We start from the raw sequence: 57,247 nt of genomic DNA, 5'->3' as shown, positions 1-57,247 counted from the left end.
GGAGGCGGAGATGATTGGGACTTTTTTGGTTACAACTCTAATTTTACACCAGAAACTTTTACAGACAAATCCTATTCACCGCTTTTTTTATCAGGGGCTATTTTTTACGGAATTGGTTTTGATACCGAGCATAACTCACGCTTCAATGAAAATATAAAATCAGACTGGGCAAATTATCTGAAAGGAAAAGCAGATACAACGACTGTAAATTATTTTTTAATTGGTGATGAAACGCCCCGATATTCTTCTGATAAAAAAGTTGCCCAGAACAAAACTGACATTACACAGCTTCATGTTTTTTTAAAAAATAAAAAGGAAAATCAGACTTCGTTAAAATGGGGTAAAAAGATTAACCTGAAAGATGATAAAGTTAAAAGTTTTATTGAGTTTTTGTATTTGGCTCAAAAGATAGAAACCGTATCGATAAATAATGATTATTGGAGTTATGACCCGGTTGTGGCGAAAACTTTTGATGATTTAAAAATGATTCAATCCATAGAGAATGTTTATAATACAACTGCGGATTCGTTTTTGAAAAACAGATATTGGTTTCTTACTATGAAAGCTTATTTTTATAGCAGTAATAAGAAAAAAGCAATTGAATTTTTTAATAAAACCGAAGCTTCGGTAGCTAAAAATACTTTGTATTACCGCGCTCTTTCTTATGTTGCGGGAATAAACTATCAGCAAAAAAAATATTCAACTTCTAATTATTTATATGCTCAGGTTTTTGATAAATGCCCGGCTTTAAGAATTGTTACGGCTTATAGTTTTCATCCGCAAAATGAAGCCGATTGGAATAAATCATTGGCAATGGCTAAGACGAATAAGGAAAAAGCGGCACTTTGGGCGGTTCACGGATTTTATAAAGATGAAACTCAGGCAATCGGTAAAATTTATGAATTAGATCCGAAGAGTGAGCATTTGAATTACCTGCTAACCCGATTGGTGAACAAACAGGAGGAAGCAATAAACAATTCATTTGAAGTAAAAACAAATTCTGATGATTATAATTCACCTGTTGTCAACCAGACTATTGCGGAAAACAGAGAATCAAATAAAGTAAAAATCAATTCTAAGGCTTTTGATTTGGTAGCTAAAATTGCTTCGGCCGGAAATTCAGAAAAGCCATATTTATGGGATGTTTCATTAGGATATTTGCAAACGCTAAAAGGAGATTATGCTGCTGCAGATGCTAATTTTAATAAAGCTGAAAAAATAATGCCTAAAACGGAGTTGGCAGGATATCAGTTAAGATTGCTTCGTTTTGTAAATAACATGAGTAAAATTGATAAACTCACAGATAAAAACGAAAAAACAATTCTGGCCGATTTGAATTGGTTGTATCAGGAGCTTCCAAAAACATATAAAGGTCAGGAGTTTCGTTATCAAAATGCGGCGCAATGGAGCAAGAATTATTTAGCAGCTCTTTACAGGGCAAAGTCAAATCCTGTAATGGTAGAATTGTTTGGAGGAGATTCTCATTCTAATTCTTATTATTGGGGTGGCGGAAATGCTTTTTATGATAACGAAAAGAATCTGTTAGATATGAAAGCATTTTTGGCTAAGTCAAATAAAACCGAAATCGAAAACATTGGAGTTGAAATTTATTATCTGAAATTAGCAGATATTAATAATTTTCAGGCGGTTCAGGCAACGTACAAAAATAAAATTTCCGAAGCCATCGCTTTTATTCAGCAAACAGATTCTGTTCAATATGCTGCTTTTTTAGGAAATCCGTTTAACGGAAACATTAAAGATTGTCATGATTGCGATCATGTGGCGTATCAAAAAAAGAAATATTCTCAGCTTGATTTTCTAAATACCATTAAAGCAATGCAGGATAAACTGGCTCAGAAAGAAGATGTTTATACGAATAGCTTATTACTTGCAAATGCCTTCTATAATATTACGCATTTTGGTAACGGAAGAACTTTTTATGAGACAAGTATTGTAGGTTATGGTTCCAGTCCTTATTCGTTTAGGGATTCAATGAAAAAAATGATTACCAATTGTGATATCCCTAAAATGTATTATCAAAAAGCCCTTGAGGCTGCAACAAACAGAGAGCAAAAAGCAAAATGTATTTATATGCTGGCGAAATGTGAGCGAAATGAGTATTATAATAATAAGTACAACAACCTGAAAAATTGGTGGGAAGCTGATGATGATAAGATTAATTTTATTGCCTGGAGTAGTTTTAAAACTTTAAAAAAGGATTATTCAGATACCAAATATTATCAGGATGTCATTGCAGAGTGTGGTTATTTTAATACTTATGTTAATCAGTAAATATAAAGATGGTAAATAAAATAGAACATATCGGAATTGCAGTAAAAAATATAGACGATGCAAATGACTTATTCGAAAAGCTATTAGGGGTTCCGTCTTATAAAATGGAATCTGTAGAAAGTGAAGGGGTTTTGACTTCTTTTTTTCAAACAGGAACAAATAAGATAGAACTATTAGTGGCGACAAATCCGGAAAGTCCGATTGCAAAGTTTCTGGAAAAAAAAGGGGAAGGAATTCATCATATTGCTTTTGATGTAGAAGATATCCATGCAGAAATAAAACGTCTGAAAAAGGAAGGTTTCGTGCTTATTAATGAAGAACCGAAGAAAGGTGCCGATAATAAATGGGTCGTTTTTCTCCATCCTAAAAATACAAATGGTGTTTTGGTGGAGCTTTGTCAGGAAATTAGATAAAAAAATATCAATTTTTAATTTTAAATAAGAGCTTGAAAATCAATATCGTTTTTGAAACATTGGCTTTGAATTAAAATTAAATGCAAATCATGTCTTAAAATATTTGGAGTGAATGAAAAATAGTAGTAATATTGCATCCTCTAAACCGGTCCTATAGCTCAGCTGGTTAGAGCACCTGACTCATAATCAGGTGGTCCCTGGTTCGAGCCCAGGTGGGACCACATCTTTAGAATAGAAAGCCTTTACAGCAATGTAAGGGCTTTTTTTTATTGAAATATTTGTGGGATTGATTAGTTGTGAGGATATTAATGATTGATTTTCTTTGTTAAAGGACGCTTTATGGATCAGAATTTCTGGTTCTATTAAGAAAAAGTCCTGCTTTAGGGGTTCTGTGAATTTCCTGGGTAATATAATTTATAAAAAACGGTTTGGTAAAAAAAAACAAATTGTAGAATTATACGCAGGTAATTGAAGGCCGATTAAATGTTTTTCGGGTTTATTTCTTACGTTGAAATCCTGTTGTAGTTTTTATGAAGTTTTTTTGCTTTAAATCTTGCGTTTTTGCAAAAAACTTATAAATTTGCCAAAGAATTAAGTATAAGCCCCTGTTTTTGTGCGAATTATATTAGAGTAGAATAATTTAACGACCTACCTTGCTGTATAGCAGCATGTTAAAATTATGAAGATAATAAAGACTGTTTTTTTTACGATTTGTTTAACTGTACTTAATGTTGTAAGTGTTTTTGCACAGATTTTACCACCTCCTGATGATGGAGAAGATCCCGATATCGTACCAATTGATAATTATGTTGTGCTTTTGATAATTGCAGGCATGATTTTAGGAATGACAATTATATATAAAAATAAAATAAAAAAAGCTTCAATGTAAATTGAAGCTTTTTTTATTTTTAAAATGTGTTCGGCTTTATTTGTTTATGGAGTATAATCTTGAAATGTATTTTCCAACAACATCAAATTCCAGATTTATTTTTGTTCCAACTTTGAAGTTTTTGAAATTGGTGTTTTCAAAAGTATACGGAATGATCGAAACGCTAAATTCATTTGTCTTAGAATTTACAACGGTAAGGCTGACCCCGTTAACTGTTATGGAGCCTTTTTCGATCGTAATATTGCTGAGGTCTTTGTTGTATTCAAAAGTGTAATTCCAGCTGCCGTGGGCTTCTTCGATTTTGATACAGGTTCCTGTTTGGTCTACATGGCCCTGAACAATATGTCCGTCCAATCGGTCGCCAAGCTTCATTCCTCTTTCAAGATTTACAATATCGCCTTCTTTCCAATCCGATATATTTGTTTTTAAAATTGTTTCCTCGATGGCAGTTACGGTGTAAAATGAATCTTTTATGGCTACAACCGTAAGGCAGATGCCGTTGTGTGAAACGCTTTGGTCTATTTTTAATTCATTTGTAATTGAAGATTCTACTGTAATATGAAGATTGTTTTGATCTTTTCGTATTTCATGAATCCTTCCTAGGGTTTCTATAATTCCTGTGAACATTGTTGTTTTATTTTACTAAATTTGCACATCAAAATTAGTAATAAATAACCTGAGCTCATGAATAAAAAAGCAGAAAATATAATTGTTGGAATTTCAATTGGAGATTTAAACGGTATTGGAAGCGAAGTTATATTAAAAACATTCGAAGATTCTCGCATGTTAGAAATGTGTACGCCTGTTATTTTTGCCAATGCCAAGATATTATCTTTTGTTAAAAAAAGTTTTACGTCTACAGTTCAGTTTCATGGAGTGGATAAATTAGATCAGATCGTGCCGGGAAAAGTAAATGTCTTCAATCTTTGGAAAGAAGGAGTTGATATTAATTTAGGAACGAACGATGAGAAAATAGGAGAGTATGCCATAAAATCATTTGTTGCGGCGACGAAAGCTCTAAAGGACGATCAGATTGATGTTTTGGTCACTGCTCCAATTAATAAATACAATATCCAGTCAGAAGATTTTAAATTTCCGGGACACACAGATTATTTAGATCAACAATTAGAAGGAAATGCATTAATGATGATGGTGCAGGATAATTTGAGAGTGGGTTTGCTGACGGATCATGTTCCTTTAAACGAGGTTTCTTCACATTTGACAGAAGAGCTGATTATAAGAAAAATTGAAACTATCAGAAAATCTTTAATTCAGGATTTTAGTATTGTAAGGCCAAAAATTGCTGTTTTAGGGCTAAATCCGCATGCTGGAGATGGTGGCGTAATAGGAAAAGAAGATGATTTGGTTTTAAAACCAGCTTTAAAGAAAATATTTGATGCGGGAACGATGGTTTTTGGTCCATTTCCTGCAGATGGTTTTTTTGGAAGCGGTCAATATGAAAAATATGATGCTGTTGTGGCAACGTATCACGATCAGGGACTGATTCCTTTTAAAACATTATCTTTTGGGAAAGGGGTTAACTATACGGCAGGTTTAAATAAGATTAGAACTTCGCCGGATCACGGTACGGCTTATGATATTGCCGGAAAAGACATGGCAGATTTTAATTCATTTAGAGAAGCTGTTTATCTTGCGATTGATATTTTTAATGCGCGTAATCAGTACGAAGAGATTAGTCAAAAACCTCTTAAAATAAAAGAAAAACAGTTATAAACAAAAAAAGGTGAATAAGATTATTAGTTTTATAATAATTTTATATCTTTGCACCCCAATTCAGGTATCTGATTTTTAGATGGGAGTTGGTGAAATTGATGTTGAAATGAGCAAAACAAAAGAATTTTTAATTCCTTTCATAGGATTAAAGCTAGGAAAACACCATTTTGAGTATCAAATAAGTAACGCGTTCTTTGAGAACTTTGATTACGACGAATTTCAAAGTTCTGATATCAAAGTAGGTTTAGTGTTAGATAAGAAGAGCAACATGCTGGAATTGGAATTCAAGCACAAAGGAACTGTAAATGTACCTTGTGATCTGACGAGTGAAGATTTTGATTTGCCATTAAAAGGCAAAATGAAACTGATTGTTCGTTTTGGAGATGAATTCAATAATGATAATGAAGAGTTGTTAATCCTGCCGCACGGAGAGCATGAAATAGATGTTGCACAGTACATTTATGAAATGATTGCACTTTCGGTACCGCTAAAACGAGTTCACCCAGGAGTAAAAGACGGAAGTTTGCAAACTGAAGCCTTGAAAAAACTAAATGAACTAACAGTCAAAGAAGAAAAAGAAGAGAGTAAACAAGAAGAAGATATTGACCCGCGTTGGGACAAATTAAAAAAACTATTAACGGATAAATAATATAGTAAAATGGCACATCCTAAGAGAAAAATCTCGAAAACAAGAAGAGATAAGAGAAGAACACATTATAAAGCTACTGTAGCTCAAATCGCTACATGTCCTATTACTGGAGAAGCACATTTATACCACAGAGCTTACTGGCATGAAGGTAAAATGTATTACAGAGGGCAAGTTGTTATCGATAAATCTGAAGCGGTTGCTTAATACGTTTTTGTAAATTATACTAGAACTCTCACATAGTGAGAGTTTTTTTTGTTGGTTATAATTTTCATATTTTAGGAAATTATCTACAAATTAATTTCGTTTTTTTTTGTAATTTTCAAGTCTTTTAAAAATTTTTCAAATATGCTGTATTTGAAAAGAAATAATAAAATATAATGAATACAATCACAGCCGCAATTACCGCTGTTGGAGCCTATGTTCCTGATTTTGTACTTTCAAATAAAGTACTGGAAACATTGGTCGATACTAATGACGAATGGATCACTACTCGTACCGGAATTAAAGAAAGAAGAATTCTTAAAGATGCTGATAAAGGAACTTCGTTTCTTGCCATAAAAGCAGCACAGGATTTAATAGCAAAAGCTAATATTGATCCTTTAGAGATTGATATGGTAATAATGGCAACAGCTACAGCAGATATGCCGGTGGCCTCTACAGGAGTTTATGTTGCAACACAAATTGGGGCTACAAATGCATTTGCATACGATTTGCAGGCTGCATGTTCAAGTTTCTTATATGGTATGTCAACTGCTGCTGCTTATATTCAGTCAGGGCGATACAAAAAAGTATTATTAATTGGTGCCGATAAAATGTCATCAATTGTAGATTATACAGACAGATCAACTTGTATTATTTTTGGAGATGGAGCGGGAGCCGTTTTATTCGAACCAAATTATGAAGGCTTAGGCTTACAGGATGAATACTTACGAAGCGATGGTCAAGGACGCGATTATCTTAAAATTCCTGCCGGAGGTTCTCTAATACCCACTACAGAAGAGACCGTAAAAAACAGACAGCACAATATTATACAAGACGGAAAAACCGTTTTTAAATTTGCTGTTACCAATATGGCTGATGCAAGCGAGTTGATTGTAAAAAGAAACAATCTGACTAATGAAGATGTTGACTGGTTAGTACCACATCAGGCAAATAAACGTATCATTGATGCAACGGCAAGCAGAATGAACCTTGAAGATTCAAAAGTATTAATGAATATTGAAAAATTCGGAAATACAACTTCAGCAACATTGCCTTTAGTAATAAACGACTTTGAGCACCTGTTCAAAAAAGGAGATAATATTATTTTTGCCGCTTTTGGTGGTGGATTCACATGGGGATCTATTTACCTAAAATGGGCATACGATAAAAAATAAATCAAAACTAAAAACGAATCATTATGGATTTAAAAGAAATTCAAAACCTAATCAAATTTGTAGCAAATTCGGGAGTTGCAGAAGTAAAGTTAGAAATGGATGATGTAAAAATCACTATTAGAACAACTTTAGAAGGAAATGTAACTGAAACTACTTATGTACAACAATTGCCTGCGCAGGCTGCATTGCCACAAGCTGTTCCTCAACAAGCTCCAGCTGTTGTAAATGTAACCAGCGAAGCATCTGTTCCGGCAGAAGATTCTAAATTCATTACTATAAAGTCTCCAATTATTGGAACTTTTTATAGAAAACCATCTCCGGACAAACCAGTTTTTACTGAAGTTGGAAGCGTTATTTCTAAAGGTGATGTTCTTTGCGTGATTGAAGCAATGAAATTATTCAACGAAATTGAATCAGAAGTTTCAGGTAAAATTGTGAAAATTCTTGTTGATGATATGTCTCCTGTAGAATTTGACCAACCTTTATTTTTAGTTGATCCATCTTAATTTTAGATCGTTAGATTTTAGAATTTTAGACTTTTCAAAAGTACTTAAAATCTAATTATCCAATTATCTAATTATCTAATTATCTAATTTAAAAAAGATGTTTAAAAAAATATTAATTGCGAATAGAGGAGAAATTGCACTTCGTGTAATTCGTACATGTAAAGAAATGGGAATCAAAACTGTAGCAGTTTACTCTACAGCCGATGCAGAAAGTCTACATGTTAAGTTTGCTGACGAAGCGGTTTGTATTGGTCCTCCTCCAAGTAACTTATCGTATTTGAAAATGTCAAATATAATTGCTGCTGCCGAAATTACAAACGCAGACGCAATACATCCAGGGTATGGATTTCTTTCAGAGAATGCTAAATTCTCTAAAATTTGTCAGGAACACGGAATCAAATTTATTGGTGCTGCTCCTGAAATGATTGACAGAATGGGTGATAAAGCTTCTGCAAAAGCGACTATGAAAGCGGCAGGAGTTCCATGTGTACCAGGTTCAGACGGATTATTAGAATCTTTCGAACAAACACAAAAATTAGCTAAAGAATTTGGTTACCCTGTAATGCTTAAAGCAACTGCAGGTGGTGGTGGAAAAGGAATGCGTGCTGTTTGGAAAGAAGATGAATTATTGAAAGCATGGGAAAGTGCCCGTCAGGAAGCAGCTGCTGCATTTGGAAATGACGGAATGTACATGGAGAAACTTATTGAAGAACCACGTCATATCGAAATTCAGGTTGTAGGAGATTCATACGGAAAAGCATGTCACCTTTCTGAAAGAGATTGTTCTGTACAACGTCGTCACCAAAAACTAACCGAAGAAACGCCTTCACCTTTCATGACAGACGAATTGCGTACTAAAATGGGAGAAGCTGCTGTAAAAGCTGCCGAATTCATTAAATACGAAGGTGCGGGAACAGTAGAATTTCTTGTGGATAAACACAGAAACTTCTATTTCATGGAAATGAATACACGTATTCAGGTTGAACACCCAATTACCGAACAAGTAATTGATTACGATTTAATTCGTGAACAAATTATGGTGGCAGCCGGAATTCCAATTTCAGGAAAAAACTATTTACCGGAATTACACGCTATAGAATGTCGTATTAATGCTGAAGATCCTTATAATGATTTTCGTCCTTCACCAGGAAAAATTACTACGCTTCATATGCCGGGAGGTCACGGAGTTCGTTTAGATACTCACGTTTATTCTGGTTATACTATTCCGCCAAATTACGATTCAATGATTGCTAAGTTAATTACTACGGCACAATCTCGTGAAGAAGCGATTAGTAAAATGCGCAGAGCTTTAGATGAATTTGTTATCGAAGGCGTAAAAACTACAATTCCTTTCCATAGACAATTAATGGATGATCCAAGATATATTGCAGGAGATTATACAACTGCATTTATGGATACATTTAAAATGAAACCTATAGAAGAATAATATAAAGGCTGTCAATCGTGACAGCCTTTTTTTGTAGAACCCATATTTTGAACCCGACAAGTTTTAAAAAAACTTGTCGGGTTTTTTTATTCAAAAACACAGAGTAAACACTAAATGTGTATACTTTTTACACACTGGTCCGGTAAATTACACACTTTTTTACAATACTGAATTTTGGCACATTTCGTCTAAACTCTTTAAAAACAGGCTTTCACATGAGTTAGAGGCTTGTGTAATGATTGCGGCATAATAATTTCATTATCTAAAGCGTAAACAACTATTAAATAATTTAAAATATACACATTATGAAAAATTTATTTTTATCAGCCGCAATTGTTTTAGGAGGTTTAACATCATTCGCATCAACAACCCCAATTACAAATACTATCGTAAAAACGATTTCAATCGCAGACGACTATACAGAAATCAAATTGGAAGAATTACCAGCTCCTATTACAGAAGCTTTGAAAAAAGCATATCCGGATGCAGTAATTACAAAAGCGTATAAAAACGAAAAAGCAGAATATAAATTAGATGTTACAGTTGGAGAAAAAGTAGGTAATCTTTTTGCTAACGCAGATGGAACCTGGATTAAAAAATAATCCGATAGATTCCCTTGAAAATTCAAATTAGTAATACTAAAATAAAATTAACAATACTAAAATATACACATTATGAAAAATTTATTTTTATCAGCCGCAATCGTTTTGGGAGGTTTAACATCATTTGCATCAACTTCGCCAATTACAAATACAATCGTAAAAACAATTTCAATTCAGGACGAATACACTGAAATTAAGGTAGAAGAAGTTCCTGCAGCAGTAACAGATGCGCTTAAAAAAGCATATCCGGATGCAGTACTTTCTAAAGCATATAAAAACGCAAGTTCACAATATAAACTAGAAGTAACTGTGGGAGACAAAGTAGGATCTCTTTATGCAAATGCAGATGGAACCTGGATTAAAAAATAATTAAAACGAACCGTAAAAAACTATCACTATGAAAAAGTTAATCTTATCGGCAGCTATCCTGTTAGGAGGGTTGTCAATGCAAGCAGGGAATGTTGTCGTGACCAGTTCAATGGTACAATCTGTAAACATTCAGGACGAATATAAAGAAGTTGATGCAGTTCCGGCTGCCATCAAAACAGCGTTAGACAATGCTTATCCGGGCGTAAAACTGGAGAAAGCGTATGTAAACGAAAAGAAAGAGTATAAAATAGATATCATCGTAAGAGGAGAGAAATCAACTGTTTATACTGACGCTACAGGTAATATTCTTAAAAAATAATTATAAGTAACCCATAACAACTATTATTATGAAAAAATTAATCTTATCAGCAGCAATCATTTTAGGAGGTTTGTCTATTCAGGCAGCTAATCCTGTAGTAAAAAATTCAATGACACAGTCAGTGACAGTACAGGATGAATTTACTGAAGTAAGTGCAGATGCTGTTCCGGCAGCTGTAAAATCTACTATCGAAAAATCTTTTCCAAATACAAAGCTTGAAAAAGCGTATAAAAACGAAAAGAACGAATACAAACTTGAAATTTCTAATGGTGACAAAAAGTATACTGTTTTCACAGATGCTTCCGGAAACATCATTAAAAAATAATTAAAGAGATCGCAAAATGAAAAAATTAATCTTATCAGCAATAGTAGTTTTAGGAGGTTTGTCAATTCAGGCAAGTACTGCGACAACTCCACAACAAACTAAAATGGCTATTTCTGTTCAGGCAGAATACACAGAAGTTACTGCAGATGCTGTACCGGCTGCTGTAAAAACTGCCCTGCAAACCGCTTATCCTGGTGCAAAACTAGACAAGGCGTTTGTAAATGAAAAGAAAGAGTATAAACTTGAAATATCGGTTGGTGACCAAAAGGCTACTGTTTTTTCAGATGTCAATGGCAACTGGTTAAAGATATAAATTAGGTGAATTTAGATTTATGTTTTTGGTGAAAAAGAGATTGCGATAAGCAATCTCTTTTTTTTTTGCATAATTTTGTGAAAAGACAATTTTAATAGTCTTATTTTAGCAAAAAAGACCCATAAAACAAATGCCAAAGATATTACTGATAGAAGATGATATTTCGTTTTGCAAATTATTAGAGAAATTTCTAATAAAAAACGCCTACGATGTAACCATAGCTTTTTCTGCTGCCGAAGCCAGATTAGCGATCAAAAAAGAATCATTTGATTTGATTTTGACGGATCTTCGTTTGCCTGATTTCGATGGTATTGGATTAATGTCTGAATTTAAAACTGCCTATCCTGAAATTCCTGTTGTATTGATGACGGGGTATTCTGATGTGAATACTGCGGTTAAAGCCATAAAAAATGGTGCAGCCGATTATATTTCAAAACCCTTTAATCCGGATGAGGTTTTATTGGTTATTACAAACGCTTTAAAAGCCTTAGAAACAGAAATAGAAGAAGTTCCTGTAAAGGAGAAGAAAGCTGTAAAGAAGCAACCTGCTGCAGAAAACGAGTTTGTAAAAGGAATTTCTGTTGCTTCGAAGAAATTACTCGACCATATTCATTTGGTTAGCCCAACAGATATGTCGGTTTTAATTATTGGGGAAAGTGGTACGGGAAAAGAAATCATTGCCAAAAGTATCCATCAGCAAAGTTTAAGAAAAAATAATAATTTTATTGCAGTCGATTGCGGGGCTATTCCTAAGGAATTGGCGGCAAGTGAATTCTTCGGGCATTTAAAAGGATCTTTTACCGGAGCTATCAGCGATAAAATGGGCTACTTTGAAGCGGCTAATGGCGGAACGCTTTTTCTGGATGAAATAGGAAATCTTTCCTATGAAAATCAAATACAATTATTAAGGGCATTACAGGAGCGTAAAATCAAGCCTGTTGGGAGCAATAAAGAAATAAACGTTGATATACGCATTATTACAGCGACAAACGAAGATTTGCGTGAAGCAGTAAAAAATGGCGATTTCAGAGAAGATTTATACCATAGAATCAACGAATTTTCTATTCAGTCTCCATCTTTAAAAGACAGAGACGAAGATTTAATGGTTTTTGCCGATTATTTTCTGGAGAAAGCCAATCAGCAATTAAATAAAGAGATTATTGGATTTTCGCCGGAAGTGGTTACGATTTTTCAAAACTACAATTGGCCGGGAAATTTACGTGAACTTCAAAACTGTGTCAAACGTGCCACACTTTTAACGCAGGGTGATTTTATAAAAAGCGATGTACTTCCTGTTGAGTTTTTTCAGATCCAGAAACAACAAACCAGTAACGGAAATTTCTCATTGTCTGAAAATGAAAAAGAAGCCATCATTCATGCTTTGTCTAAGGCACAAAATAATAAATCCGAAGCGGCAAAGTTGCTTAAAATTACCAGAAAAACCCTTTATAATAAATTAAAGCAATACAATATAGATTAAGCTAATTCTTTATTTAAAGCGGTAAAAAGGATATCTGTTTTTGATTTTAAAACTTTAAAAAGATCTTTCAGGTCAGAAGCCTCAAGGTTTTTGTTTTCTAAAACCTTTAAAATTTCACTAATTTCACGTACTTGCAACTGTTTAAACATAGGGGCAATTCTGTGTGCAATCGAATTTGTCTCGATTGTATTTTTTTCGCCCACTGCATTTTCCAGAAGAATTAGATTTTCTTTACTGCTTTCTATAAAAGATTTTAGCACTTCTTTTAATGCTTCATTATCATTTCCCAAAAACTCTTTTAAAGTTTCGAGGGAATACAGTGCCGAATTTGTTTTTTCTTCCGCTTCATTAATCGCTCTGTTAGGCAACGTATCGTTTTCAAGAATAAGATGAATGGTTTCAAGCAGTATTTTTGGCGAATATGGTTTTTGTATTACGGTGGTAAAACCAGCTTCGGCATAAACGCTAGCATCAAGATCCGTTCTTCCGGTTAAAGCAATTACAGGCTGGTTTTTGTAAGTGGAGTATCCGGAACTTTTTAATTTTTTCAGGAACATAAAGCCGTCCATTTCCGGCATTTGTATATCCGTTATGATAAAGTCAAAACGGGTGTTCTGAATGGCTTCTAAAGCTTTTAAGGCGCTATTAAAAGATAAAACCTGATGCTGTTCCTGTCTTAAAACACCGCTCGTTAAATTCAAAAGATTAATATCGTCGTCTAAAACAATAAAAGTTTGTTTTTTTGTATTGCGAATGACAGTTTTTTTAACTTCATCAATTGTATTTTGGCTATGATCAAATTGTAAAGGAAGCTTAATTTCAAAAGTACTTCCTTTTCCAAAAGTGCTTTCAAGGTTTAAAGTTCCGCCCAGGATAGCAATTATTTTTTGGCAAATAGACAAACCCAAGCCTGTTCCGCCATATTTCTTTTCGATATTTTCATTCGCCTGCGCAAATTCTTCAAAAACTAATTTCTGGTTTCCTTTCTCAATTCCTATTCCCGAATCCTGGATCGTAACGGTGAAATTTTCATCATCTTCAGTATAGGCGCTTATTTTTATAAAACCTTCTTCTGTAAATTTATAGGCATTTCCTATTATATTGCTTAGGATTTGTTTCAATCGAAACGGATCACCCACAATTCTGGTATTCAGTTTTTCATCAACATTAATAATAAGTTCAATGTCTTTTTGCTGATACACGGTCTGGATGCTTTTTGCCACTTCATCGATAATTTCAGGCAATAGAAAAGGAACTTTTTCAATGGTAATTTTTCCGGCTTCAATTTTAGAAAAATCCAGTAAATCCTGAACCAATTGCGTGATATATTCTGATGAATTTTTGATGTTCTTGATGAAATACGATTGTTTTGTATTGACATCAGAATTCCCCAAAAGTTCTGAATAGCCCACAATGGTACTCAAGGGCGTTTTTAAATCATGACTTACCGTCGAGATTAATTGTTCACGGCTTTTAAGTAAGTTCTTGGTTTTGAAATTCGCAATTTCGAGTTGCTTTTTATACACCTGAGACTTCGAGTAATCACTTACAATCAAAATAGAGAAAAACAGCGTTAACACCAAACCAATAATAGCCGAAGCCGTAACAATTTCGTTGACTTTTTTAAGCGATTTTTCTTTTAGTGAATTGTTTTTTATCGAGTTGATGATAATTTCCCTTTCGATAATGCGAAGTACTTTTCTAAGTTGGTCCGAAATGGCGATTTCATTTTTAAGTAGTTTATTTTCTTCAAAATTCAGCGATTCTTTTTTCTTTTCGGCCTTTAGTTTTACATTGCTGAGCAGTTTTTTTGAATTTGCTAAAATCGAATCCGAAGCCTTTTTACTCAATGTATTGGTGCTGTCGTCCGGAATGTTCTGATTGAGATAATCTACATACTTTTGAAGTACATTTCGCTGATAACTCCCTAACTGATTTGGGTTTTTGTTGAAATCCTGTAGTTCCAGTTTTCGGAGTTTAAACTCCATTTTGGTAATTTCATCAATAGCTGTATTGACCGATACTTCGTCTTCGGCTTTATTCTTTATGGTTTTTAATTGTCGGATGTTTTTTGTTTTCTCAGACAATAAATAGGTAACGCTGTCCAGTAAAGTTTTTTGATATTGGGTTGTAACGATCTGTTTTAGAGTGTCAATTCTTGATTTAAGGGAATCCGTTTCAATAAGATAACTTTTAAAATCTTCCTCAGAATTGTTTTGGATTGTTTTACGTGCTAAACTTTCGGTTTTATATACATTCGAAAACAATTTGCTGACTCTTAGTATTTTGGTTTTTTCGAAAGCAATTTTACTTTCCAGTTTGTTGTAAACCTGATTCTCAGCATATAAAAACCATCCAACCGTAACCACCAAAGCCAGTAATGCAACATAACTGAATAAAACTTTGAGTGCGGTGTAACTTTTTTTACTCTCCATAGTATTGGTCCGGGGGTTGGGGAAGTTTTTAAATATTGGAATTCCCTGCAATTTATTTAAAAATTTGATCTCAGAAAAGCAAAAACAAACCAAATATTTACATAATTCAAAGGTTTGAAAAATAAAATAGCCGTAGATTATATAAAATCTACGGCTATTTTTAATTCTAAATTTATAGGATTACAGTGTTTCGTCTAACCATTTAAAAAATTCACCTTGCCAGACCTGAGCATTTTGCGGGTGTAAAACCCAGTGATTTTCATCAGGGAAATATACAAATCTGCTTTTGATCCCTCTTAGCTGGGCTGCCTGAAAAGCTTCTTGTCCCTGCCCAATTGGTACGCGGTAATCTTTTCCTCCCTGGAAAATCAAAATAGGTCTGTTCCAGTTTTGAACCAATGTTGCAGGGTTAAAAGTCGTGTAGGCTTTTTGTGCTACTGCATTATCTTTTTCCCAGTATGCACCACCAAAATCCCAGTTGTTAAAGAAAACTTCTTCAGTAGTTCCTAACATACTAACAGTGTTGAAAACACCATCGTGAGCAATAAAAGTTTTGAAACGGTTTTTATGAATTCCGGCTAAATAAAACACAGAATAACCTCCGTAGCTTGCACCCACGCAACCTAAACGGGATTTATCAACATAAGTCTCCTTTGATACATCATCAATTGCAGAAAGGTAATCGTCCATAACCTGTCCGCCCCAGTCTTTACTAATTTTCTCATTCCATTCTACACCATGTCCCGGCATTCCGCGACGGTTTGGTGCCACAACAACATAACCTTTAGCAGCCATTAACTGAAAATTCCAACGGAAAGAATACGATTGTGTCAACGGAGATTGTGGCCCACCCTGACAAAACAATAAAGTAGGGTATTTTTTAGCAGCATCAAAATTTGGAGGCAAAATTACCCAAACCAACATTTTTTTACCATCGGTAGTCGTAACATAACGTTTCTCTGTTTTGCTAATAGCTAACGTTTTGTATGTATCTGTATTTACATTCGATAACTGTTTCCAGGAGTTTTTCTTCAGGTTAAAAGAATAAATCTCCGGAGCGTGGTTCATGTCGTTTCTGGTAACAATGATATCATCACCAGCAAGGCCAACTAAATCATTTACGTCAAAATCGCCATTTGTCAATTGACGAACCGTGATTGCTATTCTTGTCAAACCAGGAAAGTTTACCGTAAAAATTTGTTTTGTACCATCAACTGCTGCTACAAAAAATACATTTTTGCCATCTTTGCTCCAGATAAAATTATCAACCGTTCCGTCCCAATTGGCCGTTAAGTTGGTTTTGATTCCTTTAAACTCGACAATAATGTCGTTTTTGTCCGCTTCATAACCGTCACGTTTCATTTGTAACCAGGTTAAATTTCCTGTTGGAGAAAACTGTGGTGCGGTATCGTAACCTAAGTTCCCCTCGGTTCTGTTTATTGTTTTTTGAGTTTCTAAATTGTACTCATAAATATCGGTATTGGTAGAAATGGCATATTGTGTTCCTGCTTTTTTCTTGCATACATACAAAATGCTTTTGCTGTCAGGAGACCAGATATAATCTTCGTCGCCGCCAAAAGGTTTTTGGGGAGAATCAAAATTTTCGCCTTTCAGGATGTCAATGCCTTTTGCACCGTCTTTGTTTTCTTTATAAAAAACGTGGTTAAATTTACCCTCGTTCCAGGTATCCCAATGACGATAATCTAAACCATCATAAATCTGAGCATCAGACTTGTCCAGTTTCGGGTAGAAATCTTTACCTAAAACTTTGTCAATTTTTACTTCTTCATTGTACACTAAAAACTTTCCGTCAGGCGAAATGTTTTTGTCGGCCAAAATTTCTTTGGTGTCTTTAATTTCAGTGGCATTTCCGCCATTAACAGGAATGATGTAAAATTTCGAAGACGATTTGTTTTCTTCGATGGAAGGAGTCGAAACCTTAAAAACAACATTCTTCGCATCTTTTGAAAGTCCAAGCGCACTCACTCGTCCTAATTTCCATAACAATTCCGGAGACATTACATTCTGTCCGATAGCGTTTAAACTCATCATTATTAAGGTTGTAAATAATACTTTTTTCATAATAAAATTCTAATATTCGTGGGGCTAAAAGTACAAATATATTTTAGCAAGTAAATGTTAAAAGATTTAAACCATGTCAGGAATATAAGTTTATTTAAAATTAAAAAAAGAGGGATAAAGCAGTATGTTTTTTTAATGGTAAAAAGAATAAACATTTATAGGTTTAAATGAACTTATATTCCTTATAGGGTTCAAAAAAATCAGTATTTTTATAAAAAATTGACAAATGGATTTAAGTTATTGGGAACTGAAAAATTGGTTCACTAATGTTGATTATACCATCGTAGGCAGTGGCATTGTTGGCCTGCATGCAGCGTTACGCTTACGCGAAAGATTTCCAGGGGCGAAAATCCTGGTGCTGGAAAAAGGAATGCTGCCTCAAGGTGCCAGTACCAAAAATGCCGGTTTTGCCTGTTTTGGAAGTCTTTCTGAAATTTTGGAAGATTTAAAAAACCATTCAGAAGAAGAGGTAATAAATTTGATCGAAAAACGTTGGAAAGGTTTGCAATTGCTTCGAAAAAGAGTAGGAGATGCTGCAATTGATTTTAAACCTCATGGCGGATATGAAGTATTCCTGAAAGAAGATGAAAGCGGATTTAGTGAATGTATTTCAAGGTTGCCTTTTATCAATGAAATTTTAAAACCGCTTTTCAAAGCTGATGTTTTTTCGAAAGAAGTAGATAGGTTCGGGTTTGAAAACATTCAGGAATATTTAATTTTTAACCCTTTCGAAGCACAAATCGATACCGGAAATATGATGCAGGAATTGCTAAGACAAGCTGTTTCTGAAAATATTTTAATTTTAAATCAACAAACGGTAACTTCGTATGCCGATTTAGGAAATCAGGTCGAAATTGTACTGAATGATTTTAGCTTTAGGTCAAAGAAGGTACTATTTGCCACAAATGGTTTTGCAAATGCGATTACAAAAGGCGCCGTACAACCGGCACGCGCGCAAGTTTTAATTACAGAGCCCATCGCAAATTTAGATATCAAAGGCACTTTTCACCTGGACCGCGGTTATTATTATTTTAGAAATATAGACAACAGAATTTTACTTGGCGGAGGTCGTAACTTAGATTTTGAGACCGAAAATACTACAGAATTTGGCCAGACGAAAATTGTACAAAATAAATTGGAGGATTTACTTAAAAATGTAATTTTACCAAACCAGGATTTCAGGATTGCCCATCGTTGGAGCGGAATCATGGGAATTGGAAACAGTAAAAATCCTGTTGTTGCCCAATTGTCTGAAAACGTGTTTTGTGGAGTACGTTTAGGCGGAATGGGAGTAGCAATTGGGAGTTTAATAGGAACAGAATTAGCAGATTTAATATAATGGCAGTAACCAAAAAACCGGCACCAAAACCAATCGCAAACAAACCGAAACCGAAACCATCCCCCAAAAAAGGCAAGCGCTCTCTGGGTGAAAAAGTAAAATGGTTTTTTATAAAACTATGTTTATGGTTTTTTGGTGTTTCTATCGCATCTGTGATCATCTTTAAATATATTCCGGTGCCTTTTACACCTTTAATGGTAATTCGTGCGATCGAGAATAAATTTGCTGGTAAAGAAGTTTTCTTTGATCACGACTGGGAACCTATCGAAAAGATTTCAATGAATTTGCAAAAAGCCGTAATCGCCAGTGAAGACGGAACTTTTTTAAAGCACAATGGTTTTGATTTTAAGGCACTCCAAAAAGCATACAAAAGCAACGAACGCGGACGCCGAATTCGTGGAGGAAGTACGATCTCGCAACAAACCGCCAAAAATGTCTTTTTATGGCAGGGCAAAAGTTATTTCCGTAAAGGCCTGGAAGCCTATTTTACGGTTTTAATTGAAGTAATTTGGGGCAAGGAACGTATTATGGAAGTCTATCTGAACAGTATTGAAATGGGCGATGGCGTTTATGGGGCGTATGCCGCAACAGAACATTGGTACCGTCGTGATGCGTCAAGCTTAACACCAATGCAGGCGGCTGGAATTGCTGCCATATTGCCAAATCCCAGAAAGTTTAAAGCTACAGGTTCTTCCAGTTATATCAACCGAAGAAAACAAAGAATTGTTCGTGAAATGCGCGCTGTTGGAAAAATAAATTATAATGCGAAATAAAAAATATTTTATTGCGCTTTTATTTCTGACATCGGCATTGGCTATGGGACAGGGAAAAACGGCCGAAATTGGTTTAATTACCGATAATGATTTATACACATCATCAAAAAATGATATGTATTATACCAACGGTCTGGAACTTTTCTACCGTTTTCTATCGAAAAATGAGAATCCGAAAATCAATAAAAAAATTACGGAATTCCGAATAGGGCAATACATTTATAATCCGAGATTTATTAATGAAACTGCGGTTGACATCAATGATCGCCCATTTACGGGTTATCTTTTTGCCGAAGCAGGAAAAAGTTTTTTTTACCAAAGTGAATCCGTTTTAAAAACCGATTTTCAATTAGGGTTTATGGGGCCAAATGCTTTAGGCAGGCAAACCCAGGAAAGTTTCCATCATCTTATTGGGTATAAAAAAGTCTTTGGTTGGGAAAATCAGCTTACGAATGCTTTTGCCGTTCAGGCACATGTGATGTATTCGAAGAAAATGTTTCCATCAAAACATAATGATTTTATAGACCTTCATTTTCAGTCCGAAGCTAATCTGGGTACTATCTTCGATGGCGTTTCTACAGGATTCTTAACCCGAATAGGTTTCAAAAAGTTACTCCCAATTTACGATTCGAATTTGCACGATGCTTCGGTAAGTTTCGAACCGCAATACAATATTAGGGAGTTTTACTTTTATGCGATGCCAAGTGTCAATTATCAATTTTATGATGCCACGATTCAGGGAAGTATGTTCAGTAGTACAAGTCCGCTAACTTTTGATTTGGAACCGCTTCGTTTTAATGCAGAGTTTGGCTTAAAATACAGGCACAACAATTTCAATATGTCGTATTCTTTTATTTATAGAGGACGAGAATTAAAAGATCCTGAGACCAATACCAATTCGGGTTATTTTTATGGATCTATACGTTTTGGGTATTTACTGAAGTAGTTTTTTTTAGTTGCTGAGCTTCTGAGAAACTAAGCTTCTAAGTTTTGTGTCTTGAAAAATAAAATTAAACTTTAATGTATAACTATGTGGGGGTATTTCTTTGAATTCGCTTTTTTGCTTTTTATTTGTTTCCTCTCATACAAAGTGGGATCGTATTTAGTATCTGATTTTATTACAGGTTTTATTTTTTTGGTGTTTTTTACAAACTTTTATTTTCAGGGTGATATACGTTCAAAAGGAGAAATTCCAATATATTTCTTTAACCTGTTTCTGTACATTATCTTATTCCTTTCATCATTATTTATCTATTTTGACAGGGATAATGAAAAAAGGATGTATTATATAATCCCAATTCTAATGTACGTTTTTATAATAGTATTAGAAACTTCAGTCTTAAGATATAAGGAGGCTTTTGGCGCTATGTATATTCCCATTGCATTAGCTTTTTTTCCGCTGTACTTTTTTAAGTATTATAAAAAATATATAAAAGGGGGGGAAAATCTTCAATAGATTTAAAATATCGATTATTTTGTTGAACACCTGTAATTGTAAATCTGCGTTATCGGGTATGAAAATATAGTGTTGCTTTAATAATGAATATAATAACTTAGCAGAACTAAAAATCTTAATCCTTAATTTGAAATGATTTATAAAATAGCCGGAAGAATCGCGATCACTTTATTGTCTTGTATATCATTTATAGCATGTGCCCCTAAAGAAAAAAGCAATTTTGAAATAGCACCGGTTAATTTCTTAGATAAAAAATATCAGGAAAATGGTTTTGTTTTACCCGATACTTCAAAAACGGAGCGAACTTATCCGTCTTATCTTTCATCTGATGATCTTGGTGTTTTTAGTGTTAATTATATTGGAAAAACAGTTAGTGAGCAATTTTTTTGGGAAGCAGATTATATGTTTGGTTTTTTCTCTGATGAAAATAAAGCAACAATTGGAAACCCTAAAATAACAGATCAAAAAGTAAAGGACGTTCTGAAAAAGAATTCAGATAAATATTATATAGTCGCGGCGTATTTTCCTAAGGAAGAAATGACTGATTATAAAAGTCCTGAAGATTTTAAAATGAAAGACGATGCTTGGGTTTATTTTTATTTGTATGACCATAACAAATGGACTTTTATTAAAAAAACAGCATCGAACAAAATAGACAAGAAAGGAATTACGCTCTATAATGATTTGCTTTTAGACTATAAACTAAAAGATGTAAAGCCAATACCGAAAGAGTTTCAGGGTAAGTTTTCTGTAAATGTTGAAACAGAAATAACGTCAACCGGAATGGCAAATATAACCTATCATTTTTCCATTTTAAAAGACAAAGTTATGCTGGAGATGGAATCGTTTCATGAACCGGTAACCTGCATGGGAGCATACAAAGCATTGCAGCATGAAAATGTTTTAGACTTGTTTTATGTTGAAAATGATGATATTAGATGTAAGCAGATTAATAATACTTTCTCCATAAAAAAAGAAAACGATAAATACTACGTAAAAGGAGCCGGAGCATTAGCAACAAGTGAAGACTGGGTTGAATTAAGTAAAGATTAAATAGAGTCTAAACAACTTATGAGCTCATTATTTTATATTGTCAAGCCCAATAGCACAGATTTGTAATTCGTGCTATTGGATAATTTTCTAATGGATTAATCGATTTCAGTATTTTCCAATAACTCATCCCATTTTTTAGAGAGGTATGCTGTTACAGAATTTAATATTTCGGGATTGACATCGGCTGTAGTTTGTATTTTGTTGTTGAACGATGCTATTCCTTCTTCAAAATTTATATAAGCCGAAACATGACTGTCTCCCCAGAAGAATGGGTACACGATTGCCAGATTATCGGTACTTTCGCTTATATACTTTTCCAGGCTAATGACAAAGGCAAACATGGGCAGCATTTCTAAATAATTTTCGCTAAAAAAAATAATTCCCAATCGCCACTCTTCAGAAGCCTCATCATAATCAGAAAAGGCAAAGGCTTGTTGGGCATCGAGCCATCCGTCAAGAACGCTTTTATTGTTGGCATCGTTATAAGCGCGCAGCCATTCTGTAGTCAAATCCATTTTAGAATACATATTCCGGCTTTCCCACCATGCCAGCCAATTATTGTTTAATTCCGGCTTTTGAGGAGAACTGCTTAAAAAATTTTCGAATTGATTTTTTGTGATTTTTACCTTAACGAATAATGAACTTAACTCTGACATAATTTCTGCATTTGTATTTGACGGTTTATATATCTAAAGTAAATCATATCCTGAAATAAATAATATGATTTTTGAAATTTAATTTTACCATATAAGTTACACATCAAGAGTGAAATTAAACGATCGCTGTTTTTTATAAGATTATAAAAAGATATAAAATGTTAGAATAAGGTATAATTTGAGTAGTTAAGCCATTGATAAAAAGGAGTAAATTACGACATAAAAAGTATTGTTTAGGAAAATTCTTAAAAAGCAATATATTTGTATCGAAATAATAGTATAATAACTTCGATTATGAAAACACACCAATTAATTGCCCTTTGCCTAACGGGTTTAATCGTTACATCTTGTGGAAAAAAAAGTGAAGATGGAAAAGAGGAAGTAAAAACAGAGCAAACTACAGAAAGTTCAACTAGTAGTCCGGCAGACGGATCTGATACTAAAAAAGGAGAGAAAATTGAAATCAGGAATTTTGATTTTTCCACTATTGCCCAAAGTAATGCCACAATAGGCGAATTCCCTTATCTAAAAGAGATTCCGGGTTATAAGGTTTCCAGCGATGATTTTAAAGAAAAAGACTTTGACAGGATTGTCGTTTATGATGGAAAAGCTTTTTCGGGTATAGAAGGACGATTGCTGTATAAAAAAGGATATACCGAAGACGAAAAAACATTTTCATTGTACAAAACCATTAAACAGTTCGAAAGTGCTTGTGAGAAACTAAATGCAACTAAAATTTATTCTCTTTCGCGTGAGGAATTTAGTAATGCCCTTTTTGGCGGAAGTCATCATTTAATGTCACTTTTTCCGGAGAAAGAAAGATCATATCTGGTGAGTAACGGAGATAAAGAAACTGCTTTGTATGCCTTGAAGAAAGACAATAAAAAAGTATTGTTCTATCTGACTTTAGATAGTTATTCAGGTGGCAATTATCAATTGTATGTTGTTGAAGAAAGCAAACTAGACGATAAATAAGGTTTAACCCAACCCGTAGAGTTAAAACACACAATCTTGTCATCCCGGGGAACGAGGGATCACACAAGGAACTAACACAACGTTTTTCTAAATGGTTTATTTCTAACCGAAGATTTTGTCTTTGAAATGAATGTATTGGAAATTATATTTTGTAGGGATGGATTATAATCCATCCCTACAAAATATATCATTCCTGTGGAATTCTCTAATAAGAATTGATAGGAAGAAATCATGTTATAAGGATGAGCACACAATCTTGTCATGCCGAGGAACGAGGGATCACACAAGGAACTAACACAACGTTTTTTCTTTTGCCCTGTCAGGGCAATCTTCACGGTTAATTCAGTTCGTAGTGCGTTGCACTACGCTGTTGCCTTTGGGCTTTCAGCCCATTTTTAAAGGTTTCTAATATGTATGGTTTGCAGTTTGATTCTAAAATAGAAGTGTTAGAATCCGCTCTGAAAGAGCTTGAGCAATAGCATAGTGCGAAGCACTATGAAAAAAAACGGTTGTTATTTAAGCCCTGTAAGGGCGAAAGCCTAATCCCAAAGGGAATTTCCATCGTATACTAGATGATAGATATTTAAGAATACCGTCACTTTTTTTGTTTTGCCTTCTTAATGCAACAATATTCAACGCTGATGCTTTGGGATTTTGAGTACAATTCTAAAAGGTTTCGAATAATACTTATGGTCTAGTGCATTTGATTAACCGCAAATAAAACATATCTTTTTTCTGTAGCAGCTTTTTTCCAAAACTCTAACGAATTCTGAAACCAGGTCCATGTATATTCAAAATATTCATTTGTTAATTTAAAGACATACTCATCACTATCGATATTGTAATAGGCGGTGCGCAATTGTTCTTCGGTGACTGTTATTATAGCCTCAGCAATTTGATTGACCTGTTCAGGGTTTTTTAGTGACATAATATAATCATCTTCATGATAAATTTGTTCTCCGCCCATAATTACATGATTTAAAGGGAAAGTTCCGTTTGTCCAATCAAATTTTCCATCGGTTAAACTTCTGTGTAGTGCATTCCATGATTTATCAAATTCAGAAAATCTTTCGGGGTGATTGCTCATCAATTCTTCTTCAATCTCTTCTTGTAGAAATTGTAATCGATCTTTGTCAGATTTAAAAGATTTAAGCTTGAAAACTGTTTTTTCATCAATAGAAAAAAGTACACCCAGACAACTCATAATAGTAGATTTTATTAAGTTAATGCTTTTATTTTTAAGGTTTAGTTATTTGATTTTAAAGAATGTATACAAAAAAATAAAATTGACAGTATAATGAGATACTTTTAAAGCTGTAATTGTAAAATAAGTCAAAAAATTGAAGTCTGTGCTTTTGCCCTGTCAGGGCAATCTTGACGGTTAATTTAGTTCGTAGTGCGTTGCACTACGCTGTTGCTTTTGGGCTTTCAGTCCATTTTTAAGCGATTTTTTACTTATGAAATGTTAGTTCTCCTTATTTGGTGATCAAACCAATTATTTGATAAGCACTAAATCTCCATCGACAAATCCTGTGGCGATGTGTTTTCTTTTGAAAATCTGGGTTTCAGAAAGTTCTGAACTCAGCTCTTTTAGAACTTTTGTAACAATCTCCAAAACTTCTTCCCATTCTGAGTCGTCTGGCATTGTAAAATTGGGACAAGTTTTTTGTTGAGGTCTGTATTCTTCGTCGCATGCCCAGTCTTCATTTTCTTCATCAAACCACTTGGTTCCAACCAACTCAATACCATATGGTTCATATAAATTGAAACTAAAAGCGATAATATCAGCAGGAATTTGTTCTGTTTTGTCAATTTCTAAAATCCAATTCTTAATGGATGTTTTTGCTTTATTGTAAGATGTTTTTGATTTTGACATAATTTTGTGTATAAATAATTAAATCTGTTCGACTTAGTAAAAGTATGGTATTTCTTTTTTTTTGTATTACTCTAAAAGTCCTATTGTTGTCAAAATAAGACAGATTTTTAAAATATACAAAAAGCCACTCTGTTTCCAGAATGGCTTTTTGTATATTTTAAATTGCAAATCAACATTGTCGTTGTTTACAAAAGGGTTTATTTATCCTTGATTATTCTTTCTAAATACTCCACTTTTTCTTTTTCAGCAAGAACCAAACGCTCATAAAGTTCAACTACTTTATCAAGAGGATTGAAGTTACAAATTGCTCCACTAGCAAAATTTCCAAAGTTCCCTGGACTATCGTTGAAAGTATTAAAATACGTAATCATATTTTCTTCCGAAAAACTTTTTATGGCTTCTGCAGTTACGCCAAGTGCTTTTGCTATTTCGATAAGTTTTTCTTCGTCTATTGTTTCGCTGTTTTCGATAGTCGATATCGTTTGCTGGCTCATACCCAAAGCCTGGGCCAAAGCTTCTTGTTTCATATCTCGTAGTTCACGAATACGGCTGATTTTTCGGCCTATATGATTTTGTTTTGTTGCTGTGCTCATAATTCAAAGGTATTTAAAATTCTTTTACAAAATAGTTTTTGGTGAAAAACAAGGTTGTTCCTGTACGATACTATTTTGTATTGCTGTAAACAAAAATAAAATTTTTCTTATAAATATCGAAAATTAGAAAATAGTTCCTTTTTCTTTTAAAATAAATGAAATGGTTTAATTACCACTCCATAAAAACAATAAAATGATTGTCGGGATCTTTTAGAAAGAGCGCTTTTCCGCCGGGATAATCCCAGGGACCGGAAAATGTGCCGGAAGGCATTTTTGTGACATCAGATTCGTGGCTTTGGCTGAGTTGGTTTTGTATAAAGGTGTTGTACAATTCGTCTACGGCTGCTTCGTTTATTTCGACATTGGCTTCGTTAACGGGTTTTTGTATGGTGCTTATTTTTAATTCGGCATGGTTACCAATAGGTACAAAGAAAGTTTTTTGTGTGTGGGCAAAGGTTTCGGTTTTGAGATTAAAGACTTTTTGGTAAAAACCAAACGACATTTCGAGATTGGAACAATACAGCCAGAAAGAAATTTTCATAGAAATGTTTTAAGTAAAGTTATCTGCTACTACAATTAAAAAAAAGTTCTTGTAAAAACTAAATCGTCTCTTTTAGCCCCGATGGAAGCGGTATCCTTTTTCCTGCTTCTTTAGCAGGAAAAAGATATAGCTGAGAGCGGGACAATTCGTCTTTTGAAAACAAATCTTCTTAGCTCCTGAATTTTTAAATCATCAATTTAATGACGGTTATCGCATTGAAGATAAATGTCTTCGTTTGACTTGTCGATTATTGAAATAGCCGGACACCCGAAGGACTGGTATTCAAAACCAAAAACAACTGGCGGTTTGTCCTTAAACAGTTTTCCGGTATATTGCTCAATAGAGTCATCTCCGTTTTCATAGTTTAACGGAGCGGGAGAGGTGCCTTCGCTTTGGCTGTAGAGCTTTTCGATTATGATATCTTTTGTTTTAGAATTGGCTACCAGAAGACGTCTGGCATAAATTATTTTATGACTGTCTAAGTAGTCTTGTAAGAAATAATTATAGCTGTCGGTTTGATATAAGTATGTATTGCCCGGAATTGTATTTTTTAACAGCACACGATCTTCGCTTTTCATAGATTTGGAAGGATAGTCTTTAGCCGGCATTTTTTTCCATGCAATAGGCTTTAAGGCTTCTTTTGCAAAGGGGTTTTCTTTTCCTACGTAAACGATCACATTTGTATAATAGTCACTATATCCGTTTAAATATTGTTTGCTGATTTCAAAACCAATCATATAATCGTAATTGTGATAAGGCCAGTCTTCGTCTGAAGAGTAACCATTTAGCAATGCGGCAGTTTTAAGGTTTTTTATCGCAAATGAAGCTTGTTTTTAGCATAATCGTAAACAAAAAGGGAATCGGTTTCGGAAATGTTTGTTTTGGATAAAAACTGGTTTCTGTATTTCTCACCAAAGGTAAAATATTGAGCAGCGGTTTTTCCCATTTTTTCGATATTGGGCAAAAGGAGTTTATCTGAAGGATTGTCATTTACAGGATAAATATCCGAAAGGGAAACAAAAGCAACATCTGTGCTGTCTCTGTAAGTAAGGGTAAATAAATTGATGCTTTCTTTGCGCGGGGCTTCTTCGTTTGGTACAGAGTCGTTTTGGATTGCTGTAGTTTTGACCAAATTGGGTTTTTTGTTTTTTGTTTCCTCTTTTTTATTACAGGACAACAGAAAAAGAAACGAAGTGCCAAGAATTAAAGTTGTTTTTAGATTCATAAATTAGTAAGCTTAAATTAGGTTGTAGAAGATTGATAAAGTTAAAAATCCTGATTTATTTGTTGTTATTGAATTTTACCGTTTATTGCAGTAATCATTCTGTTTTTCCAGTCGTCAATCTCTGGCTGTGTTGAAAATCCTTCTCCTTTTGTTGTTTCGTTGATACTGTCAAGGATTTCGAGTGTATGTTTTAAACCGAAGAAATTACCAATGTTTATAATGTCCTGGTCACTTATTTCATATTCCCACCAACGAAGAATTTCTGTAATAAATATACCATCCCAAGTAAAACAATGTTGAGCTTCGGTCATTTTTTCTTCAATGTAATAGGAGGTATAGCCATTTAGTTTACTATCGTACGCAAATATTTTTGAATGTGTATAGGCTAAGATTGGTTTATACCTATGGATTAAATAAGTGTCTTGCTGAGTTTTTTTTAAATTTAAGATAGCCCACGGATCCTGATAATCTTTATCAAAGTGATAATCTTTCATTATCTGATTGGTACAGTTGCCATCAAAAAGGCTTAAAATGTTTGGGGATAATTGAAGTTCTGTAATTAGGTTTCGTATATCATGGTGTGTTGTTCTTTCGTTGTCATTTTCTGATCCAGACTGCCAATGTTTGTGATTCATGTCTAATCTACTTTTAATTTGTTATTATTCTATTTCGAAAGTACTATTACAAAGTATACGATTGAAAATAGCAGCAAAACCAATCCAATAATAAGCAAGACATCATCTTCGACGGTGTTTACGTTTTTTCTGATTAGAGAATAACGATGAAATAATAGTCCAATTTCATAACAAAGCAAAAATGCGATTAACGCTGCTAAACCGTATAGCCTGGCTAATCCGCCGTTTCCGCTAAAGGCGCCTTCGTGGGCAAACCAGCTCACAATAAGAACCAGCGGAACAATTAATAATGCTGATTTTATAACAACCGGACTTCCTTTCCAGAACAGTAATACAATCAATGCGATTATGGGTACGAGTAACCATCGGAGTAATAGTGTCATATCGTTTGGTTTTGAGTTAAATTTAATTGTTTTTTATGGCGATAATGTTTCCGGTGTTTTTATTAAAGGTAATGGTTTTGTTTGGTCCTCCGTAAAAAAGCGTGAGTGTTAGTGTGCTGTCGGTTTCAGTGTTAAAAATGATGTCTTTTGCTGTCCGAATTTTTATATTCATGTTATCGTTTCTCAGTTGATAATCGGTGCTCTTTATTATTCTTTTTTCCAGAAGGCCGTGTTTTTCTATTACTTCAAGCCATGGTGGCGCCATTGCACTATAGCTTATAATTTGTGCCCTGTATTTTTCATTTAGATTTTTATCTATCATTAATCCTAATGATGTAGTCGAAAGGATCCATGCATAAAAAGGCATCATAAGCGGTAAAATACTGAGTATTATGGTGGATATAATTCCTGCCAAAAGTAATTTTGCCATAATTTTTTTCCAGAATACCACGATTACCACAAAGCTGGTAATAAACCACAGCCAATATAAAACCACATCGCTGTAATACCCTCTTAAGCTAATGAGTTTAAAATAATACAAAAAGCAATCTATTGCCAGAAGCAAACTAAGGACCCAATAAACTTTTAGGACTATGGATTTTTTATTTGGGCTCATGATTATCAATGTTTCCGAGCAGTTTTTGAATTTGCGGTAGTATTTCTTGTTTCATATTTCTGTTTTTAACTACCACACAAAATGTAGTAAGTGGGTAACCCGTTAATAATTTTCAGATTTTCATCTGTTCCTTCAAAAAACACGTGATCGCCGAGTTCTTTATTTACTTGCTGTTGATGTGTTTTTAATAAAAATTCGAGTGCCGTAAAATTTTTACCATTATCAGCTTTTAGTATGGCTAAAATTTCGACCTGATGTTCTTTTTCATCGGGGTATTCTTCAAAAATATTTTTGTCATCATCCGTTAAAGTCTCATTTTCGAGCAAATCAGTTGGTTTTATAATCCAGGCGGTATATTGAATTTGAAGTTCAGAAACCTCCGATACAATTTCATTTGGTTTCCAGAGTTCATCCGTTTTGTAAATTCTTTTTTGGTATTCGATAACTTCCTGATTAAATTCTTCGGTATCATGATAAAATTTTGAAGAAAAAACCCAGGCCACATTGTCTAATGTTCTGGTTGATTTGGTCTGGATGGCAGACGGTTTTTGGTCATCTTCGCACCATTTTAGGTAATTGACTGCTGTTGCATCTCCTAATAAAACGCTTTTTTGAAAATAAGGAAGCGCGTTGTCTTTTTCAAATTTATGATAATAGGCATAACCCATACGGAAATTCCAAAGCGGATCTTCTGCTCCCTTTTCATCCTGTGACAAAAGAGCCGTTATCGCTTTATCATAATCTGAATTGTTGTTATAAGCTCTGCCTAAAAGGTTTGTGAGTTCGTAGTTTAAATCTGCTTCAGGAAGAGCTTCAAGTGCCTGAATTATTTTAGTGTGTTTGTCTGCGTTATGCCATTGGGTTAATTGTTCTGTAAGTGCTGATTTTTGCCCCATTATCTCTGTCAATAAAGTTACTTTAATATCGTGTTCTCTTAATTTTTTGACTAACTCATCGTTGAGGCTTTCTTCTGAAAGTTCAAGAAACAACGCGTTTTCGTTAATTTCAGGGTATTGTAATGAAAAAATATCCATTTGATCTTTTAGCTCATCGTACCTTTTGTCGTCCTCTCTTACAAAACCCTGAGGAACTTTGTTTGGGGTTAACCATAACCATTTTTCTTTGTATGCACTTCTATAATTGGCATATCCGCTGTTAAAATAATTAGGTTCTTCAAACGTAATTTCAAGAATATTTTCAAGTTGTCTGGCTAGTTCTTCAATTGAGTTTTTGGTTTCTATCACCAATTCATTTTCTACATCCAGCTCTAATAGCTCCAGATATTCCTTAAAAGAATTTGCAATCACGTCCTGATGATCGCATTCAATGTCAATAAAAGAAATCTTAGGGCTTTTTTTATTTTCTCTGTAATCTAAACAAATGTACCAATGACCGTCTCCGTCAAGCGGAATAAGTCCATCAAGTTCAAAACTTACATATTCTTTAGATTCTTCCCAATCAAAGTTAATCAAGGACGGAAAATAGGGGCCAATTCCATTGATGATTTCATGAGGGGATTCCGGAAGTTTATATCGAAGGTACCCGCCATTTTGAAATTTCAAAATTTCTACCAATTCGTGGGGCAATTTAAAACCTATTTGGCTTTCTGCATTTTCCAGTATTTCATTTGTTAGTTGTGGCTGAAGGTAAGGCAGGTATTTTGGTGCTCTCCAGATATTTTGCAGGTTTTTTAATGTCATGTTTTGGGTTAGTGCTTTTATTTTAGTATTAGTGGATCATACAAAAATATAAAACCTGTGCGAAGAAATATCTTTCAAAAGTGATAATTGTGCCCCTAAGGATTGAATTTAATAATGCAATACTTAACCTTTTGATAATGTGTTGAATAGTTTAAAGCTTTACTTTTAATTCAAAATTTAAAGTTATGGAAATCAATTGGGTAATAATAGGAATTGTAATTGCGGTCGTAATTGTCCTGATCGTCTTGACGAATAGAAAAAACCAAAAAGAAAAAAAGAAACTGACAGATGTCTTGAATAACGATTTTAAAAAAGCCGAAAAAGAAAGAGTTGACGCTGAAGATTCAGCAAATGAAAAATAGGTAGAAGCCTTTTTAAAGAAAAAAATAAACCCTTGTAAACTATAGTGTTACAAGGGTTTTGTTTTGTGGAGAATACCGGATTCGAACCGGTCACCTCTTGCCTGCCAGGCAAGCACTCTAGCCAAATGAGCTAATCCCCCAAATCGTTAGCAAATAAAGTCAATTAATTTTCAAAAAACAAATTTCAAATCATGTTCTGTCAAAAATAGTTGCCAAAACCGTAACTTTACGATCAAATCTATTTTTATGAGTTCAGTAAATCAGAACGGTTCTTTACAAACTATTTTTAATGATAACGTTGCCACGGTTCAATTTGGACATCCGGCAAGTAATTCTTTTCCGCGTGAATTATTAGATCGTTTAACGTCAGAAATCAATGCTTTAAGTCTTAATGATGCTGTTTCGGTACTTGTTTTGCAAAGCGAAGGCAGCAGGGTTTTTTGCTCAGGGGCTTCGTTTGATGAACTGCTGCAAGTCGAGAATGAAGAGCAGGGAACTGAATTTTTCTCTGGTTTTGCGCATTTGATCAACGCGATGCGCAATTGTTCTAAACTTATTATTGCCCGTGTTCAGGGAAAAGCTGTTGGCGGCGGAGTAGGTATTATTTCAGCATGCGATTATGTACTCGCTACACCGGAAAGCGCTGTAAAGTTATCAGAATTAGCGATCGGTATTGGTCCGTTTGTGATTGAACCTGCCGTTTCCCGTAAAATAGGAAAAGCTGCAATGGCCGAAATGACTTTGGCAGCACACGAATGGAAACCGGCAGAATGGGCTTTAGAAAATAAATTGTTTTCTGAGATTCATAAAGCAGAAGATCTCGATAATGCCGTTGCAAATTTTGCCCAAAAATTAAGCGCATACAATCCCGAAGCGTTATTAGAAATGAAAAAGATTATCTGGGAAGGAACAGAGCATTGGGAATCGTTGCTTATCGAACGTGCCGCTATTACCGGAAAATTGGTTTTGTCTGATTTTTCAAAAGAAGCTTTACGTCAATTTAAAAAATAAATACGTATAATTTTCAAACACATAGAGACATAGTTTGTAAGTGTGAAAAAAAGACGTTTCACTTTGCATTAATTCACAATAGGCTATGAGTAAAAGCCGGCTTTTTGATTATTCTTATACGAAAGCCCAAAAACCTATCTCTCTATGTGTTTAACCAAAAATTAGTAGAATGTATATCATTTCATTATTACAACAAGTAGATGTTGCTGAGAAAATTAAAACCGCTCCTGATGGCAGTTATCAGATTGGAGTGGTCATTGGATCTTTTGTTCCTTTTGTCATTTTAATCGGAATTGCATATTGGATGTATAACAGAGCTAAAAAAAGAGATGGAAACGGTTATTAATTTGTAAATTTGCAACCTAAAATTCAAATCGATGAGTAATATCAGAATTACAAAGCAATTTAGTTTCGAAACCGGACACGCTTTGTACGGTTACGACGGAAAATGTAAAAACGTTCATGGGCACAGTTATAAATTATCGGTAACGGTTATTGGTTCACCAATCACGGATCGATCGAATGTAAAATTCGGAATGGTAATTGATTTTTCGGATCTAAAGAAAATTGTAAAAGAAGAAATCGTCGATCAGTTTGATCACGCAACGGTTTTTAACGAAACAACACCACATATCGAATTGGCAAATGAATTAAAAAATCGTGGTCACCACGTGATTTTAGTAGATTATCAGCCAACAAGCGAAAATATGGTCGTTGATTTTGCAGATAGAATTATCGCACGTTTACCAAAGGATATCTCTCTTTTCTCCCTTAAACTTCAGGAAACAGAATCTTCGTTTGCCGAATGGTATGCATCTGATAATGTCTAAAATAAATCCCGTTTTTTAAATCTCAAATTCCAATTCTTCGACTTGACTTACAATGACAATAGAGTAAAGTCTAAATAATCTAAGAAGTCTAACAATCTAATCATCTAAATGAAAAAAGTATATTTCGCTTCAGATCAGCATTTTGGTGCTCCAACGCCTGAGTTGAGTTTGCCGCGCGAACAAAAATTTGTGGCGTGGCTGGATGTGGTAAAACAAGATGCCGAAGCCATTTTTTTATTAGGGGATTTATTCGATTTTTGGTTTGAATATAAAACAGTTGTCCCAAAGGGTTTTGTACGGGTTTTAGGTAAACTGGCTGAAATTCGCGATAGTGGTATTCCAATCTATTTTTTCGTGGGAAATCACGATTTGTGGATGAACGATTACTTTGAAACCGAGCTGAATATTCCGGTTTATCATGACAATAAAGAATTTACGTTTAACGGAAAAACATTCCTGATTGGTCACGGAGACGGAAAAGGCCCCGGCGATAAAGGATATAAGAGAATGAAAAAGGTATTTACCAATCCGTTTTCAAAATGGCTTTTTCGTTGGCTGCATCCGGATGTTGGCGTAAGTTTAGCACAATATCTCTCCGTCAAAAATAAACTGATTTCCGGCGATGAAGATGTCAAGTTTTTAGGTGAAGAAAACGAATGGCTGGTTTTGTATGCCAAACGTAAACTCGAAACCAAACATTACAATTATTTTATTTTTGGGCACCGTCATTTACCCATGATTATTCCCGTTGGAGAAGATGCAAAATATGTGAATCTGGGCGACTGGATTGGCTATTTTACCTACGGCGTTTTTGATGGCGAAACCTTTGAACTTCAAAAATTTGAACAATAGTTACTTTTTATTGTTCGGATAAATTCCAATTTTGTGCGTTCTTAAGATATAGTTAGACATTTTTTTAGTAGTAGAAATTTGAAACTTAATGGCATTCGACATGGTTTTTGGCATGTGACAGGCTACGCAGTTATTGGCAAGTTCAATAGCTGAGGTTGTTTTTAAAGTGTTTTCATTGTGTTTTAAACCCTGATGACAACTCATGCAGATTTTAGAATAAGAAGCTAATTTGACTGGAGCATTTTCATGTGGGTTATGACACGTCATACAATCCATAACTTCGCTTTTTTGAAAACATTTACTTTGTGCCAATAAACCCAACTGATTACCGTGAACATCAAAATGAATACTGTCATTTGAAGAGGGAGTGGCTCTGAAATAATCGTTAAGATTATCTCCGGGTTTATATAAAAAACGGGATTTCATTTTTAATTTATCGTTTCCAGAATGGCAAATTGCACAAGCATCCAGTCTTTGTTGCCTGTTTAGATTTTTAAACAAAACTATATTTTGTGCTTTCTTTAAATCAGGAAATTTTAAGTGAGCCTGAACATGACTTCTTGAGGGTCCGTGGCAACGTTCGCAGTCAATACCGAACACCAGTGTTTTAGGGTTCATAAAATTTTCAGCATCCATCATCATTGAATTTACTTTGTCAGAACTTGTAGTTACATATTGACTTGCAATATTAGAACTATGGCAGGCATAACATTCCTTGGCTATTTCTCTGGTAAAATTAGGCTGGTCTGCCGGATACCCGGGACTTGTCGCCCAACTGTTTATTGATTTGTAATAGGATATTGGTAATTCGTAAGTGTAGTGATTTTTCCAAAAAGCACTTGTTTGTGCGTGTTTGGTTCCAAAAACAATGTCAAACGGATGTGCTTCAACTTCTTTTCCGTTTTTGTATAAAACCTGATATAAACTGTCGTTGCGTTTTTCCATGACCAGTTTGGTGTTTTTGTCATAGATAAAAACATGATTTCCTTTATTGAAATGACCCAGTACATTTTCAAGGGTTGCAGGCGCAGTAGCTTTGAAATGGGAACTTTTAAAAGCTAATTCGTGTTGTGTCTTGTGGCATTGAATGCAGCTTTCAGAACCGGCATAATCGGTTCCGCGAGGATCAATGTAATTGTCAGATTCGTTTTTACAGCTTGTCAGAAAAGCCAGAAGCATAACGAAAGTAAAAAGAATACAGTTTTTTTTCATTGCTGTAAATATACTTTTTTTTGAATAAAACAAAAATATATTTCAATAATGAAAATATGTAGTTAAAATATTTAGAATGTTTCTTAATTTAAGCCAATTCCATAAACATATTCATCCAGCTCAATTCTAAATAATGAACCTTCAACCAAATCTTTAATCGATTTTAATTCTTTTATAGAAACTGCTAAATCTATGGCTGCACAAGGGGTTTTAAGTAAAAACTTGTGACAGGAATTTTTTAATTCGCAAGCTTCACAACATGCATTTTCGATCATACTGTCTTCAATCAGATCGCAAAAATGATTCAATTCCTGAACCGTAAAATAGAATCCGGTTTCTTTAAAAACCAATTGTACTTTATCAGTTATAGTTTCGTTTTCCTTTTTCCAGTAAAAGGCAATTCCAAAGTTGTTGTGGTATAGTTGTTCTATTTCTCTCATTATGGATGCTTTATTTCAACAAATATAAATATTATTTATATTAATTCTAAATAAAAAAGTCATAAAATTTGCAAAAAAATATTCACTTTACAAGATGTGTACATTTATTATAATCTGAAAACAGAAAATTAAAATGTACTTAGTATCGATGGTTTAATTCCTTTTTTTATTTAAGCCAGTTTTTTAAATGAGACAGAAACTCCTTTTGTTGGTCCACAAAAAGATAATGAGAACAATTGTTCAGTAAAGCGAAATGATCTTCTCCGGCCAGATCCTTAATAGATTTGATCTGTGAAGGTGAAAAAATACCATCTTCTTTTCCATAAATGGCATAAATAGAAATGCCTTTAGCTTTTATTTTCTTTAAAGATGATCTGGTGTCTATATTGTTTCTCTTTTCATTTTGATAGAAAAGTAACGGAGCATTTTTATTCCGGATATTGGTTTTAAAAAAATTACTTGCTTCGTAATTGGCATATAATTTTTTTGATTTTTTGGTTGGATGTGGCATTTTAAAATAACCGTTGTCACTTGCCAGATCAAAACAATGTTTTCTATATCCGGCAGAATTTTTATCGAGTTTTTCTACATAGGATATCTTATTGTGTGTTTTAGAATCTTCCCAATGCGTTTTCTTGAGAGAATTCAAAATATGGTCGTATGTTTCCTGTTGCGAAAATAAAGCTCCGGCCAATATTAGAGAATTGACATTTTGAGGATATTTTTCGGTATAAAGTGTTGCTACTAAACCGCCAAAACTATGTGCGAGAAGTGTTGCTTTTTTTAAATTGTACTTTTTATAGATAGTATTTAAATCCTGAAAAGCTTCTGCATACGTAAATTTTGCATCAGGATCTGCAGATCTTCCTTCGCCTCTTCGATCATAAACAATTACATAAAATCCCAAATCAGCTAATTTTTGAGCTGTTGTAGCTTCAAATAAAGTCGAATTTCCACTTGGACCTCCGTGAATAAAAATTATGGGTTTTTCCTTTTTGTTTCCGTAGGTTTTAATATACAGATTTTGTCCGTTTGCAAAAACAGACATTATAAAAAAGAAAGCCAATAATAATTGTTTCATTATTCCATATTCTGATGATCGTCCATATCTTTATTAAGGTCTAAATTTCTAAATGTCGGCGATTTTAATGCCGTTACAATAACAGTCAAAAGTGTAATGCTTCCTCCAAAAACAACAGATGTTACGGTTCCCATTAATTTTGCTGTTGCACCACTTTCAAAAGCACCTAATTCATTAGAAGATCCAACAAAAATTGAATTTACAGCGCCAACTCGTCCACGCATATGATCAGGAGTTTTAAGCTGTAAAATCGTTTGACGAATTACTACCGAAATTCCGTCAGCAAGTCCACTCAAAAATAAAGCGAAAACAGAAAGCCAGAATGACGTAGAAAGACCAAATAAGATGATCGATAATCCGAAAACAAATATGGCAACTAAAAGTTTCTTTCCTGCATCTTTGTATAAAGGCACATAAGCAGAAACGAGCATTGTAATGAAAGCTCCTACTGCGGGAGCAGCTCTTAATATACCAAAACCTTCAGCGCCAACTTTTAAGATATCCTGGGCAAAAACAGGTAATAAAGCGACAGCGCCTCCAAAAAGTACCGCAATCATGTCAAGCGATAAAGCGCCTAAAACAATTTGGTTTTTAAATACGAAAGTTAAACCTTCGGTAAGACTATCTTTTATTGATTCTCCAATCTTTGGATTTGTGATTGGTTTTTTACTGATTTGTGATAAGGCAATTAAAGAAAGAATGGAGAATCCAAAAACCAGGCACATTGACCAGTGAACGCCGATCCAGTTAATAGAGAATCCAGCCAGCGCAGGGCCCATAACGGCTCCGATTTGCCAAACCGAACTGCTCCAGGTAGCAGCATTTGGATATGCTTTTTTAGGAATAATAAGCGATAGCAGAGAGAAAATAGTGGGGCCAAGAAAAGCTCTGACTAATCCGCCCAAAAAAACTAAAGTATAAATGGAATATAAAATAACAGTTGGAGATAAATCGCCAACCACTTTTGGCCACGTCACTAAAAACAATCCGAAACTAATTACAGAAAATCCCAGAATACATTTTACCAATAATCCCTTTTTTTCCTTTTGGTCCACAATATGCCCGGCAAATAATGCCATGGAAATTGCAGGAATTACTTCCATTAAACCAATAATTCCTAACGAAAGCGGGTTTTTAGTTAAACTGTAAACTTCCCATTCTATCACGATAAATTGCATGGCCCAGGCAAAAACCATAGCGAAACGCAATAATAAAAAAACATTAAATTCTCTGTAGCGTAATGCCTGATACGGATCCCGCTTATTTGTTTTAGTTGTCATTTGTTCTAATGTCTTTAAGCATAAGTTGAGTAGAAACGGAGCCGTTCCACTCGTTTTCAGCCAGTGAATAAGCCAACTGAAAAGGTTTTTGATTTTTTACAATATCTATTTTTTTTCCAAGGCCAAAACCTATTGCGGCGATTCCATCTGAATTCTGTTGTTTTATAAAAAGCCTCAAATGTTCCTCTTCGCCTCCCAGAGTTTTAGCATAACCTGTATCTTTGGCATCTTTAGTCATAAAAACAGGTGTCATATTTAAAGGGCCAAAAGGCTCAAATTGTTTTAAAATCCGTATCAGTTTTGGGGTGATATCAGAGAAGTTAATTTCGGCATCTACTTCTATTTCCGGTGTTCTCATTTCGGGTAAAATGGTTTCCTCGACCTGTTTTTCAAAAGCTTCTTTAAAGGTGGTATAGTTCTCTGCTTTTAAAGTCATTCCGGCGGCATACATGTGCCCTCCAAATTGTTCTAAATGTTGGGAACAGGCGTCAAGCGCATTATAAACATCAAACCCTTTTACAGATCTGGCCGAAGCTGCATATTTATCGCCGCTTTTGGTAAAAACCAAAGTTGGGCGGTAATACGTCTCAATCAATCTTGAAGCAACAATTCCAATGACGCCTTTATGCCAGTCTTCCTGAAAAACAACGGTCGAAAACCGATCTTGTTCATTGTTTGTCAGGATTTGCTGAAAAGCTTCTTTGGTAATTTGTTTGTCCAGATCTTTTCGGTCAGAGTTATATTGTTCTATTTCGGAGGCAAATTGCTGGGCTTGCTCAAAATTAAATTCCGTTAACAACTCAACAGCATGATTGCCATGTTTGATTCGTCCGGCAGCATTTATTCGGGGAGAAATGATAAAAACGACATCCGTAATATCTAATGTTTTCTTTTTTACCTGATGTACCAGCGCTTTTATTCCAGGTCTCGGATCTGAGTTGATAACCTGCAATCCGAAATAAGCCAAAACCCTGTTTTCACCAGTTATAGGGACAATATCGGCAGCAATTGCCGTAGCAACTAAATCCAGATATGGAACTAGATCTTCAATCGTTTCGTTCCTGTTTTTTCCTAAAGCCTGTATTAATTTAAAACCAACACCACAACCACACAATTCATCATAAGGATAAAAGCAATCTTCTCTTTTTGGATCTAAAATAGCAACGGCATCCGGAAGAAATTCTCCTGGACGGTGGTGATCGCAAATGATAAAATCAATGTTTTTTTCTTTCGCATAGGCAATATGGTCAATCGATTTAATCCCGCAGTCTAAAGCAATAATCAATGAAAATCCGTTATCATCGGCAAAGTCAATTCCTTTAAAAGAAATTCCGTACCCCTCGGCATAACGATCCGGGATATAAGTCGCAATATTTGGATAATGCGATTTTAAATACGCCGAAACCAAAGAAACAGCCGTTGTTCCATCAACATCGTAATCACCAAAAACTAATATATTTTCCTGATTTTCAATCGCCAGTTCTATTCGGGAAACGGCTTTGTCCATGTCTTTCATCAGGAACGGATCGTGTAAATGTTCTAATGAAGGGCGGAAGAAATTTTTGGCATCTTCGAAAGTTTCGATCCCACGCTGAATCAAAAGTGTTGCTACAAAATCCTCTACATTAAGGGCTTGCGCCAAATGTTTGACTTTGTCTTCAGAAGGTTTTGTTTTTAATGTCCAACGCATTTTTTATTGTAGATTTTAGTCCCGAAGCTTCGGGATTGATTTTAGATTATCGAAACCCCTGTTTATTAAAATTAGTAAATCTTCAGGGTTTTTATTTTGACTTTTGAAATCATAAAATTCATTATTCATCGACTTATCTATTGCTTTTCCATTGCTGATTTTAATTAAGTATGGATAACCTTTTCGGTCAGAAACGGCAGCTACCATATGAGAAATGTATTCTTGAATATAGTCGGATTTTAAAATTTTGCCTTCCAAAAAAACAGGTTCAATATCAGCTGTAAGATTTGGAATAATATTTTTTTCAATATAGTGATGGTTATTTTTCCGATTGCTGTAACAGAAAAATTTCTTTCCTTCAATGGATAATAAATAATTGCTATATCTTTTTTTGAATTGTTTTTTTTGAAAAAATTCAAAGACTAAATAAACTAAAATTATAGGAAGAAATAATACAGATAAAGGAATTCCAACTATAATTAGAAATATTATAACCGGAATTTCTTTTAATGTTTCCTTCATTTATAACTTTATTTCAGTTCTAAAGCGTTTCCTTCAAATTTAATTCCGTCCCATCCTAAGTTGATGAAATTTCTAATGTTTTGATGATTCGTTCCGCTTGGATCTCCCAGAACTTCATCAAAGTAAAAAGCACCAAAACAGGCTAAAGTTTCTTCTTTACTTAAGTTTTGCAATTTTGCGAAAGAAAATAATTTGCAGGACCCCGAGTTCTCTCCGGCTGCATTATGCTGCGTTCCGTTTTGAAAGGCGGTTGGGCTAAAAGTGTAGTTTTCCTCAATTACTGCAATAGTTTCCGGGAATGTGATTTGGGTTGGATTTTGTTTTACTTTTTCTAAAAAGGCTTGTATGCTCATGATTTGTATTTTATTGTCAGTTTAAGTTTTCCTGCCACAGATTAGAATGACTGAAATGATTTTGGAATTTGTTTTTCCTGCTGCTAATTGCCCTAATTTCTGCTAATTAAATCCGTAAAATTTATGGCAGCCCTTTTTTATCAATCCGTGTGCTGGTCTTTTTAATCTTCTTCTTTTTCTTCTTCTTCTTTTTCATCCTTCGAAAACTTACTTTTCTTAGGTTCTTTGGTTATGGTTTTTCCGGCAACGACAACGACAATTTCGCCGCGCGGAGCTGTTTTTTCAAAATGGGTTAAAACTTCTCTTGCAGTTCCACGAACATTTTCTTCGTGTAACTTTGATAATTCTCTCGAAACGCAAACTTGTCTGTCTTCCCCAAAATACTGAATAAATTCAGCTAAAGTCTTAACGAGTTTATGTGGCGAAACGTATAAAATCATCGTTCTGGTTTCTTCGGCTAAAGCCAAAAAACGAGTCTGACGTCCTTTTTTATCAGGCAGAAAACCTTCAAAAACAAATTTATCATTTGGTAATCCGCTATTGACTAAAGCGGGAACAAAAGCCGTTGCGCCAGGCAAACACTCAACATCAATTTTATTTTCAACACAAGCGCGTGTCAATAAAAAACCAGGATCTGATATTGCCGGAGTTCCTGCATCTGAAATCAAGGCAATGGTTTCACCGGCTTTCAAACGTGCAATTAAATTTTCGGTTGTTTTGTGCTCGTTGTGCATGTGATGGCTGTGCATGTGCGTGCCAATTTCAAAATGCTTCAACAATTTTCCACTCGTTCGGGTGTCTTCCGCCAGGATCAAATCGACTTCTTTCAGAATCCTGATCGCACGAAAAGTCATGTCTTCAAGATTGCCTATTGGCGTGGGAACGATATATAATTTAGACATAATTTTTTGCTATTCTATTTTAATTAGAACACGAATTTCACTAATTGACACAAATTTCAGGTGTCTTTAAAAATTTCACAAAGAAAAAATTCGTGCTAATTTGTGTAATTTGTGTTTTGCTTTTTATGAGAATTTCTTCTCTACAATTCCCAGGAAACGTTCTGCATAATCGTCTTTTCCTTCCCAGTTGTTATAATCCGGTTTTACCATATTTTCTATGAATTCCAAAGCTTCGCTGTAGGTGTCAAAAGTCAGCAATTGATTTAAGACACGGCTGTAATCTTCAGAGCTGTTTCCAAAGAGGTTTTTTGTAAAAGCAATTCGGTCATTCAGATCAATATGAAAACCTTTTGCCAGTTTTTCGTTCAGTGTAACAGGTTTTGTTTCTGCCGGAGTTTCTAAAATAGCCGTTTCAACGATAGCTTTTTTCTCTTTGAATTCAGGAATTGAAGGTGTTGGAGTAGGGGTTACGTTTTCATAACTGTCTACTTTTACAAACTGGGCATCGGCATAATTGATTCCAAAATCTTCAAATGAGATCGCAACAGGACTTGGTTTTGATGAAGTATCTGTTTTTGGTTCTTCTTTCTCCGGTTCATTTTCCTCTATTTTCTCCAATTCAAAAGCAGGCTTGAAATCCGGAATTGGTTTTAAATCGCTTACCGTGGTAAACGAAAATTCCTGAGGAGCTTCTGTTTCTTTTTTGGTCTCAACAACAGGTTCTTCAATTTTTTCAACAACGGGTTCTGTTATGATTTCGGCAACCGGCTCCGCAATAGTTTCGATAATGGGTTCCGGAATTACTTCTTCAGGAACTTCAGCAACGATTTCTTCGACAACCTCTTCTTCTTTTACTTCTTCAGCAATTTCCGGTGTAGCTGCCGTTTCAGTTGGAGTTTCTTCAGCTGCTGCCGGAGTTTCGGCTTTTACTTCGGCCGGAACTGGTTCTTCCTTTTCAAAAATAGATTCAATTTCAGTATTAATTTCGCTTTGACCAATGGTAGGCTTCAAAGTGTCGAAATTTTCCTCTACAAATTTTAAAATCGCTAATTTCTCATATAATTTCTGCGTTTCAAGATACAATTGATTGATATCGGATTTGTTTTTAAGCTTTAAAATTCGATGTGCAATGCTGATTAAATCGGCTTCCAATTTTTTTTTCATAACTGTTGAAATTATAGTGAATAGGGTATTTTAGTATATTTTGTATTTGAATGTCTTTATTACCGGCAGAAATCTAAAAGATATTTTTTTATTTCTGTTAATAAGCGTTTGCGAATCTCCGATTTGATAAAAATTTTCTACTTTTGAAAAAGTGTAAAACAGCAATTTTTCACGTCGATTTATTACCAGTACAAAGTAATAAAAACTATTCATTTTTAAAGGTAGAAAAATACAAAATGTTTCTCGAAAATACAGTAAATCACAAAGAACAATTTGGTTGGATTGAAGTTATTTGTGGATCAATGTTTTCGGGTAAAACCGAGGAGTTAATCCGCAGATTAAAACGCGCCCAATTTGCCAAACAAAGAGTCGAAATTTTTAAACCCGCTATCGATACCCGCTATCATGATGAAATGGTCGTTTCTCACGATGCCAACGAAATTCGGTCAACACCGGTTCCGGCCGCTGCAAATATTGCTATATTGGCACAAGGCTGCGATGTGATAGGAATCGATGAAGCACAGTTTTTTGATGATGAAATTGTTACAGTTTGTAATGATCTTGCCAATCAGGGAATTCGTGTGATAGTGGCAGGGCTTGATATGGATTTTAAAGGAAATCCTTTCGGGCCAATGCCGGCACTTATGGCAACGGCAGAATATGTAACTAAAGTACATGCCGTTTGTACAAGAACAGGTAATCTTGCCAATTATAGTTTTCGTAAAACCGATAACGATAAATTGGTAATGCTGGGCGAAACCGAAGAGTATGAACCGTTAAGTCGTGCCGCCTATTATAATGCCATGAAGAAGATTCAGGATAAATAGATTTTAAATACCATTAAGCTTTAATAAACCATGCAAGAAGAGCAAAGTAAAAGAAAACAAAATATCTTATTGTTAGTTTTAATTGGAATTGCAGTCGCTTTAGCTGTTTTTTTTCAGTTTTATCTTTCTAAAAATGTAACAAAAGCCAATACTGAAATAACAAAGCTGGTTGAAAAGTATAATAAAAATTGTCCCTTAACAATTCAGCAGGGTATTCGTTTAGACAGTGTGAGTTTGCCCGAAGAAAGAGTGGTTCAGTATAATCTAACATTGATGAATGTAGCAAAACAAACGGCAGAAATTGATGTAATAGGCGAAGAAATAGAGAAAAGCCTGATAAGTACAGCAAAATCAAATCCGGGACTGCAGGTTTTCAGGGATAATGATTATTCACTGGTTTATAGTTACTATGATAAAAAGAAAGTTTTTTTATTTAAAGTGAAGCTAATACCGGATCAGTATAAATAATGTAAAGATTCTGATATAAAAGAAAACCCGACAGATTTTGAAATCTGTCGGGTTTTCTTTTATAAATTAAAATGATATTCGCTGTGTTTAAACTGGACTGAAGTCCGGCTCTACAATATGATAGGTTCCTTTAGAACTGTAAAAGAGCCTCTGGCTCATAGTGCAGGGAACGGTTTTAAATTGGATCGATTATTTAAATTTTCTTTCTCATTCTTGCCACCGGAATATCTAATTGTTCACGATATTTTGCTATAGTTCTTCTGGCAATCGGATATCCTTTTTCTTTTAGGATTTCGGCCAGTTGATCGTCTGGTAAAGGTTTCTTTTTATCTTCTTCCTCAATGGTGTTCTTAAGGATCTTTTTGATTTCTAAAGTCGAAACATCTTCACCCTGATCGTTTTTCATGGCTTCAGAGAAAAATTCCTTGATTAGTTTAGTTCCGTAGGGTGTTTCAACATATTTACTGTTGGCTACACGCGAAATGGTCGAAATATCTAAGCCAACCATATCGGCGATGTCTTTTAGGATCATCGGCTTTAGCTTGGTTTCGTCGCCATCCAAAAAGAATTCTTCCTGATAATGCATAATCGCATTCATCGTTACAAAAAGCGTTTCCTGGCGTTGTCTGATCGCGTCAATAAACCATTTGGCCGAATCCAGTTTTTGTTTGATAAACTGAACCGCGTCTTTTTGAGCCGACGATTTGTCACGGGAATCTTTATACGTCTGCATCATTTCCTGGTAATCTTTAGAAACGTGCAGGGAAGGAGCATTTCGTCCGTTTAAGGTCAGTTCCAGTTCGCCATCAACAATTCTGATTGCGAAATCAGGAACCACATTTTCGGTTACTTTATTGTTTCCGGTAAAAGATCCGCCCGGTTTTGGGTTTAGTCTTTCGATTTCGTGAATTGCTTTTTTAAGCTGCTCATTGGAAACACCATATTTCTGAAGCAATTTATCGTAATGTTTTTTCGTAAAAGCATCAAACTGATTCTCGATAATATCAATTGCTAAATCAACATATTCCGTTGGTGTTTTGTGTTTCAGTTGTAATAATAAACATTCCTGTAAATCACGCGCTCCAACTCCCGAAGGTTCCAGTTCATGAATGACCTGAAGCATCTTTTCGACCATTTTCTCATCGGTATAAATACCCTGGGTAAAAGCCATATCATCGACAATATCCGGAACGCTTCTGCGGATGTAGCCCATATCATCAATACTTCCAACAAGGAATTCCGCGATTTCACGCTCTTCATCATTCAGAATAAAAGTATTCAGCTGATTGATTAAATCCTGATGAAAACTAATTGGCGAAGCAAAAGGAGTATCGCGTTCTTCGTCTTCGCTATAATTGTTCACCTGAGTTTTATAATCCGGAGTATCGTCGTCGCTTAAATATTCGTCGATATTAATATCATCTGCTTCGATTCTGTCGCCTTCTGCATCATCATAATCGTCGTATTCTTCATTAGCGAATTCATCCGCTTCGTATTCCTCTTCTTTTCCCGCTTCTAAAGCCGGATTTTCGTTCATTTCTTCTAATAAACGTTGCTCAAAAGCTTGCGTAGGCAATTGAATTAGCTTCATCAGCTGAATTTGCTGAGGAGATAATTTTTGGGATAATTTTAAATTTAAAAATTGCTTTAGCATTTGTTTTTGTTAAAAGTTTCAAGTTTCAGGTTTCAGGTTTTCCAACTGAACGGACAAACCTAAAATCTGAAACTTGAAAACAAATTTTATAATTTTAGTTCAGGTTCCAATAACTTTAAACCTGAAACCTGAAACTTTTTTAAATTAAATTTATTAAAATTCAGCACTTCCGGGAGTTCTCGGGAAAGGAATTACGTCTCTAATGTTTGTCATTCCTGTAACAAACAATACCAAACGCTCAAATCCAAGTCCGAAACCTGCGTGTGTTGCTGATCCAAATCTTCGGGTGTCTAAATACCAGTACAATTCTTCTTCATCAATGTTTAAGGCTTTCATTTTTTCAACCAAAACATCATAACGTTCTTCTCTTTCAGAACCACCAACGATTTCTCCAATTCCGGGGAAAAGGATATCCATGGCGCGAACCGTTTCTCTTCCCGGTTCTGTGTTGTCGTTCAGACGCATGTAAAACGCTTTGATGTTTGCCGGATAATCATATAAAATTACCGGACATTTAAAGTGTTTCTCTACTAAATAACGTTCGTGTTCTGATTGTAAATCAGCTCCCCATTCATTAATCAGGTAGTTGAATTTTTTCTTTTTATTTGGAGTTGAATCTCTTAAAATATCAATTGCTTCCGTATAAGAAACACGTTTAAAGTTGTTCTCTAAAACGAAGTTTAATTTTTCTAACAAAGCCATTTCGCTTCTTTCAGCCTGCGGTTTTGATTTTTCTTCTTCTAAAAGTCTTCCTTCCAGGAATTTTAAATCATCTTTACAATTGTCTAAAGCATATTTAATTACATACTGAATAAAATCTTCAGCCAGATCCATGTTGTCGTCAAGGTCGTTGAAAGCAACTTCCGGCTCGATCATCCAGAATTCTGCCAGGTGACGGGAAGTATTTGAGTTTTCTGCTCTAAAAGTAGGCCCAAAAGTATAAATCTGACCCAAAGCCATTGCAAAAGTTTCTCCTTCTAATTGCCCTGAAACCGTTAAGTTCGTTTCTTTTCCAAAGAAATCTTCTTTATAATTTACTTTTCCGTCTTCGGTTCTTGGAGTATTGTCAAATGGTAAAGCAGTTACCTTAAACATTTCTCCTGCACCCTCGGCATCAGAACCTGTAATGATTGGCGTATTTACATACACAAAACCTTTTTGTTGGAAATAGTTGTGAACCGCAAACGACAATACCGAACGCACACGCATAATGGCTCCAAAAGCATTAGTACGAACACGTAAGTGTGCATTTTCGCGTAAAAATTCAAGTGAGTGTTTTTTAGGCTGCATTGGAAATTTCTCCGCATCAGAATCTCCTAAAATCTCCAGTTTATTTACCTGAATCTCATATTTCTGACCCGCACCTTTACTTTCAACCAAAGTTCCCGTTACAGAAACTGCAGCTCCTGTAGTAATTCTTTTTAGGGTTTCTTCCGGTGTATTTTCAAAATCAACAACACATTGTATATTATTAATGGTAGAACCGTCATTAAGAGCGATGAACTGATTATTTCTAAAAGTTCTCACCCACCCTTTTGCATTAACCTCCTGAAGCGTCGTCGTACTGTTTAATAAGTCTTTAACTTTTGTGTGTTTCATTTTATATATACTATTGAAATTAAATTATTTGTTGTGTAATAACTGCAAATATAAACGATAATTATTAAAATTAGAAGCTATTTCCCGCTCTCCGCTATATCTTTTTATTGCTAAAGGAGCAATAAAAAGGATGCCGCTACTATCGGGGCTAGGGGCAATCATTTTCAAAAGGACCAGTTATTTTTTATGAATTTATTATTTTCCCATTTTATTGTCATTCCGGGGAACGAGGAATCTGACTAGTAGTTCCGCAAAGAATTCGCCAATCGTTTTAGAGTTTCGAGTGAGATTCCTTGTCCCCCGGAATGATATGCTTTATTTAAATCCTTCTTACGCTAAATGTTTGTATTTCTCAAAATTCTCATTTAATACTTCTACAAGTTCAGTGTGGTTTATTTGCATTGAAATTGCTGAAAGCACAAATGGCGAGCCGTAATTATTTAAATTAAATTGTGCTAATCTTTTTCTTATTCGATTATTTTCATTTTCAATCCAATAATCAGGATTGTTAAGATTAATAAGGACCATTTTTTGGCTTTGTATTTGTAGTTCCGAAAAACCTTCAATATTGTTCCAGCTTATAAATTCTGATGGATTTTTTTTCGGATTAACGTTAATTCCACTTTTATCAATAATTACAAAAAGTTTGTTTTTTGCTAATTGTTTGATGGAAATATAAAAACCTAAGCCAAAAAATAAAACTGAAATAATCCCTATTCCTTTTATGAAAATTGGACTTCCTGATCGAAAGCCAGTCAAATTTTCGGCATTCATGAACATCCAAATTCCTATGATTACAAATAGAAGAGAACTAATCAGCAATAAGAATGATTTTTTCTTACTCGAATAAATTTCGATTGTCTTCATTACTTTTTAATTCGTGCTAATTAGTGAAATTTGTGTTTTACCCTTCCAAATTCTCCAAATCCTCTTTCTTAGCCTTCTTTTTCTCAAAAGTCAAAACCAGAGCCGGTAAAACCAATAAATTGGCAAACATCGCAAACGCCAATGTACAGGAGATTAATCCTCCAAGCGCGATTGTTCCGCTAAAGCTGGAAAGGGTGAAAGTAGCAAATCCTAAAATCAAAACTACCGAAGTATAAAAAGTACTGATTCCGGTTTCTCTTAGTGCACTGAAAACAGATTTTTTGACTTTTCCGTTGCTTTGTATTAAATCGTGTTTGTACTTCGCCATAAACTGAATCGCATTATCTACCGAAATACCAAATGCAATACTGAATACTAAAATCGTTGATGGTTTTAGCGGAATTCCAAAATAACCCATTAATCCTGATGTGATACAAAGCGGTAAAATATTGGTAATTACAGACGCCATTACCATTTTAAAGGATCTGAACAAATACAGCATTAATCCTGCAATTACTAAAATAGCAAAAATCAACGATTCGATTAAGTTGTCAACCAGATAAGAAGTTCCTTTCTGGAAAACCAGTGCTTTTCCGGTTAAGGTTACTTCGTAACGGTCTTCAGGAAAAATTTCAGCAATTTTCGAGCGTAACTTTTTCTCTACCCTTGCCATTTCCTGTGTTCCGATATCTTTCATGAAAGTCGTGATTCGGGCATATTGTCCGGTCGAATCTACGTACGATTTCATTAAATTGTCTTTGCTGTTTTTGGTTGCATTCTTCGCATAGGATAAAATAAAAGTCTGTTCCTGCGAAGTGGGCAACTGGTAATATTCCGGTTTTCCGTTGTAAAAAGCCTGTTTCGAATATTTAACCAAATTTACTATAGAAACTGGTTTTGATAATTCAGGAAGTTCTGCAATCGTGTTTTGCAGTTCATCCATTTTTTTCATCGTCGATAATTTCATAACCCCTTTTTTATGTTTGGTGTTAATCATTATTTCGAGAGGCATAACGCCATTGAATTCTTTTTCGTAAAATAAAATGTCTTTATAGAAAGAAGCGCTTTTTGGCATTTCACCAATCAAACTTCCTGAAACTTTCATTTGTGAAACTCCAATTACACTAAAAACCAAAAGCAAGCCGTAAATTGTATAAATTACTTTTCGTTTGTTTTTTACCACATTTTCGACAAAATCCAGTAAAGTCGAAATGTATGTTTTAGTTAAATGATACAAATGTCTTTCTCCCGGAACCGACATGAAACTGTATACAATCGGCACAATTAAAAGGGTCAGTAAGTAAACCGAAATCACATTGATCGAAGTCACCAGACCAAATTCAAAAAGCAAATCATTTCCGGTAATCATAAAGGTGGCAAAACCTATCGCAGTCGTTAAATTCGTCATCAAAGTCGAAACCCCAATTTTCGAAATAATACGTTGTAACGCTTTTGCCTGATTGTTATGTAATTTAATTTCCTGCTGGTATTTATTGATCAGGAAAATACAGTTCGTGATCCCGATAACGATAATTAAGGGCGGAATAATAGCTGTTAGGATCGTGATTTTATAATGAAATAATCCAAGTGTCCCAAAAGACCAGATTACACCAATGATCAAGATACAAATGGAGATAAAAGTCGCTCTGAACGAACGGAAAAAGAAAAAGAAAATCAAGGAAACCGTAAACAATGCCGCACCAATAAATAGCCCGATTTCGCCTTTCATATTATCTGCATTGATCGTTCTGATATAAGGCATTCCGGAAACTTTCAAATCAATTCCGGTAGTTTTTTCGAATTTATCGATTTTCGGAACCAGGTTTTCAAGGATAAATGTTTTTCTTTCCGGTGTGTTAACAAGGGCTTTGTTAATGTAAATGGCTGAGCGAATACTTCCGCTTTCTTTGTTAAACAACAATCCTTCGTAAAAAGGCAAATTGTGAAACAAATCGTATTGCACCGTTTTTAAATATTCAGGATCAAGTGCTTTTTGCTGATCTATAAAAGGTTCAAGAACAAATTTTTCGTTAACGGTGTCTTTTTCTAATTTCTTTAAATCGTTTAAGGATACGACCAAATCTACTTCTTTAGATTTCTTTAAACCTGTCATCAATTCATTCCAGGCCGCATAGTTTTTTGGTGTAAAAAACTTTGGATCCTGAAACCCAATTACCACAAGATTTCCTTCTTCGCCAAATTTATCTAAAAATTGTTGATACTGCTTATTTACAATATGATCTTTAGGAAGCAGATTTGCCTCAGTATAAGTCATAGCAAGGTTTTTCCACTGGTAGCCGAGGAAAATCGTTAAAGCAGATAGGATTACTAGTATTAGTATTCGGTTCTTAAGTATGATTCGGGCTAGTTTCTCCCAGAATCCAACTTGTACAGCGTTTTTCATAAAATCTTTAAAAATGGTTGCAAATGTAGTGAAAAGTGCTCTAAAATGTAAATAATCAGTTGTAATTTACTTAATCTTAACACAAATTGTTAAGTTGTAATTTGTGATATATTTCTTTCTTTTTGCTGTTTAGTCGGTAGCTTTTCTCATATTTGTACTTAATTTAAAAATGGGACGAAAATGAACTGGATTTTATTGATTATTGCAGGACTTTTTGAAGTTGGATTTGCATCATGCCTTGGCAAAGCCAAAGAAACAACAGGAATAATATCAACCTATTGGATGGCAGGGTTTTTTGTTTGTCTTTCAATCAGTATGTTATTGTTGTATAAAGCCACGCAAGTTTTACCCATTGGAACCGCTTATGCAGTCTGGACAGGAATTGGAGCCGTTGGAACCGTTTTAGTCGGGATTTTGGTTTTTAAAGAACCGGCAACGTTCTGGAGGATATTTTTTCTTTCAACGTTAATTGCTTCAATTATTGGGCTGAAGTTTGTTTCCAGTCATTAAGTGATATGGCCCGCGGGTTATACTGATTTAACGGGTTTGTAGGCATTATTTTTTTAAATTATAATTCATGAATTGCTTCGCCTGTTCGCTATCGCTCGGGTGGTGGCGAAAAAAACACAGATTGTGCAGGTGATTTTATTTATTGAAATCTAAAAAATACTATAAAAAGAAAATCGGTGACAATCTGTTAAATCCGTAAAAACCGGGAGCAACAAAAAACTTTTTAATTTTACATAACAATGCAGGAAAACAATACCATCACTTTTATTTTTTTAGCAATTCTGTTGTTGCTCATTTTTATCATTTGTTTTTTGATGTATCAATTGATGCAATTCAAAAAAGCAAAAGACGATGCCGAAAAGAGTTTTTATGCACTCGAAATGAAGGTGAACGATTTACAGTTAGAAACTTTAGAATCAAAACTAAATCCGCATTTGTTTAAGAATATTCTAAACTCGATTCAGTCGCATGCCTATCAAACCTATTTTGCATTAGATAAACTCGCCAATGTACTGGATTATATTTTATACGAAAGCAAAAAGAAATTTGTGACCGCAAAAGAAGAAATTGATTTTGCTTTGAATTTAATCGAAATCAATAAAATTAAGATCAGTCCGCTTTTTGAATTAAAGATCAAAACCAATATAAACAAAGATGATAAACTGTACGATCAGCCTTTGCTGGCGCCTTTAATCTCGATCGATTTAATCGAAAATGCGTTTAAACACGCCGATTTGCAAAGTGCCGATGCTTTTATTTCGGTTGTTTTTGAGTTTAGGGACAATGCTTTTTTTATGACCGTTTCTAATAAAATATCCGATAAAAAAGTATTAAAGAAAGAACGCAGCGGTTTTGGCCATGCCACTTTAGAACACCGTTTGCGCATCATTTATAAAAACAATTTCAAACTGGATAAGTTTGTAGAAAATGATGTTTATATTGCTCATCTAAAAATAGACCTCCTTGAATACAAAACTGAAATGCTTGCTTCTGGACGATGAATTACCCGGATTAACGTACTTAAAAATGCTTTGCGAACAAATTCCCGAAGTCGAAATTGTAAAAACGTTTAATAATCCCGAGAAGCTTCTTGCTGATATTCCAAACCTTGATTTTGATTTGCTAATATCAGATATCGAAATGCCCGGAATGGATGGTTTGCACCTGGCCGAAATGCTCAAAGATAAATTGGTTATTTTTTGTACCGCTTACAAAGAATATGCTGCCGATGCTTTTAACATTGATGCCGTTGATTACATTACAAAACCGGTAAAATTAGAACGTTTGCAAAAAGCGATCTCAAAAGCTTTTGAACGTTTTCATAAGCCGGATGCTGCTAAAAAGTTCATTCAGCTTAATACCGATAAAGGAAAAACCCTGCTGTATTTTAATCAGATTCAATACATTAAAACTGCTGTTAGTGATAGTCGTGATAAGACGGTTCTTTTGGCTGATGGCACTTTTTTGAATTTGAAAAACGTAAAATTTGATACCCTTTTGAATGAATTGCCCGATGCTGATTTTTGCCGGGTAAACAAAAAAGAGATCGTGGCAGTAAAAGCAATAAAATTCTTTAATCACAATGAAATTGTTTTGCATCATTTAGAGAAAAATGATAAAAACAGCACTTTGATTTTGAGCGAAACTTATCGTTCTGACTTTTTGAAAAAGGTAAAATTATAACTTGTTACAAAGTTTTTCCCACTTGTTACATACATTGAAAATTAGCTTTAAAATTGCTTTTTCACTTGATCCTCAGTTCTGATATTTGCAGCATTAAAATTAAAAAACGAGTTATGAATAACATTAAAAACTCCTTATTTTACGTTACAGTTATTGGCGGTTTTACAGCTCTGATATATTGGGTAATTTCAAAAGGCGCTGCACTCGAAGTGGGGCGCGGAATTGTACATAAACAAATCGAAAGCAATCATTGGAATGATTTCCTTAGTTCGATGGTGGACAATTTAAAACATCCTTTGGCTATTCTACTGGCACAAATCGTTACTATTATTTTAGTTGCCCGTTTGTTTGGATGGGTTTTTAGAAAAATAGGGCAGCCATCTGTAATTGGAGAAATGATTGCAGGTATCGTTTTAGGGCCTTCTTTGGTCGGAATGTATTTTCCAGAATTTTCAGCTGCTTTGTTTCCAAAAGAATCGTTAGGGAACTTACAATTCCTGAGCCAGATTGGTTTGATTCTTTTCATGTTTGTGATTGGAATGGAACTGGATTTGAAAGTATTAAAAAACAAAGCACACGATGCTGTAGTTATAAGTCACGCCAGTATTGTGATCCCTTTTGCCCTGGGGCTTTCATTAGCTTATTTTATCTATCATACTTTTGCTCCGGTTGGAGTTGAGTTTGCTTCTTTCGGGTTATTTATGGGGATTGCCATGAGTATTACTGCATTTCCGGTATTGGCCAGGATCGTGCAGGAACGGGGCATGCAAAAAACAAAACTCGGTACTATTGCCATAACCTGTGCTGCGGCAGATGATATTACGGCCTGGTGTATTCTTGCTGTTGTTATTGCAATTGTAAAGGCAGGTTCGTTTACCAGTGCTTTATACGTAATTGGATTGGCCATTTTGTATGTAATTGTAATGCTAAAAATCGTTCGTCCGTTCCTGAAACGTGTCGGAGATTTAAATTCAACTCGCGAAAGTCTGAACAAACCTGTTGTCGCTATTTTCTTCCTTACGCTTTTATTCTCTGCTTATGCTGCAGAACTAATTGGAATTCACGCTTTGTTCGGGGCTTTCTTAGCAGGGGCAATTATGCCTGAAAACAACAAATTCAGAAATATTTTTATCGAAAAAGTTGAAGACGTTGCAATCATTGTTTTATTACCGTTATTCTTTGTGTTTACAGGTTTACGTACCCAAATTGGTTTGTTAAATGATCCTTATTTATGGAAAGTTACCGGAGTAATTATTGCCGTTGCTGTTGCCGGTAAATTTTTAGGAAGTGCTTTGGCAGCAAAATTCGTCGGGCAAAGCTGGAAAGACAGTTTAGCAATTGGAGCTTTAATGAACACCCGCGGTTTAATGGAGCTGGTAGTTTTAAATATAGGGTATGATCTAGGGGTTTTATCTACCGAGATTTTTACCATGATGGTCATTATGGCTTTAGTAACTACTTTTATGACTGGACCTGCTTTAGATTTTATAGGTTTTATTTTTAAAGATAAAATAACAGCCGTTCCTCAGGAAATTGGAAATAAAAGCAAATTCAAGATTTTACTTTCGTTTGCTACTCCCGAAAGAGGTAAAAAATTATTGAGAATCGCCAATAGCCTGGTTAAAAAACAAGGCGATAATTCGATTGTCACAGCAATGCATTTATCGTTGAGTACAGAGATACACTCATTTGATGTTAAAGATCACGAACGTAAAATGCTGGTTCCGGTTATTCAGGAATCAGAGCGCCTGAATCAGAATATGGTAAGTGTTTTTAAAGTAACAAATGATATCGATACGGACATTATTGATACCGCAAATCAAGGCGAGTACGATTTATTATTAGTTGGATTAGGGCAGTCTATTTTTGAAGGAACCTTGCTTGGAAAAATCCTGGGCTTTACGACCCGAATTGTAAATCCGGATCGTCTGATCGATAAGTTTACCGGAAAAGAAGGTTTATTCGAAAACTCGCCGTTTGATGAAAGAACACGCCATATTATTGCAAAAAGCAAAATGCCGGTTGGAATTTTTATCGATAAGGATTTAGAAGAAGTCAATCAGGTTTTTATGCCAATTTTCAGTAAAGAGGATTCTTTCCTGATAGAATATGCTAAAAAATTAATCAACAATAACGGATCTCAGATCACTGTCCTGGACGCTAGTGGTGAAGTAAAAAATACCAGAGACATTCAGGAAACGATTCGTTCGATTGAGCAAATTGCACCCAATCATATTATGATTATGCACGACAGAACGATCAAAAAAGAATTTTTAGAAAACCAAAACCTCATGATTATTAGTTTAGACAGCTGGAAAAAACTAATTGAATCGCAAAGTACATGGTTGAACAATACACCTTCGGTTTTGATTTTGAAACCGTAAAAGGTTTTAAAATTCCAGTATTTAAAAAATTCCAAATTCCAATTTTATGATTGGGGTTTGGGATTTTTTTTGTTTTGCTTTTTTTGAAGATTTCCAGGATTGCGGGATGGTACGCGGATGATACGGATTCGCTAAAGCGAAAGCGCGGATTTGCACGGATTTTTTCTGTTGTGTTATTCGCATTTTTTGTCATCTCGACGCAAGGAGAGATCACACTCGTAGATCGACAAAGGTTGGCGACAATCTTGTCATCCTGACGGAGGAAGGATCACACTAGTAGCTTGACAAAGATTGATGATATTCTATGTGGAGTTACTAGTGTGATCTACTTCGTCTGTTCGCTATCGCTCGGGTCTCCTTGCGTCGAGATGACAAACTATAGGTATAATTGGAATTTAAGATATATTGGAATTTAAAACCTAAAGCCCCAAATCAAGTACATAAGAAATCTTAACGGCAATATTGTCTTCAAATTTTAACAATTGGTTTGGTCCGTAACGATAGAATCCACCTAAACCAAAACCTTTGTAGATTTTGTTTAATTCGATTCCGGATTCAAAGAAACCTTTATCTAAAGTTTTATACGTTGGTCCTACGTGTTGTTCCGGATTTTCCATGTGTCCCCAAGCCATTCTGGTAACTAATACTAAAGAAGGGCGTACTTTTTTGAGAATTTTGATTCGATCAAAACCATGTTTGATTTGAAAAAAGATATATTGACTGGAGAAAAACTCATTAAAATACATGGTTTCAAAACTGTTTCTACCGGCAAAAGTAATACGCTGAACAACAGTTTCCTTGGTTAAGTTGTTGGGCATTGTATTGTACAAATGCGTAATTGGAACGTCTCCTATGGCATAGCCTCCTTGTAATAACAAGCTTGTTTTCTGACCGTTTAGATATTTCTTTTCATATTCTGTTTTGAAATCTATTTTCCCAAACGAAAAATCATTTTCTAAAACATGGGGCAAAGATTGTGTGTACTGAAAAGTAAATCGGGGGAACCTTTTATCAGATTCGGTTCTTCCGGTTGGTGTTTGCATAAAATCACTAAAGGGTGCCCATACAATCGAAATCATTGCGGTGGTCATGATGTAATTAGAATACAATTTTCCGTTGTAATTAAACAGATAATCAAATTGTGGCTCAACATATGTTCTGGCCAATTCGAAAATTGCCTCGGTTTTTGGGATTACCTTACTTTGAACATTGGCTTTCCAGCTCGTATAATGATAAAATGTACTAATGTTGATGGGACGCGGATCGTAAATTTTGAAAACACGTTTGTCCACCGCAAAAAGCGTACTTGCAATCTCCCGGACATCATCTGTATAATAACCGTTTATCCAGGTATTAGTACTTTTGTTCAATGAAACGCCGGTTCCTATACTATATTTGATTTCACCATCTTTTGTGCCATAAGCAGAATAGCCTTCTATTCTGAAATTTTTAGAAAAACGGTCATTCGTGATTCCGCCCAGACCTAAGCGAAAACCTTCGTAGTTATTATAACTTACGATTTTTTTCAGATCAAGATCAACCGGTCCAATCGGAATGTAACCGTTGATGATCTTTCGTCCAAATCCCAGGCGGTTTTCGATTTTTTTACTGATCGATATACTGTCTATCAATTGGTATGTTTTCTGGCCTTTTAAGTCTAAACTTTCTTTTCGGTATGCATTCCAGAATTCTTCGGGTTTTTTATTGGCATCGTCTTTAATTTCGATGTAAAGCGATGGATCTTTGATGTTAGGCGAGGTGTTGTAATGAATATCGAAGTTGTTGCTTTCAGAAAGTAAATAAGTGAAATCGGAGGCTGATTTTTTTCTGCGCTCAAAATTGTCTTCAACATCTCCGTCAAACTGAATTGTTCCTCCTAAAATCTTAATATCATCGTCGTTTTTTCCTTTTACGATTTTAAAAGTCGTATTGCTCTGAAACCATACTTTTTCGCCCGGGACATATTTAAATTCGTGAATGCCACTAATGTCCAGCACACCTTTTATGCGCATTACGGCTTTGGCTACGGCAAAATTCTCCTGATCTATATATAAAACACCTTCTAAACCTGATGATTTTCTTTTTTGTTTGTTTTTAAAG

Annotated in this window: 59 protein-coding genes and 2 tRNA genes (2 of these 61 only partly in view); 32 read left to right on the top strand and 29 right to left on the bottom strand. The window is 34.7% G+C overall.

What is annotated here, in order from left to right; translation table 11 throughout:
* The 4 genes from ACHRWY_RS12110 to ACHRWY_RS12095 form a co-directional block, all read left to right on the top strand.
* Positions 1–2,292: the 3' portion of a hypothetical protein gene (locus ACHRWY_RS12110; protein WP_395354869.1), read on the top strand. The gene continues 81 nt to the left of window position 1, outside the view; 2,292 of the gene's 2,373 nt are visible here — the last part of the coding sequence; its start codon lies off the left edge, out of view; its stop codon occupies positions 2,290–2,292.
* Between the two features lie 8 nt (positions 2,293–2,300).
* Positions 2,301–2,705, top strand: a complete 405-nt coding sequence (mce, locus tag ACHRWY_RS12105) for a methylmalonyl-CoA epimerase (protein WP_395354867.1) — start codon at positions 2,301–2,303, stop codon at positions 2,703–2,705.
* A 147-nt stretch (positions 2,706–2,852) separates the two neighbouring features.
* Positions 2,853–2,926, top strand: a tRNA-Ile gene (locus ACHRWY_RS12100).
* Positions 2,927–3,384: 458 nt separating this feature from the next.
* A complete protein-coding gene (locus ACHRWY_RS12095) occupies positions 3,385–3,594 on the top strand; it encodes a hypothetical protein (protein WP_395354866.1) in 210 nt (69 codons plus the stop codon).
* Positions 3,595–3,630: 36 nt separating this feature from the next.
* Here ACHRWY_RS12095 and ACHRWY_RS12090 read toward each other — a convergent pair whose 3' ends face one another.
* Complete coding sequence (locus ACHRWY_RS12090) at positions 3,631–4,221, bottom strand: riboflavin synthase (RefSeq protein ID WP_395354865.1); 591 nt, start codon at positions 4,219–4,221, stop codon at positions 3,631–3,633.
* 57 nt (positions 4,222–4,278) lie between these two features.
* On the opposite strand from ACHRWY_RS12090, the gene pdxA reads away from it, so the two are divergent.
* The 12 genes from pdxA (at position 4,279) to ACHRWY_RS12030 (ending at position 12,714) form a co-directional block, all read left to right on the top strand.
* Entirely contained in the window at positions 4,279–5,328 is a 1,050-nt protein-coding gene (gene pdxA, locus ACHRWY_RS12085; RefSeq protein ID WP_395354863.1) for a 4-hydroxythreonine-4-phosphate dehydrogenase PdxA, read from the top strand.
* A 106-nt stretch (positions 5,329–5,434) separates the two neighbouring features.
* On the top strand, positions 5,435–5,977 hold the full coding sequence (locus ACHRWY_RS12080) for a YceD family protein (RefSeq protein WP_395354862.1): 543 nt from the start codon (positions 5,435–5,437) through the stop codon (positions 5,975–5,977).
* 9 nt (positions 5,978–5,986) lie between these two features.
* Positions 5,987–6,181, top strand: coding sequence for a 50S ribosomal protein L32 (rpmF, locus tag ACHRWY_RS12075; RefSeq protein ID WP_031455170.1), 195 nt, complete (start codon positions 5,987–5,989; stop codon positions 6,179–6,181).
* A gap of 173 nt (positions 6,182–6,354) precedes the next feature.
* Positions 6,355–7,353, top strand: coding sequence for a beta-ketoacyl-ACP synthase III (locus ACHRWY_RS12070; RefSeq protein WP_395354860.1), 999 nt, complete (start codon positions 6,355–6,357; stop codon positions 7,351–7,353).
* A gap of 23 nt (positions 7,354–7,376) precedes the next feature.
* Positions 7,377–7,859, top strand: a complete 483-nt coding sequence (gene accB / locus ACHRWY_RS12065; protein ID WP_395354858.1) for an acetyl-CoA carboxylase biotin carboxyl carrier protein — start codon at positions 7,377–7,379, stop codon at positions 7,857–7,859.
* Between the two features lie 97 nt (positions 7,860–7,956).
* The gene (gene accC / locus ACHRWY_RS12060) at positions 7,957–9,306 is read left to right on the top strand and encodes an acetyl-CoA carboxylase biotin carboxylase subunit (RefSeq protein ID WP_395354857.1); all 1,350 of its coding nucleotides are present in this window, start codon (positions 7,957–7,959) and stop codon (positions 9,304–9,306) included.
* Positions 9,307–9,611: 305 nt separating this feature from the next.
* Positions 9,612–9,908 carry a hypothetical protein gene (locus tag ACHRWY_RS12055; RefSeq protein ID WP_395354855.1) on the top strand — a complete coding sequence of 99 codons (297 nt, stop codon included), beginning with the start codon at positions 9,612–9,614 and terminating at the stop codon, positions 9,906–9,908.
* Positions 9,909–9,980: 72 nt separating this feature from the next.
* Positions 9,981–10,277, top strand: coding sequence for a hypothetical protein (locus tag ACHRWY_RS12050; RefSeq protein ID WP_395354854.1), 297 nt, complete (start codon positions 9,981–9,983; stop codon positions 10,275–10,277).
* Positions 10,278–10,305: 28 nt separating this feature from the next.
* Entirely contained in the window at positions 10,306–10,596 is a 291-nt protein-coding gene (locus tag ACHRWY_RS12045) for a hypothetical protein (RefSeq protein ID WP_395354853.1), read from the top strand.
* Positions 10,597–10,624: 28 nt separating this feature from the next.
* Entirely contained in the window at positions 10,625–10,921 is a 297-nt protein-coding gene (locus ACHRWY_RS12040) for a PepSY-like domain-containing protein (RefSeq protein WP_395354851.1), read from the top strand.
* 16 nt (positions 10,922–10,937) lie between these two features.
* Positions 10,938–11,234, top strand: coding sequence for a hypothetical protein (locus tag ACHRWY_RS12035; RefSeq protein WP_395354849.1), 297 nt, complete (start codon positions 10,938–10,940; stop codon positions 11,232–11,234).
* A gap of 130 nt (positions 11,235–11,364) precedes the next feature.
* The gene (locus ACHRWY_RS12030) at positions 11,365–12,714 is read left to right on the top strand and encodes a sigma-54-dependent transcriptional regulator (protein ID WP_395354848.1); all 1,350 of its coding nucleotides are present in this window, start codon (positions 11,365–11,367) and stop codon (positions 12,712–12,714) included.
* Here ACHRWY_RS12030 and ACHRWY_RS12025 read toward each other — a convergent pair.
* Together ACHRWY_RS12025 and ACHRWY_RS12020 are read right to left on the bottom strand one after the other, a co-directional pair.
* Positions 12,711–15,149, bottom strand: coding sequence for a hybrid sensor histidine kinase/response regulator (locus tag ACHRWY_RS12025; RefSeq protein ID WP_395354846.1), 2,439 nt, complete (start codon positions 15,147–15,149; stop codon positions 12,711–12,713). The two genes, ACHRWY_RS12030 and ACHRWY_RS12025, sit on opposite strands and share 4 nt — an antisense overlap.
* A 180-nt stretch (positions 15,150–15,329) precedes the next feature.
* Positions 15,330–17,231 (bottom strand): S9 family peptidase, encoded by a 1,902-nt coding sequence (locus ACHRWY_RS12020; RefSeq protein WP_395354844.1) that lies wholly within the window; start codon positions 17,229–17,231, stop codon positions 15,330–15,332.
* A 226-nt stretch (positions 17,232–17,457) separates the two neighbouring features.
* Here ACHRWY_RS12020 and ACHRWY_RS12015 point away from each other — a divergent pair, with 226 nt between their 5' ends.
* From ACHRWY_RS12015 to ACHRWY_RS12000, 4 genes are all read left to right on the top strand, one after another.
* A complete protein-coding gene (locus tag ACHRWY_RS12015; RefSeq protein ID WP_395354842.1) occupies positions 17,458–18,570 on the top strand; it encodes an NAD(P)/FAD-dependent oxidoreductase in 1,113 nt (370 codons plus the stop codon).
* Complete coding sequence (mtgA, locus tag ACHRWY_RS12010; protein ID WP_395354840.1) at positions 18,570–19,343, top strand: monofunctional biosynthetic peptidoglycan transglycosylase; 774 nt, start codon at positions 18,570–18,572, stop codon at positions 19,341–19,343. The genes ACHRWY_RS12015 and mtgA overlap by 1 nt, the downstream gene beginning before the upstream one ends.
* A complete protein-coding gene (locus tag ACHRWY_RS12005; RefSeq protein WP_395354838.1) occupies positions 19,333–20,289 on the top strand; it encodes a lipid A deacylase LpxR family protein in 957 nt (318 codons plus the stop codon). Before mtgA ends, ACHRWY_RS12005 begins: the two co-directional genes overlap by 11 nt.
* A gap of 642 nt (positions 20,290–20,931) precedes the next feature.
* Positions 20,932–21,852: a hypothetical protein gene (locus ACHRWY_RS12000; protein WP_395354836.1), complete on the top strand. Its 921-nt coding sequence runs from the start codon at positions 20,932–20,934 to the stop codon at positions 21,850–21,852.
* 95 nt (positions 21,853–21,947) lie between these two features.
* On the opposite strand, the gene ACHRWY_RS11995 is transcribed toward ACHRWY_RS12000, so the two are convergent.
* Positions 21,948–22,508 (bottom strand): hypothetical protein, encoded by a 561-nt coding sequence (locus ACHRWY_RS11995; protein WP_395354835.1) that lies wholly within the window; start codon positions 22,506–22,508, stop codon positions 21,948–21,950.
* 294 nt (positions 22,509–22,802) lie between these two features.
* Here ACHRWY_RS11995 and ACHRWY_RS11990 point away from each other — a divergent pair, with 294 nt between their 5' ends.
* A complete protein-coding gene (locus tag ACHRWY_RS11990; protein ID WP_395354833.1) occupies positions 22,803–23,483 on the top strand; it encodes a hypothetical protein in 681 nt (226 codons plus the stop codon).
* A 694-nt stretch (positions 23,484–24,177) separates the two neighbouring features.
* Here the strand turns inward: ACHRWY_RS11990 and ACHRWY_RS11985 are convergent.
* The 10 genes from ACHRWY_RS11985 to ACHRWY_RS11940 all read right to left on the bottom strand — a co-directional run bounded on the left by ACHRWY_RS11985 (position 24,178) and on the right by ACHRWY_RS11940 (position 31,052).
* Complete coding sequence (locus ACHRWY_RS11985; protein WP_395354832.1) at positions 24,178–24,687, bottom strand: YfbM family protein; 510 nt, start codon at positions 24,685–24,687, stop codon at positions 24,178–24,180.
* Positions 24,688–24,978: 291 nt separating this feature from the next.
* Positions 24,979–25,359, bottom strand: a complete 381-nt coding sequence (locus ACHRWY_RS11980) for a hypothetical protein (RefSeq protein ID WP_395354830.1) — start codon at positions 25,357–25,359, stop codon at positions 24,979–24,981.
* 197 nt (positions 25,360–25,556) lie between these two features.
* Positions 25,557–25,952, bottom strand: a complete 396-nt coding sequence (locus tag ACHRWY_RS11975; protein WP_395354829.1) for a helix-turn-helix domain-containing protein — start codon at positions 25,950–25,952, stop codon at positions 25,557–25,559.
* Between the two features lie 169 nt (positions 25,953–26,121).
* Positions 26,122–26,493, bottom strand: coding sequence for a VOC family protein (locus ACHRWY_RS11970; RefSeq protein ID WP_395354827.1), 372 nt, complete (start codon positions 26,491–26,493; stop codon positions 26,122–26,124).
* Positions 26,494–26,690: 197 nt separating this feature from the next.
* Positions 26,691–27,284 carry a hypothetical protein gene (locus ACHRWY_RS11965; protein WP_395354826.1) on the bottom strand — a complete coding sequence of 198 codons (594 nt, stop codon included), beginning with the start codon at positions 27,282–27,284 and terminating at the stop codon, positions 26,691–26,693.
* A 20-nt stretch (positions 27,285–27,304) separates the two neighbouring features.
* Complete coding sequence (locus ACHRWY_RS11960; protein ID WP_395354824.1) at positions 27,305–27,718, bottom strand: hypothetical protein; 414 nt, start codon at positions 27,716–27,718, stop codon at positions 27,305–27,307.
* Between the two features lie 65 nt (positions 27,719–27,783).
* Complete coding sequence (locus tag ACHRWY_RS11955; RefSeq protein ID WP_395354823.1) at positions 27,784–28,353, bottom strand: hypothetical protein; 570 nt, start codon at positions 28,351–28,353, stop codon at positions 27,784–27,786.
* Positions 28,354–28,382: 29 nt separating this feature from the next.
* Positions 28,383–28,736 carry a hypothetical protein gene (locus ACHRWY_RS11950; RefSeq protein ID WP_395354822.1) on the bottom strand — a complete coding sequence of 118 codons (354 nt, stop codon included), beginning with the start codon at positions 28,734–28,736 and terminating at the stop codon, positions 28,383–28,385.
* A gap of 22 nt (positions 28,737–28,758) precedes the next feature.
* Positions 28,759–29,352 (bottom strand): hypothetical protein, encoded by a 594-nt coding sequence (locus ACHRWY_RS11945; protein ID WP_395354821.1) that lies wholly within the window; start codon positions 29,350–29,352, stop codon positions 28,759–28,761.
* A 65-nt stretch (positions 29,353–29,417) separates the two neighbouring features.
* Entirely contained in the window at positions 29,418–31,052 is a 1,635-nt protein-coding gene (locus tag ACHRWY_RS11940; protein WP_395354819.1) for an SMI1/KNR4 family protein, read from the bottom strand.
* 185 nt (positions 31,053–31,237) lie between these two features.
* Between ACHRWY_RS11940 and ACHRWY_RS11935 the strand changes: the two genes are divergently transcribed.
* Positions 31,238–31,414, top strand: a complete 177-nt coding sequence (locus ACHRWY_RS11935; protein WP_395354817.1) for a hypothetical protein — start codon at positions 31,238–31,240, stop codon at positions 31,412–31,414.
* A 66-nt stretch (positions 31,415–31,480) separates the two neighbouring features.
* On the opposite strand, the gene ACHRWY_RS11930 is transcribed toward ACHRWY_RS11935, so the two are convergent.
* Positions 31,481–31,554, bottom strand: a tRNA-Ala gene (locus ACHRWY_RS11930).
* A 106-nt stretch (positions 31,555–31,660) separates the two neighbouring features.
* On the opposite strand from ACHRWY_RS11930, the gene ACHRWY_RS11925 reads away from it, so the two are divergent.
* The 4 genes from ACHRWY_RS11925 (at position 31,661) to ACHRWY_RS11910 (ending at position 34,107) form a co-directional block, all read left to right on the top strand.
* Entirely contained in the window at positions 31,661–32,425 is a 765-nt protein-coding gene (locus ACHRWY_RS11925) for an enoyl-CoA hydratase/isomerase family protein (protein ID WP_395354815.1), read from the top strand.
* Positions 32,426–32,594: 169 nt separating this feature from the next.
* The gene (locus ACHRWY_RS11920; RefSeq protein ID WP_395354813.1) at positions 32,595–32,771 is read left to right on the top strand and encodes a hypothetical protein; all 177 of its coding nucleotides are present in this window, start codon (positions 32,595–32,597) and stop codon (positions 32,769–32,771) included.
* A gap of 31 nt (positions 32,772–32,802) precedes the next feature.
* Positions 32,803–33,255 (top strand): 6-carboxytetrahydropterin synthase, encoded by a 453-nt coding sequence (locus ACHRWY_RS11915; protein ID WP_230033446.1) that lies wholly within the window; start codon positions 32,803–32,805, stop codon positions 33,253–33,255.
* A gap of 108 nt (positions 33,256–33,363) precedes the next feature.
* Positions 33,364–34,107, top strand: coding sequence for a UDP-2,3-diacylglucosamine diphosphatase (locus ACHRWY_RS11910; protein WP_395354811.1), 744 nt, complete (start codon positions 33,364–33,366; stop codon positions 34,105–34,107).
* On the opposite strand, the gene ACHRWY_RS11905 is transcribed toward ACHRWY_RS11910, so the two are convergent.
* The 9 genes from ACHRWY_RS11905 to ACHRWY_RS11865 form a co-directional block, all read right to left on the bottom strand.
* Positions 34,108–35,319, bottom strand: coding sequence for a cytochrome c3 family protein (locus tag ACHRWY_RS11905; RefSeq protein WP_395354810.1), 1,212 nt, complete (start codon positions 35,317–35,319; stop codon positions 34,108–34,110).
* A gap of 83 nt (positions 35,320–35,402) precedes the next feature.
* A complete protein-coding gene (locus ACHRWY_RS11900) occupies positions 35,403–35,759 on the bottom strand; it encodes a hypothetical protein (RefSeq protein ID WP_395354809.1) in 357 nt (118 codons plus the stop codon).
* A gap of 166 nt (positions 35,760–35,925) precedes the next feature.
* Entirely contained in the window at positions 35,926–36,840 is a 915-nt protein-coding gene (locus ACHRWY_RS11895) for an alpha/beta fold hydrolase (RefSeq protein WP_395354808.1), read from the bottom strand.
* Positions 36,840–38,120: an MFS transporter gene (locus tag ACHRWY_RS11890; RefSeq protein ID WP_395354806.1), complete on the bottom strand. Its 1,281-nt coding sequence runs from the start codon at positions 38,118–38,120 to the stop codon at positions 36,840–36,842. The genes ACHRWY_RS11895 and ACHRWY_RS11890 overlap by 1 nt, the downstream gene beginning before the upstream one ends.
* Positions 38,110–39,810 carry a single-stranded-DNA-specific exonuclease RecJ gene (gene recJ / locus ACHRWY_RS11885; RefSeq protein ID WP_395354805.1) on the bottom strand — a complete coding sequence of 567 codons (1,701 nt, stop codon included), beginning with the start codon at positions 39,808–39,810 and terminating at the stop codon, positions 38,110–38,112. The genes ACHRWY_RS11890 and recJ overlap by 11 nt, the downstream gene beginning before the upstream one ends.
* Positions 39,811–39,825: 15 nt before the next feature.
* A complete protein-coding gene (locus ACHRWY_RS11880) occupies positions 39,826–40,332 on the bottom strand; it encodes a hypothetical protein (RefSeq protein ID WP_395354804.1) in 507 nt (168 codons plus the stop codon).
* 8 nt (positions 40,333–40,340) lie between these two features.
* Positions 40,341–40,685 carry a HopJ type III effector protein gene (locus ACHRWY_RS11875; protein WP_395354803.1) on the bottom strand — a complete coding sequence of 115 codons (345 nt, stop codon included), beginning with the start codon at positions 40,683–40,685 and terminating at the stop codon, positions 40,341–40,343.
* Between the two features lie 161 nt (positions 40,686–40,846).
* Positions 40,847–41,587, bottom strand: a complete 741-nt coding sequence (gene rsmI / locus ACHRWY_RS11870) for a 16S rRNA (cytidine(1402)-2'-O)-methyltransferase (protein ID WP_395354801.1) — start codon at positions 41,585–41,587, stop codon at positions 40,847–40,849.
* A 123-nt stretch (positions 41,588–41,710) separates the two neighbouring features.
* Positions 41,711–42,751 carry a hypothetical protein gene (locus tag ACHRWY_RS11865; RefSeq protein WP_395354799.1) on the bottom strand — a complete coding sequence of 347 codons (1,041 nt, stop codon included), beginning with the start codon at positions 42,749–42,751 and terminating at the stop codon, positions 41,711–41,713.
* 236 nt (positions 42,752–42,987) lie between these two features.
* Between ACHRWY_RS11865 and ACHRWY_RS11860 the strand changes: the two genes are divergently transcribed.
* A complete protein-coding gene (locus tag ACHRWY_RS11860; RefSeq protein WP_072965237.1) occupies positions 42,988–43,578 on the top strand; it encodes a thymidine kinase in 591 nt (196 codons plus the stop codon).
* A 30-nt stretch (positions 43,579–43,608) separates the two neighbouring features.
* Entirely contained in the window at positions 43,609–44,046 is a 438-nt protein-coding gene (locus ACHRWY_RS11855; protein ID WP_395354797.1) for a hypothetical protein, read from the top strand.
* Positions 44,047–44,239: 193 nt separating this feature from the next.
* On the opposite strand, the gene rpoN is transcribed toward ACHRWY_RS11855, so the two are convergent.
* The 4 genes from rpoN to ACHRWY_RS11835 all read right to left on the bottom strand — a co-directional run bounded on the left by rpoN (position 44,240) and on the right by ACHRWY_RS11835 (position 50,570).
* Entirely contained in the window at positions 44,240–45,700 is a 1,461-nt protein-coding gene (gene rpoN / locus ACHRWY_RS11850; RefSeq protein WP_395354796.1) for an RNA polymerase factor sigma-54, read from the bottom strand.
* A gap of 153 nt (positions 45,701–45,853) precedes the next feature.
* Positions 45,854–47,299 (bottom strand): asparagine--tRNA ligase, encoded by a 1,446-nt coding sequence (asnS, locus tag ACHRWY_RS11845; protein ID WP_395354794.1) that lies wholly within the window; start codon positions 47,297–47,299, stop codon positions 45,854–45,856.
* A 330-nt stretch (positions 47,300–47,629) separates the two neighbouring features.
* A complete protein-coding gene (locus tag ACHRWY_RS11840) occupies positions 47,630–48,166 on the bottom strand; it encodes an STM3941 family protein (RefSeq protein WP_395354793.1) in 537 nt (178 codons plus the stop codon).
* A 37-nt stretch (positions 48,167–48,203) separates the two neighbouring features.
* Positions 48,204–50,570, bottom strand: a complete 2,367-nt coding sequence (locus ACHRWY_RS11835; protein ID WP_395354791.1) for an RND family transporter — start codon at positions 50,568–50,570, stop codon at positions 48,204–48,206.
* A gap of 180 nt (positions 50,571–50,750) precedes the next feature.
* Between ACHRWY_RS11835 and ACHRWY_RS11830 the strand changes: the two genes are divergently transcribed.
* From ACHRWY_RS11830 to ACHRWY_RS11815, 4 genes are all read left to right on the top strand, one after another.
* Entirely contained in the window at positions 50,751–51,080 is a 330-nt protein-coding gene (locus tag ACHRWY_RS11830; protein WP_395354789.1) for a DMT family transporter, read from the top strand.
* A gap of 239 nt (positions 51,081–51,319) precedes the next feature.
* A complete protein-coding gene (locus ACHRWY_RS11825) occupies positions 51,320–52,081 on the top strand; it encodes a sensor histidine kinase (protein ID WP_395354788.1) in 762 nt (253 codons plus the stop codon).
* Positions 52,044–52,763: a LytR/AlgR family response regulator transcription factor gene (locus ACHRWY_RS11820; protein WP_395354786.1), complete on the top strand. Its 720-nt coding sequence runs from the start codon at positions 52,044–52,046 to the stop codon at positions 52,761–52,763. Before ACHRWY_RS11825 ends, ACHRWY_RS11820 begins: the two co-directional genes overlap by 38 nt.
* A gap of 113 nt (positions 52,764–52,876) precedes the next feature.
* Positions 52,877–55,147 (top strand): cation:proton antiporter, encoded by a 2,271-nt coding sequence (locus ACHRWY_RS11815; RefSeq protein ID WP_395354785.1) that lies wholly within the window; start codon positions 52,877–52,879, stop codon positions 55,145–55,147.
* A gap of 419 nt (positions 55,148–55,566) precedes the next feature.
* Here the strand turns inward: ACHRWY_RS11815 and ACHRWY_RS11810 are convergent, their stop codons facing one another.
* Positions 55,567–57,247, bottom strand: the 3' portion of a protein-coding gene (locus ACHRWY_RS11810; RefSeq protein WP_395354784.1) for a DUF5686 family protein. Its footprint extends 815 nt past the window's final position; the window shows 1,681 of its 2,496 coding nt (coding positions 816–2,496); the start codon falls outside the window, past its right edge — the gene reads right to left on this strand; it ends in the stop codon at positions 55,567–55,569.

This window comes from Flavobacterium sp. FlaQc-48 (genome assembly GCF_044007335.1).
Taxonomy (GTDB): domain Bacteria; phylum Bacteroidota; class Bacteroidia; order Flavobacteriales; family Flavobacteriaceae; genus Flavobacterium.
The sequence above is the reverse complement of the archived record's forward strand: the minus strand, read 5'-3'. Positions and strand labels throughout refer to the sequence as shown.

Coding starts and splice junctions, on each gene's coding strand:
- mce (WP_395354867.1), top strand. CDS start 2,301: ATGGTAAATAAAATAGAACATATCGGAATTGCAGTAAAAAATATAGAC.
- ACHRWY_RS12095 (WP_395354866.1), top strand. CDS start 3,385: ATGAAGATAATAAAGACTGTTTTTTTTACGATTTGTTTAACTGTACTT.
- ACHRWY_RS12090 (WP_395354865.1), bottom strand. CDS start 4,221: ATGTTCACAGGAATTATAGAAACCCTAGGAAGGATTCATGAAATACGA.
- pdxA (WP_395354863.1), top strand. CDS start 4,279: ATGAATAAAAAAGCAGAAAATATAATTGTTGGAATTTCAATTGGAGAT.
- ACHRWY_RS12080 (WP_395354862.1), top strand. CDS start 5,435: ATGAGCAAAACAAAAGAATTTTTAATTCCTTTCATAGGATTAAAGCTA.
- rpmF (WP_031455170.1), top strand. CDS start 5,987: ATGGCACATCCTAAGAGAAAAATCTCGAAAACAAGAAGAGATAAGAGA.
- ACHRWY_RS12070 (WP_395354860.1), top strand. CDS start 6,355: ATGAATACAATCACAGCCGCAATTACCGCTGTTGGAGCCTATGTTCCT.
- accB (WP_395354858.1), top strand. CDS start 7,377: ATGGATTTAAAAGAAATTCAAAACCTAATCAAATTTGTAGCAAATTCG.
- accC (WP_395354857.1), top strand. CDS start 7,957: ATGTTTAAAAAAATATTAATTGCGAATAGAGGAGAAATTGCACTTCGT.
- ACHRWY_RS12055 (WP_395354855.1), top strand. CDS start 9,612: ATGAAAAATTTATTTTTATCAGCCGCAATTGTTTTAGGAGGTTTAACA.
- ACHRWY_RS12050 (WP_395354854.1), top strand. CDS start 9,981: ATGAAAAATTTATTTTTATCAGCCGCAATCGTTTTGGGAGGTTTAACA.
- ACHRWY_RS12045 (WP_395354853.1), top strand. CDS start 10,306: ATGAAAAAGTTAATCTTATCGGCAGCTATCCTGTTAGGAGGGTTGTCA.
- ACHRWY_RS12040 (WP_395354851.1), top strand. CDS start 10,625: ATGAAAAAATTAATCTTATCAGCAGCAATCATTTTAGGAGGTTTGTCT.
- ACHRWY_RS12035 (WP_395354849.1), top strand. CDS start 10,938: ATGAAAAAATTAATCTTATCAGCAATAGTAGTTTTAGGAGGTTTGTCA.
- ACHRWY_RS12030 (WP_395354848.1), top strand. CDS start 11,365: ATGCCAAAGATATTACTGATAGAAGATGATATTTCGTTTTGCAAATTA.
- ACHRWY_RS12025 (WP_395354846.1), bottom strand. CDS start 15,149: ATGGAGAGTAAAAAAAGTTACACCGCACTCAAAGTTTTATTCAGTTAT.
- ACHRWY_RS12020 (WP_395354844.1), bottom strand. CDS start 17,231: ATGAAAAAAGTATTATTTACAACCTTAATAATGATGAGTTTAAACGCT.
- ACHRWY_RS12015 (WP_395354842.1), top strand. CDS start 17,458: ATGGATTTAAGTTATTGGGAACTGAAAAATTGGTTCACTAATGTTGAT.
- mtgA (WP_395354840.1), top strand. CDS start 18,570: ATGGCAGTAACCAAAAAACCGGCACCAAAACCAATCGCAAACAAACCG.
- ACHRWY_RS12005 (WP_395354838.1), top strand. CDS start 19,333: ATGCGAAATAAAAAATATTTTATTGCGCTTTTATTTCTGACATCGGCA.
- ACHRWY_RS12000 (WP_395354836.1), top strand. CDS start 20,932: ATGATTTATAAAATAGCCGGAAGAATCGCGATCACTTTATTGTCTTGT.
- ACHRWY_RS11995 (WP_395354835.1), bottom strand. CDS start 22,508: ATGTCAGAGTTAAGTTCATTATTCGTTAAGGTAAAAATCACAAAAAAT.
- ACHRWY_RS11990 (WP_395354833.1), top strand. CDS start 22,803: ATGAAAACACACCAATTAATTGCCCTTTGCCTAACGGGTTTAATCGTT.
- ACHRWY_RS11985 (WP_395354832.1), bottom strand. CDS start 24,687: ATGAGTTGTCTGGGTGTACTTTTTTCTATTGATGAAAAAACAGTTTTC.
- ACHRWY_RS11980 (WP_395354830.1), bottom strand. CDS start 25,359: ATGTCAAAATCAAAAACATCTTACAATAAAGCAAAAACATCCATTAAG.
- ACHRWY_RS11975 (WP_395354829.1), bottom strand. CDS start 25,952: ATGAGCACAGCAACAAAACAAAATCATATAGGCCGAAAAATCAGCCGT.
- ACHRWY_RS11970 (WP_395354827.1), bottom strand. CDS start 26,493: ATGAAAATTTCTTTCTGGCTGTATTGTTCCAATCTCGAAATGTCGTTT.
- ACHRWY_RS11960 (WP_395354824.1), bottom strand. CDS start 27,718: ATGAATCTAAAAACAACTTTAATTCTTGGCACTTCGTTTCTTTTTCTG.
- ACHRWY_RS11955 (WP_395354823.1), bottom strand. CDS start 28,353: ATGAATCACAAACATTGGCAGTCTGGATCAGAAAATGACAACGAAAGA.
- ACHRWY_RS11950 (WP_395354822.1), bottom strand. CDS start 28,736: ATGACACTATTACTCCGATGGTTACTCGTACCCATAATCGCATTGATT.
- ACHRWY_RS11945 (WP_395354821.1), bottom strand. CDS start 29,352: ATGAGCCCAAATAAAAAATCCATAGTCCTAAAAGTTTATTGGGTCCTT.
- ACHRWY_RS11940 (WP_395354819.1), bottom strand. CDS start 31,052: ATGACATTAAAAAACCTGCAAAATATCTGGAGAGCACCAAAATACCTG.
- ACHRWY_RS11935 (WP_395354817.1), top strand. CDS start 31,238: ATGGAAATCAATTGGGTAATAATAGGAATTGTAATTGCGGTCGTAATT.
- ACHRWY_RS11925 (WP_395354815.1), top strand. CDS start 31,661: ATGAGTTCAGTAAATCAGAACGGTTCTTTACAAACTATTTTTAATGAT.
- ACHRWY_RS11920 (WP_395354813.1), top strand. CDS start 32,595: ATGTATATCATTTCATTATTACAACAAGTAGATGTTGCTGAGAAAATT.
- ACHRWY_RS11915 (WP_230033446.1), top strand. CDS start 32,803: ATGAGTAATATCAGAATTACAAAGCAATTTAGTTTCGAAACCGGACAC.
- ACHRWY_RS11910 (WP_395354811.1), top strand. CDS start 33,364: ATGAAAAAAGTATATTTCGCTTCAGATCAGCATTTTGGTGCTCCAACG.
- ACHRWY_RS11905 (WP_395354810.1), bottom strand. CDS start 35,319: ATGAAAAAAAACTGTATTCTTTTTACTTTCGTTATGCTTCTGGCTTTT.
- ACHRWY_RS11900 (WP_395354809.1), bottom strand. CDS start 35,759: ATGAGAGAAATAGAACAACTATACCACAACAACTTTGGAATTGCCTTT.
- ACHRWY_RS11895 (WP_395354808.1), bottom strand. CDS start 36,840: ATGAAACAATTATTATTGGCTTTCTTTTTTATAATGTCTGTTTTTGCA.
- ACHRWY_RS11890 (WP_395354806.1), bottom strand. CDS start 38,120: ATGACAACTAAAACAAATAAGCGGGATCCGTATCAGGCATTACGCTAC.
- recJ (WP_395354805.1), bottom strand. CDS start 39,810: ATGCGTTGGACATTAAAAACAAAACCTTCTGAAGACAAAGTCAAACAT.
- ACHRWY_RS11880 (WP_395354804.1), bottom strand. CDS start 40,332: ATGAAGGAAACATTAAAAGAAATTCCGGTTATAATATTTCTAATTATA.
- ACHRWY_RS11875 (WP_395354803.1), bottom strand. CDS start 40,685: ATGAGCATACAAGCCTTTTTAGAAAAAGTAAAACAAAATCCAACCCAA.
- rsmI (WP_395354801.1), bottom strand. CDS start 41,587: ATGTCTAAATTATATATCGTTCCCACGCCAATAGGCAATCTTGAAGAC.
- ACHRWY_RS11865 (WP_395354799.1), bottom strand. CDS start 42,751: ATGAAAAAAAAATTGGAAGCCGATTTAATCAGCATTGCACATCGAATT.
- ACHRWY_RS11860 (WP_072965237.1), top strand. CDS start 42,988: ATGTTTCTCGAAAATACAGTAAATCACAAAGAACAATTTGGTTGGATT.
- ACHRWY_RS11855 (WP_395354797.1), top strand. CDS start 43,609: ATGCAAGAAGAGCAAAGTAAAAGAAAACAAAATATCTTATTGTTAGTT.
- rpoN (WP_395354796.1), bottom strand. CDS start 45,700: ATGCTAAAGCAATTTTTAAATTTAAAATTATCCCAAAAATTATCTCCT.
- asnS (WP_395354794.1), bottom strand. CDS start 47,299: ATGAAACACACAAAAGTTAAAGACTTATTAAACAGTACGACGACGCTT.
- ACHRWY_RS11840 (WP_395354793.1), bottom strand. CDS start 48,166: ATGAAGACAATCGAAATTTATTCGAGTAAGAAAAAATCATTCTTATTG.
- ACHRWY_RS11835 (WP_395354791.1), bottom strand. CDS start 50,570: ATGAAAAACGCTGTACAAGTTGGATTCTGGGAGAAACTAGCCCGAATC.
- ACHRWY_RS11830 (WP_395354789.1), top strand. CDS start 50,751: ATGAACTGGATTTTATTGATTATTGCAGGACTTTTTGAAGTTGGATTT.
- ACHRWY_RS11825 (WP_395354788.1), top strand. CDS start 51,320: ATGCAGGAAAACAATACCATCACTTTTATTTTTTTAGCAATTCTGTTG.
- ACHRWY_RS11815 (WP_395354785.1), top strand. CDS start 52,877: ATGAATAACATTAAAAACTCCTTATTTTACGTTACAGTTATTGGCGGT.